Genomic DNA, 57017 nt, shown 5'->3' with positions numbered 1-57017 from the left:
CGGCCACGCGTACGGAAAGGCCCTGCGCACGGTGAAGTCCTGCGTCGGGCAGACCTGGTGCCGCTACGGCGTCCAGGACTCGGTGCGGATGGCGATCGACCTGGAGCTGCGCTACCGGGGACTGCGCTCGCCGCACAAGCTCAAGTCGGCGGTGTCCGGCTGCGCCCGCGAGTGCGCCGAGGCCCAGTCGAAGGACTTCGGGGTCATCGCAACCGCCAACGGCTGGAACCTGTACGTCGGCGGCAACGGCGGCGCGACCCCGCGCCACGCGGACCTGCTGGCACAGGACTTGACCGATGCCGAACTGATCCGTCTGATCGACCGATTCCTGATGTTCTACATCCGCACGGCCGACCGCCTCGAGCGCACGAGCGTGTGGCTGGAGCGGATCCCGGGCGGCCTGGACCACATCCGGGACGTGGTCGTGGAGGACTCGCTCGGCATCTGCGAGGAGCTGGAGTCGCTGATGGCCGCGCATGTCGCCGGGTACCGCGACGAGTGGGCCGAGACCATCAACGACCCCGAGAAGCTGGGCCGATTCGTTTCCTTCGTGAACGCGCCGGACACGCCGGACCCGGTCGTCGGCTTCGTCCCCGAGCGCGACCAGATCAAGCCCGACCTGCCGCTGCTGACCATCGGCATGCGGCCGCAGCAGACCGCCGACGTCCTGGAAGGAAGCGCCCAGCGATGACCCTGGCTCCCGAGACGACCGACCTGAAGGTCCAACTCCAGCTCGCCGACGGCTGGTTCACCGTCTGCGACCTCAACCGGCTCACCCCCGGCCGCGGGGTGGCGGCCCTGCTGCCGGACGGCCGCCAGGTCGCCCTGTTCCGCGACCGCGCCGGCACCCTCTACGGCATCGACAACCGCGACCCCTTCAACGGCGCGGCCGTCCTCTCCCGCGGCCTGACCGGCACCCACCAGGGCCGCCCGTTCGTGGCCTCGCCGCTGCTCAAGCAGCGGTTCGACCTGGTGTCCGGGGAGTGCCTGGACGATGCGTCGGTGCGGGTGGAGACGTACGAGGTGCGCAGCGCGTGACAGCGGATGCTTTAACAACGGTCACTTGACTGACCGTTCCAGAAGAACCTGGGCTGCCGAGCATGGCCAGGACCAAGGGCCGAAGTAGCCGCCACGGCCCTACGCCTTGAGTTGGTCGTACACGACCCCGGTCATCTCCTCCGAGGCCGCCCAAAGCCGTTGCCCCATCGCGTCGTTGAGGGTCCACGGCGCCCGCCAGGAGCGGGCCGGTGCCCCGCGCCACATCGCAACTCGCGGACCGTAGAAGGAATCGGGGCGTACGTCGGGCGCGGTCGCCGCGTAGAGGGAAGGCAGCGCGCCGGCCTCCGCGGACTGGGCGAAGACGCGGTTGCCGAGTTCCATGACCCGCTCCGCACCCCTGCGCCCCTCCGCCCGCGGCCCGGCGGCCTGGAGGTTGGTGGCGGCGTACCCGGGATGGGCGGCGGTGGCGACCACCCCCGAACCGGCCGCCGCGAGCCGCCGCGCCAGTTCGTGCGTGAAGAGCAGATTGGCGGACTTGGAGCGGGAGTAGGCGGTCCAACGACCGTACCGCCGCCCGCTGTTGAGATCGTCGATGTCGATGTTGGCGAGCGTGTGCATGAAGCTGGAGACGGTGACGATCCGCGCCTCCGGCGCGTCGAGCAGAGCCGGCAGCAGCAGCCCGGTCAGCGCGAAGTGCCCGAGATGATTGACACCGAAGTGCGTCTCGAAGCCGTCCACCGTCGTGCCGTACGGCATCGCCATGACCCCGGCGTTGTTGACGAGCAGATCGAGCCGCTCGTACGGGAAGGCGGCCGCGAACTCCCGTACGGAGGACAGGTTCCCGAGATCCAACCGCCCGAACTGCGCCTCGGCGCCCGGCACTTCGGCGACGATCCGGTCGGCGGCCTCACTCCCCCGCACCTCACTGCGGCAGGCGAGCACCACCCGCGCACCCTTGCGGGCCAGCTCCCGCGCGGTGACGTAGCCGAGCCCGCTGTTGGCCCCGGTGACGACGGCTACCCGGCCGCGCTGATCGGGGACAGCCTTCTCGCTCCAACCGGACATGGTCGGCTCCTCCCGTCGACGCGCGAATCCCGGCATGCATCCCGGTGCACGAAGAGCGTACGAGAGCCGGACCGGCCCCGCGCCTCCCACGCCGAGTGACGCGACCGTCACGGACCATCACAGGTTGGTCACTCCTCCTTCACACATCCCGTCCCGGCATTACCTTCCATGCCACACCGGACACAGGGGGACGAGATGACTCATCCGTACGCGATGCCACCCGTACCACCGACGCCCCAGCCGGACCAGCCCGCACCCCGCTGGGCCCGCAAGCGGTATGTGCTCCCGGCCCTCGCGCTGGCCCTCTTCATAGGCGCGGGTATCGGCGCCTCCGGCCAGGACACGAAGAAGGACACGACGGCCGACGCGAAGCCGGCAGCGGCGAAGCCCCAGCCGACGATGACGGTCACGGCGACCGCGACGGAGACCGCGGTCCCGTCCCCCGCGCCCACGGTGACCGCGACGAAGACCGTCAAGGTGACCAAGACGGTGACGGCGGAGGCGGTGGCGGGGAGCGGCTCCGGTTCGGGTTCCGGGTCCGACGACAGCGGCTCCGGCGGCACGAGCACCTACTACGCGAACTGCACCGCCGCCCGCGCCGCCGGTGTCACGCCCCTCTACCGGGGCGATCCCGGCTACGACTCCCACCTCGACCGGGACGGGGACGGGGTCGCCTGCGAGTGACCGCGGCGGGGACGTGGGGCACCCGGCACCCCTCCGACCGGGCGGGGACTACCGGTTGATGCGGCTCAAGTCGGCGTACCGGCCACCGACCGGTGCCGCCACCGCGGACAGCCGCTCCAACTGCTCGGCGGAGAGCACCAGTTCGTCCGCCACCGGCAACATACGGTCCTCCAGAGGCAGGGGCCCCACCACGGCCGCCGGTGGGCTTGCCTCCACCCCGACGCCGCACGAGCGCCACGAGCTTGTGGAACTGCCGCTCGCTCCCACCCGCGAACAGACCAACCCACACACCGACAAACAGCACTGCCAAATACCCGGCGCCAGGAGGACCGACCTACGAGGTCCCCGTCAAGCGGTAGTGCACCTCAGCTCCCCAGGCTCGGCCATCCATCCCTGTTGGAGTAGCTCTCGAAGCAGTACCGGGTTGAGCGGTCCCACTCCCTCCCGGTAGCGAGTTCGTATGCCCGATCCGGCACATACAGCAGCCACTCCCCGTCAAACACGGTGGAGGTGTACGGGGCGAACTTGTCGACGTCGAAGAAGACGCCTTCCCATACGGCTTGTCCTGCGGCGACGACAGCGCAACGGGCGTACAGGAACCCGTCGGCGGACTGTGGCAAGGGCACGCCGTTCCGACCCGTCAGGTCGACAACGGAGAGCGTCCCGAACTTCTCTTGGTCGAGGCGGTACAGAGCCTCGGCATGTCGTTCCGCGAAGCCGATGATGTCGGGGACCGAACAGCGGCTCAGCTCCTCGGCCAGGCGTCGGCAACTCACCTGCGTGGCTTCGCCGTTCAGAGTGGCTATCAGTGCCCAGAAGGCGGCCCATGTCATTCTCACTGGCGCAGGATGTCACCGGCCAACAGCGATTCCAGCTCATGCCGTTCCATGGTCACCCCGGTAAAGTTGTGAGGGGGGGTGGGTACGGAGCCATTCGGCGTCCCGGGACCCAGTGGTCCGGGGACTCCTGTCCGGCCACCCCCCTTAGCCGCCGTGTTCCTCGGTGAGAACATCGAACCGGCTCATCTCTGCCACGGAAGCTAACAGCCCCCACTGACAACGCCGTTGGGGAAGTGACCAGGCAGCCACGACAGCCGTGCCATGTCGACCGGGGAACCACGGGGACCGACTCGGCAGTCAGCTCGGTGGACAGGCACCTTCCATCGCAGGTCAGCACGGGAGACGGGCCAAAGTGCACGAGCTTCCCAAAATGATCGCCCGCTGCCGACCTTGACCCCGACAGCATGTCCTGATCGGCTGAGCCCATGGCCGCAGATCCCAACGAGTACGAGAAGGCGATGCCGATCGTGGCAGCGCACCTCGCGAAGGTAGAGCGAGCGGTTGACCGAACCTGTGCCTCGTATGCCGGACAACCGTATGCAGCAGTCCATCAGGCACTTGTCGAGGCGCTGCAAGACGAGGACGCTCAGCGCGTCGTACCGCAGGTCATCGAGGAGTTGGCTCGCCGAATATCCGGGACGCCGCCCACGCGCTGAGGGGGCAGAGTGAGTGTCCAGCTGCGTCACAACGCCGACGAACACCGGCGGACGCCCACGCATGACCACGAACTGTCACGGCAGTTCAGAGCCGCATCGACCCAAAGCAGCTCCCGCCCAAGTTGCTTCGGGACGAAGCGGTCGAGAGTTCGAGGCTCGTAAGGCCGATAGGCGTAACGTCGGCTTCGCCAGTCGGACGCTCCTACGGTCAGGCCAGCGCGGACATGAAGCCGCCGCGGGCGGTGCCCGAGGACAGCAGGGCAGACCAGTCGAGGGCCTCGGGCAGGTGGTCCAAAGACAGAACGACCGCTCCGCCGGCCTGCTCGGCATCCGCGCACCAGTCACCCATGCCGTCAGATGCCGTGCCGTCGACGGCCCCGCCGACCACCGGCGCAGCGAGAGCGGGGACGACGAGCCCGTGGTCCCCGGGTCCGTCCACCACGCACAGGGTGAGTCGGGGAACGATGCTCCAGCCCTCGCACAAAGGCACCGCCCCGTCCGACGCGGTCAGCAGCGGCAAGGCATCGTGGACCGGCGCGTCGGCCAGCAGGAGCACGGGCGTGGCACCACGGACGAACAGCGTGTTCTCAGGATCCAGCAGCACGGGACCACTCTCGCAGGCCGAGGCATCGGAGCCGCAACGGGGTACCGAGGCGGCCGACGGGCATGCGTCGGCCACAGCAGGATTCTGATCGAACGCCTAAAGCGGTTGCCCACTGCGGAGTTGATCCTCAACCTTCCGCCGTACATCAGCGAACCGCTCATCCTGGCGAGTCCCACCTGCCAGATCACTCAGGGCGTACGCCGTGTACGTGAACCCGTCCGTCGTGTGGAACCGCGCACCCCCATTGCCGAGGCTCACCGCGCCGACACGCGACCACGGCAGACGCTGAGTGCCCCAGGGATTCACCATGACGATCATGTCCGTCGCGAGTTCCAGGCGTATGCGCAGCAGCCCCCACCAGGCGAAGAGGCCGAACCCCAGCGCGACGGCGGTAGCGATCCCCGCGGAGCCCGCGGACTGTGTGCCCGGGTGGGAGAGCACGCCCAGCCAGGCGGTCAGCGCCCCGCACGCCGGGCCGACAGCCAGCACGTAGCCGATGAGCCGACCGGACCGGCCGACCCGCCACACACCGATGACGCCGTCTCGTACATCGTCCACGATGGGAATGATCCTCGCCCGTGCCTCACAACGGAACCGCGCGAGCAACGGAGCCGCCAGCAGTCGACCGCCTGCCGGCCAACACACAGAGGGGCGGCACCCCCGCACAGGGTGCCGCCCCTCCTTCGTGATCCGGAACCGCCGCCCATCGGTGAGGGTCGGGGACAGGCGACGGTTCCGGCGTTCAGTGGCCGTACGACCTACCAGCGGTCGGCCCCACGGCCTATCGGTGATCGCTCCCCTGCGCCACCGAAGCCGCCCGCCCCGCCTCCAACCGCGCCACCGGAATCCGGAACGGCGAGCACGAGACGTAGTCCAGCCCCACCTCGTGGAAGAAGTGGACCGACTCGGGGTCGCCGCCGTGTTCGCCGCAGACGCCGAGCTTGAGGTCCGGGCGGGTCTCGCGGCCGGCCTTCGCCGCCAGTTTCACCAGCGAACCGACACCGTCCCTGTCGATCGTCTCGAACGGGCTGACTCCGAAGATGCCCTTCTCCAGGTAGGCCGTGAAGAACGAAGCCTCCACGTCGTCGCGGCTGAAGCCCCACACCGTCTGGGTGAGGTCGTTCGTGCCGAAGGAGAAGAACTCGGCCGCCTCGGCGATCTGGCCCGCCGTCAGGGCGGCGCGCGGGAGTTCGATCATCGTGCCGATGGACAGCTTCAGCGATGTGCCCGTCGCCGCCTCCACCTCCGCGATGACCTGGTCGGCTTCCTCGCGGACGATCTCCAGTTCCTGGACCGTGCCGACGAGCGGGATCATGATCTCGGCGCGCGGGTCGCCCTTCGCCGCCTTGCGTTCGGCGGCGGCCTCGGCGATCGCCCGTACCTGCATCGTGAACAGGCCGGGGATGACCAGGCCCAGGCGTACGCCCCTCAACCCCAGCATCGGGTTCTGCTCGTGCAGGCGGTGGACCGCCTGGAGGAGGCGGAGGTCGTTCTCGTGGGACTCCTGGCGGGACTCGGCCAAAGCCACCCGGACCGACAACTCCGTGATGTCCGGCAGGAATTCGTGCAGCGGCGGGTCCAACAGGCGGACCGTCACCGGGAGTCCGTCCATCGCCTTGAACAGCTCGACGAAGTCCGCCTTCTGGAGCGGGAGAAGCGCCTTGAGGGACTCCTCGCGTTCGGTGTCCGTGTCGGCCAGGATCAGGCGTTCCACCAGCTCCCGGCGGTCGCCGAGGAACATGTGCTCCGTACGGCACAGGCCGATGCCCTGGGCGCCGAAGCGGCGGGCGCGCAGCGCGTCCTCGGCGTTGTCAGCGTTGGCGCGTACCCTCAACCGCCGTACGCGGTCGGCGTATCCGATGATCCGGTGCACGGCCTCGACCAGCTCGTCGGCGTCGTCGGCGCCCGCGTGCATGCGGCCCTCGAAGTACTCGACGACGGGGGACGGGACGACGGGGACCTCACCGAGGTACACCTTGCCGCTGGAGCCGTCGATGGAGATCACGTCGCCCTCCTCGACGACGTGTCCGCCCGGCACGACCATCCGGCGGCGCTTGGTGTCGACCTCCAACTCCTCGGCGCCGCACACACACGTCTTGCCCATGCCTCGCGCCACGACCGCCGCGTGGGACGTCTTGCCGCCACGGGACGTCAGGATGCCCTCGGCCGCGATCATGCCGTCGAGGTCGTCGGGGTTGGTCTCGCGGCGGACCAGGATGACCTTCTCGCCCGAACGCGACCACTTCACCGCCGTGTACGAGTCGAAGACCGCCTTGCCGACCGCCGCGCCCGGCGAGGCCGCGATGCCCCGGCCGACCTGCTGGACCTTGGCGTCCTCGTCGAAGCGCGGGAACATCAGCTGCGCCAACTGGGCACCGGTGACCCGCTGGAGGGCCTCGGCCTCGTCGATCAGTCCCTGGTCGACGAGTTGGGTGGCGATCCGGAAGGCCGCGCCCGCCGTGCGCTTGCCCACCCGCGTCTGAAGCATCCACAACTGGCCGCGCTCGATGGTGAATTCGATGTCGCAGAGATCCTTGTAGTGGTTCTCCAGGGTCTTCATGATCTGCATGAGCTGGTCGTACGACTTCTTGTCGATCTGCTCGAGTTCCGCGAGCGGGACCGTGTTTCGGATGCCGGCTACGACGTCCTCGCCCTGCGCGTTCTGCAAGTAGTCGCCGTACACGCCCTGGTGGCCGCTGGCGGGGTCGCGGGTGAAGGCGACGCCGGTGCCCGAGTCGGGGCCGAGGTTGCCGAAGACCATCGAGCAGACGTTGACGGCGGTGCCGAGGTCGTGCGGGATGCGTTCCTGGCGGCGGTAGAGCTTGGCGCGGTCGGTGTTCCAGGAGTCGAAGACCGCGTGGATGGCGAGGTCCATCTGCTCGCGCGGGTCCTGCGGGAAGTCGCGGCCGGCCTCGGTCTTGACGATCCGCTTGAAGCGGGTGACCAGCTTCTTCAGGTCGGCCGCGTCCAGCTCGGTGTCGACCGTGACCTTCTTGGCCTCCTTGGCCTTGTCGAGGGCCTCCTCGAAGAGGTCGCCGTCGACGCCGAGGACGGTCTTGCCGAACATCTGGATGAGGCGGCGGTAGGAGTCCCACGCGAAGCGCTCGTCGCCCGCCTGCTTCGCCAGGCCCTGCACGGACTTGTCGGAGAGGCCGATGTTCAGGACGGTGTCCATCATGCCGGGCATGGAGAACTTCGCCCCGGAACGGACCGACACGAGGAGAGGGTTGTCGGCCTGCCCCAGCTTCTTGTCCATCGTCGACTCGAGCGCGTCGAGGTGTGCACTCACCTCGTCACGCAGTGCCGCCGGCTCCTCGCCACTGTCGAGGTAGGTCTTGCACGCCTCGGTGGTGATGGTGAAGCCGGGAGGCACGGGAAGGCCCAGGTTCGTCATCTCGGCGAGGTTGGCACCCTTGCCGCCGAGGAGGTCCTTGAGGTCCTTGTTTCCCTCGGTGAAGTCATAGACGAACTTCGCTACGTGGGGTTCTTTGTTTTCCGACACGGGTCTCGACTCCTCGGGACGCGGGTGGCTGCCCTGACGGCCAGGAACATACCCAGATCGAAGGCGCCTGGGTACGTCCACTTGCATGTCATGCGTCCGTAACCAGTCGTCCGCCAGCGGATCGAAAGTCAAAGCTCGGCAAGCGAACGTCGTCGGGTGTTTTCACTTCTTGAACGCGACCAGGCCCATCTGCGGCATTTTCCGCTCACCTGAGCGGGCTACACGCTCGCCTGATTTCGATCGATGAACGATCAAGGGGTGGCACGGAGTGCCACCCCTTGGAGAAGTGCAGCCGCTCAAGATCCGCTCACCTGAGCGCCACCCCTATCAAAGGTGGTGAGAATCACGCTTCCACACCCAGCCGGATTTCACCATGCGGACGGACACCGGACACGTCCCGGAACCGAAACGCGGACGTCACATCCCCAGCGCGAGCAGCCGCTCCTCGACCCGCTCCGGCGCGTACAGGTACTCCACGACCAGCGCCCCCGCACCCACAAGACCGGCCCGCTCCCCGAGCCGCGAGGTCAGGACGTGCAGGTGAGCGGTGGAGCGCGGCAGCGCCCGCTGGTACAGCAGCTCCCGTACGCCCGTGAGGAACGAGGTTCCGGCCAGGTCTCCCGCGATCATCAGGACACCGGGGTTGAGCAGCGTCACCACGGTCGCCAGGACGTCCCCGACCTGCCGTCCCGCCTCGCGGGCGAACGCCGCCGCTCCCGGGTGCCCCGAGGCCAGCAGGTCCCGTACGTCAGAGCCGGACGCGGCCGGCACCCCGGTCTCGGCCAGCCGCCGCGCGACGGCGCCACCACTGGCGACGGCCGCGAGACAGCCGTAGGACCCGCACCGGCACAGGGCCTGCGCGCCCGCCGGGATCCGGATGTGGCCGATGTCGCCGGCGCCGCCGTCGATCCCCCGGAAGATGGAGCCGCCGACGACGACCCCGGCGCCGATACCGGTCGAGACCTTGACCAGGACGAAGGCCTGGCAGTCGGGGTGGCCGGTGCGCTGTTCGCCGTAGGCCATGAGGTTGGCGTCGTTGTCGACGAGAACCGGTACCCGGGGGGCGCCGGTGTGTTCGGTGAAGGCGCGGGCCAGGCGGCCTCTTATGTCGTAGCCGTCCCAGCCGGGCATCATCGGCGGCTGGACGACGCGGCCGGTGTCGGTGTCGACCGGGCCGGGGACCGCGAGCCCGATGCCGCAGACCTCGGACGCCCGGTGTCCGGCCTTCTCCAGCAACTCGGCGAACCAGCGGCCGAGTTCACCCAGTACGGCGTCGGGGCCGTCCTCGATGACGAGCGTGCCGCCGTGCTCGGCGAGGATCTCGCCGGTGAGCGAGAGGACGCAGGCGCGCGCGTGGCGGGTGTCCAGGTCCGCCGCGAGGACCACGGCGTGGGCGTCGTCGAATTCGAGGGTGATCGAGGGTCTGCCGCCCAGCGGGGAGTCCACGGGGCCGCCCGCGCCCTCGCGCAGCCAGCCCGCGCGGAAGAGCCGGTCCAGGCGCTGGCCGACGGTCGCGCGTGAGAGTCCGGTCACCTGTTGGAGGGCGCCTCGGGTCGTTGCGCGCCCGGTGCGCACCAGTTCGAGCAGATCTCCGGCGCTCCCTTGACCTCTTCCCGTCATGCGCACCCCCTTGTGTTTCTCAACCCTGCATTACATATTGAGTTTTGCGTGTTAAATAGACGTAACCCTACGGTAGCCATGACCGAACCGGTCGGCACGATGTGTTTCGTGGAGTCCCGAGTGGATCGCACTGCCCAGCTCACAGCCCTCCCGGTGGAGCACCACCTCGTATACGATCCGCCGTCTTTGTCAGGTTCGCTGCACCTCAGGGCGGCTGCCGTACTCGAAGGGAACTGGACGGGAACCTCAACGGTCCCCTCTCGTGGTCTGTATCCGCACCAGTGGTCCTGGGACTCCGCGTTCATCGCGATCGGTCTGCGGCACCTCTCGCCGCTGCGGGCGCAGACGGAGCTGGAGACGCTGCTCGCCGCCCAGTGGGGCGACGGCCGTATCCCGCACATCGTCTTCAACCCCTCCGTGCCGCTCGACGCGTACTTCCCGAGCCCCGACTTCTGGCGCTCCTCGACCGCGGGCCACACCGCGGGCGCCCCGCGCACCGTACAGACCTCGGGCATCGTGCAGCCACCGGTCCACGCGCTGGCGGCGTGGCTCGTGCACTGCGCGGACCCGGGCCTCTCCCGCGCGCGCGGCTTCCTGGCAGGCGTCTACCCGCGGCTGGCCGCCTGGCACCGCTATCTGCTGCACCGGCGGGACCTCGGCGGGGGCGGGCTCGCGTCCGTCGTGCACCCCTGGGAACAGGGTATGGACAACAGCCCTTGCTGGGACGCCCCCCTCTCCCGCGTGACCCCCGCTCCGGCCCGTTCCTTCCGCCGTGCCGACCTCGACCACGGGGCCGCCGAGGACCGGCCCACGGACCTCGACTACGGCCGTTACGTGCGGCTCGCGACGGACTACCGGGACGGCGAATACGCCGACGGGGCAAGCGAGTTCGCGGTGGAGGACCCCTCCTTCAACGCCCTGCTCATCGCCTCCGAGCACGCGTTGGCCCGTATCGCACGGGAGTTGGGCGCGACGGGCACGGCCCGGCACGCACGCGCGGAGCGGCTGACCGGGGTCCTGATCGAGCGGCTGTGGGACCCGGCGGAAGGCATGTTCTTCTGCCGCGACCTGCGCGGCGAGGGCCTCATCCCCGAGCGCAGCGTCTCCGGTCTGATCCCGCTCCTCCTCCCCGACCTGCCCCGGGACATCACCGCGGCCCTCGTCCGTACGGCGTCCGGACCGCACTTCGGGCTCGGCGACAGCACCCGACTCCCGCCCAGCTACGACCTGTTGGGCGAGGCCTTCGACCCGCACCGCTACTGGCGCGGACCGGCCTGGTTCAACACGAGCTGGCTGCTGGAGCGCGGACTGCGGCTGCACGGCGAGCAGTCGCGGGCGGAGGCACTGCGCGAGGCCGTCCTGGAGACGGCCGCCGCCACCGACTTCGCCGAGTACGTCGACCCGCACGACGGCGAGGCGTGCGGCGCGACCGGCTTCAGCTGGACCGCCGCACTGACCCTCGATCTGCTTCACGAGCCCCCGGGCACGGCGTGTCCGGCGCGGGTCTCGGCACGTTCGACATGCGTGGCACAGAAGTGAACGCAGCAGCAGTGAACGGCACGGAAGCCAAGGGCGCCAAGAGAGTCAAGGGAGGGGACCGGGGATGACGGACCGGCATCATCTGCTCGTGCACGGCGGGACGTTCGCAGCCGTGGGCGACGGCGGGGACATCAGCGGCGTACGGGGCGGCAGTTCCCCGGACGGGTTATTCGTACGGGACGCCCGGCACCTGAGCCGCTGGCAGTTGACGGTCGACGGCGCGGTGCCGGAGGCACTGACACCGGTGGCCGACGGGGACATGGCGCGCTGTGTCCTGGTCCCGCGCGGTGGCCGGCAGGAGCCGCCCGCGCACACGCTCTTCCGTGAACAGGCCGTCGGCGACGGCTCGTTCGTCGAGTCGCTGAAGGTGACCAGCAACCGGCCGGTGCCGACCACGGTCCGGCTCGCGGTCACCGCGGACGCCGACTTCACCGACCAGTTCGAACTCCGCTCCGACTACCGCACCTACGCCAAGACCGGCGCCACCCGCTCCCGCCAAGTCCTCGACGACGGCGTGGAGTTCGCCTACCAGCGCGGCGAATGGCGATCCTGTACGACGGTCACGGCCGAGCCCGCCCCCGACGGCGTCGAGGAGACAGGCACCGGCGCCCGCCGCATGGTGTGGACCCTCGACCTCGAACCGCACGGCACCGCCGAGCTGGCCCTGCGCGTGATGGCCCGCCCGCACGGCGACAAGCGGGCGCTGCGGGTACCGCGCTCACCGGCCGCCCTGAACGAGCAACTCCTCGCGCTGGAGGGTGAGTACGTCCAGGGCGTCTCCTTCCCCACCGGCTGGCCGGAGCTGGCCGCGGCCTGCGCCCGGGGCCTGTCGGACCTGGCCTCGCTCCAGGTCCCGGCGATAGGCCTCGACGGCGAGGAGTTGCGGGTACCGGCGGCGGGCGCGCCCTGGTTCCTGACCCTCCTGGGCAGGGACGCGCTCCTGACCTCCCTCTTCGCGCTCCCCTACCGCCCCCAACTCGCCGCGGCCACCCTCCCCGCCCTCGCCGCGACCCAGGCGACGGCGGTCGGCCCCGAGTCGGTGTCGCAGCCCGGCAAGATCGTGCACGAGGTGCGGCACGGCGAGCTGGCGCACTTCGGGCAGGTGCCGTACGGGCGTTACTACGGCTCGGTCGACGCGACCCCGCTGTTCCTGGTGCTGCTCGGCGCGTACGTCGAGCAGACCGGCGACACGGCACTCGCCCGGCGCCTGGAGTCCAACGCCCGTGCGGCGGTGGGCTGGATGCTCGACCACGGCGGTCTGACCTCGCGCGGCTATCTGGTCTACCGCGCCGACCAGGGCGGCCTGGCCAACCAGAACTGGAAGGACTCCCCCGGCGCCATCTGCGGGGCCGACGGCACCCGCGCAAGCGGTCCCGTGATGGCGGCGGGGGCCCAGGGGTACGCGTACGACGCGCTGCGCCGCACCGCGTGGGTGGCGCGGACGGTGTGGGAGGACGAGACGTACGCGGCCCTCCTGGAGCAGGCGGCGGCCGACCTGCGGGACCGTTTCCAGCAGGACTTCTGGATGCGGGACCACTCCTTCCCGGCGCTTGCGCTGGACGGGGAGGGCCGCCAGGTAGACGCGCTGGCGTCCGACGCGGGCCATCTCCTCTGGTCCGGGCTCCTCGACAAGGAGTACGGCGAACTGGTCGGCCGCAGGCTCCTGGAGCCGGACTTCTTCTCCGGCTGGGGCGTCCGCACGCTCGCCTCCGGGCAGGCGGCGTACCACCCGCTCTCCTACCACCGGGGTTCGGTCTGGCCGCACGACAACGCCCTGATCACGCTGGGCCTTTCCCGCTACGGCCTGCACGACGAGGCCCGTACGGTCGCCCACGCGCTGGTCGACGCGGCGACAGCGGCCGGCCACCGGCTCCCTGAGGTCCTCGCGGGCTACGGCCGCGACACCCACCCGGAGCCGGTTCCGTACCCGCACGCGTGCGTGCGGGAGTCCAGGTCGGCGGCGGCCCCGCTGGCGCTGCTCACGGCGGTTGGGGGCGCGTGACGGAACGGTGATAAGCCGTTTGCCGGGTGTTTGCCCAGTTCCGTGAACGGGCGCACGAGGCAACTCGTACGGAATGACGGCGGCCCTGCCTCCCCAGCGAGGGTCTGGCCGGCCAGGTCCCAACGGGCCGCCACTCCGACTACGGGCTCCTCATGGAAGGACCTTCGGGTTGCCTCAGCACACGAGCACACGCCAGTCACCGAACACGGCCGGGGCAGCCGATGGCCAGGTTCCGCCGCCGGGCGTCGACGGCGACGTCGACATCAGCGGGGACGTCGACACGGAGCCGACGCCGGGCGACGCGACAGCGATACCGGGCGACGGTGGGGCCGGGGTGAAGGCCGAGGCCGAGCCTTCCGAGACCGCCGCGCCCGAGCGGCCGGAAGCGGCCGGGACCGGAACCGGGCGAGTCGTGGCGACTCCGGCCGAGGCCGGGAAGGTCGTAGCGGCTGCGGCCGCGACCGGCAAAGCCACAGCGGCTCCGGCCGCGACCGGCAAAGCCACAGCGGCCACAGCGGCTCCGGCCGTGACCGGAAGGGCCGTAGAGGCTCCCGTCGAGGCCGGGAAGGTCGTAGCGACTCCGGCCGCGAGCGGAAAGGCCGTAGGGGCTCCCGCCAAGGCCAGGAAAGCCGCGGCTGCCCCGGCCGCGACCGGAAGGGCCGCAGAAGCTCCTGCCGCACCCGGGAAGGCCGTAGCCGCTCCGGCCGAGGCCCCGGCAGACGCCACGACCGAAACCGGGTCCGCAGCGGTGAAGCCCCGGTCGGCCGCGAACAGTGCGGACACCGAGGCCGGCGCGGGTACTGAAGCCGTCGGCTCCGAGGCCCCGGACTCCGAGGCTGCCGAGAAGGCGACCGGCCCGGCCACGACCGCCGACCCCGACGTCCCGGTCACCGCACCGGACGTGGAACCCGCAGCCGCCCCCGGCGCCGAAGGCGACGCCGATGCCACCGCGCACGGAGCCGACGCCGACCACGAGATCGCCGCCTCTGACGCCGAAGTCGCCGACTCACCCGAGGCGGAAGCCGACCCCAAGGCTCCCGAAGCCGCCGCAGACGCCTCGACCGCCGCGGAACCCGAAGCCGACGCCGATCCCGAGGCCCCCGCCTCGGACACCACCCCCACCACCACTCCCCGCCCCACCCGCCCGGGCCCCCGCACCTGGAGCAGCCGACTGGGCCTGCGCCGGCGTGTGCGGAGCTGGCGGGAGAAGCACCCCGTCGCCGCGCGCGCCGTCTCCTGGACCGTCACCGTGCTCGCCGCCGTCATCGTCTACGTCTGCCTGCAGATGCCGACGACGCTGAACAGCCTGCGGCCCGCGGAGTTCATGCGGCTGCCCGCGGAGGCGATCATGGGGGCCGTCGTCCTGATGAGCCTGCCGCGCCGGCCGCGGATCGTGCTGGCGGCGTTCTCCGGTGCGCTGACCGCCGTCGTGGCGATCCTGAACATGCTCGACATGGGCTTCAACGAATACCTGGGCCGGGGCTTCAACGTCGTCCTGGACTGGAGCCTGTTCGCCGACGCGCGCGGCTATCTCTCGGACACGCTCGGCGGGACGGTCACCTCCCTCCTGACGGTCGGTGTCGTCCTCTTCGTGCTGCTGCTGATCGTCCTGGTCGCGCTGGCCACGGTCCGGCTGAGCAACCTGCTGGCCGCCCACAAGGCGGAGGCGTCCCGGGGCGCGCTGATCGCCGGCACGGTCTGGATCACCTGCACGGCCTTCGGCCTCCAGTTCGCCGGCGTGCCGCTCGCCGCGGACCACACCGCGGCGATCCTCAAGCTCCGCAGCCAGGCGATCCGCAACACCCTGCGCGACGAGGCGGAGTTCAAGAAGGTCGCCAAGGTCGACGCCTTCGGCAACACCCCGGGCAGCCAGCTCGTCCCGGACCTGCGCGGCAAGGACATGATCTTCACCTTCATCGAGAGCTACGGCCGCAGCGCGATCGAGGACCCGATCATGGCGCCCGGTGTCGACGAGACCCTCGCCGCCGACACCAAGGCCCTGTCGAAGGCGGGCTTCGCCGCGAAGAGCGGCTGGCTGACCTCGGCGACCTACGGCGGCAGCAGCTGGCTCGGCCACTCGACGACCATGTCGGGGCTGTGGGTCAACAACCAGCAGCGCTACCGCACGGTGATGGCGAGCGACCACCTGAGCCTGACCGACGCCTTCAAGAAGACCGGCGACTTCGACACCATCGGCGTGATGCCGGGTGTGCAGAAGGGCTGGCCCGAGCAGAGCTTCTACGGCCTCGACAAGGTCTACAACGCCTTCCAACTGGGCTACAAGGGACCGAAGTTCAGCTGGTCGACGATGCCCGACCAGTACACCCTGGAGCAGTTCCAGCAGCGGGTGCACAGCAAGCCGCGCGCCGACGGCAAGTCGCTGATGTCGATGATCATCCTGACGTCCAGCCACCAGCCGTGGGCGCCGATCCCGAAGCTCGTCCCGTGGGACCAGCTGGGCAACGGTTCGATCTTCGACGCGATCGAGAAGGCCGGCAACAAGGCCTCCGACGTCATCGCCGACACCACCAAGTCCCGCGAGGAGTACGGCAAGTCGATCCAGTACTCGGTGGACTCCCTCACCCAGTGGCTGGAGCGCTACGGCAACGACAACACCGTGCTCGTCTTCCTCGGCGACCACCAGCCGATCGCCCGGGTCAGCGGCAACCACGCCAGCCGTGACGTGCCGATCTCGATCGTCGCGAAGGATCCCAAGGTCCTTGCGAAGATCGACAGTTGGAACTGGACGGACGGCCTGCGCCCCGCGCACGACGCCCCGGTCTGGAAGATGAGCGCCTTCCGCGACAAGTTCCTCACGGCATACGGCTCGACGCCCCACCCGAAGACCAACTAGCCACCCGAGGTGTCGAGTTCGGCGTCCTCGCCGATCCCCGCGCAGTCGTAAGGGTCCTTCAGCCAACCGTCGGGCAGCACTACCCTGTTGTTGCCCGACGTACGGCCGCGGGGCCCGTCGGCGCCTGCGGGCCAGGGCTGGTCGAGGTCCAACTCGTCGAGGCCGGAGCGGAGTTCGTCCAGCGAGGACGTGATGGCGAGGCGCTTGCGCATCTCGCTGCCGACCGCGAAGCCCTTGAGGTACCAGGCGACGTGCTTGCGGAAGTCGATGACACCCCGCGCCTCGTCCCCGATCCACTCCCCCAGCAGCGTCGCGTGCCGCACCATGACATCGGCGACCTCGCGCAACGACGGTTCCAGGACGTCCTGTTCACGTCCTTCGAAGGCCGCCACCAGGTCCGCGAACAGCCACGGGCGCCCGAGGCAGCCGCGGCCGACCACGACCCCGTCGCACCCGGTCTCCCGCACCATCCGCACCGCGTCCTGCGCCGACCAGATGTCGCCGTTGCCGAGCACGGGGATCTCCGGCACATGCTCCTTCAGACGCGCGATCGCATCCCAGTCCGCCGTACCGCCGTAGTGCTGGGCGGCCGTGCGGCCGTGCAGTGCGATGGAGGTGACGCCCTCCTCGACGGCGATGCGGCCCGCGTCGAGGAACGTGATGTGGTCGTCGTCGATGCCCTTGCGCATCTTCATGGTGACGGGCAGGTCCCCGGCCCCGCTGACGGCCTCGCGGAGGATCGCCCGCAGCAGGTTCCGCTTGTACGGCAGCGCGGAGCCGCCGCCCTTGCGGGTGACCTTCGGGACCGGGCAGCCGAAGTTGAGGTCGATGTGGTCGGCGAGGTCCTCGTCCGCGATCATGCGGACGGCCTTGCCGACGGTCGCCGGGTCCACGCCGTACAGCTGGATCGAGCGCGGCTTCTCGCTCGCGTCGAAGTGGACCAGCTGCATGGTCTTCTCGTTGCGCTCGACCAGCGCCCGCGTCGTGATCATCTCGCTGACGAACAGGCCCTTGCCGCCGCTGAACTCCCTGCACAGGGTGCGGAAGGGCGCGTTGGTGATCCCGGCCATGGGGGCCAGGACGACGGGCGGCGAGACGGTGTGCGGGCCGATCTGCAAAGGGGTCACAGTCGGCGACACGGACAGGGAAGCGGGCGTGGACATTGCTCCATTGTGGCGTACCGGCAGAGATCATGTATCGGTAATTAGTTAGACGCACTATCGAGTTTCGCGTACGATGGTTCGCATGCCCGAGCTCAGCCCCCGCCGCCGCATGCTGGTGCTCGCGATCTGCTGCATGAGTCTGCTGATCGTGAGCCTGGACGTCACCATCCTGAACGTCGCGCTGCCCGCCATGCAGACCGATCTGCACGCGAGCACCTCCGGTCTCCAGTGGACGATCGACGCGTACACCCTGGTCCTCGCCTCCCTGCTGATGCTCGCGGGCTCCACCGCCGACCGGATCGGCCGCAAACGGGTCTTCGTCGTCGGCCTGGTGGTCTTCAGCCTGGGCTCGCTGCTCTGCTCCCTCGCGCCCGACCTGAACACGCTGATCTGGTTCCGCATGATCCAGGCGGTCGGCGGCTCGATGCTCAACCCGGTCGCCATGTCGATCATCACCAACACCTTCACGGAGCCTCGCGAGCGCGCCCGGGCGATCGGCGTGTGGGGTGCGGTCGTCGGGATATCGATGGCCGCCGGACCCCTGATCGGCGGCCTGCTGGTCGACTCGGTCGGCTGGCGCTCGATCTTCTGGATCAACCTGCCGGTGGGGGTGGCCGCGCTGCTGCTCACCCTGAAGTTCATCCCGGAGTCACGCGCACCCAAGGCCAGGCGTGCCGACCCGGTCGGCCAGCTGCTGGTGATCGCCCTGTTCGGCTCGCTGACGTACGCGATCATCGAGGCGCCGGACTCGGGTTTCACCGCGATCCTGCCCTTCGCGGCGCTCGCCCTGGTCGCCCTGGTCGGCCTCGTCCGGTACGAGCCGCGCCGCGACGAACCCCTCATCGACCTGCGCTTCTTCCGCTCCGCGCCGTTCAGCGGGGCCACGGTGATCGCGATCAGCGCGTTCTCGGCGCTGGGCGGCTTCCTGTTCCTGTCCACGCTGTATCTGCAGAACGTGGTCGGTCTGGACGCGCTGCACGCCGGGCTGTGGATGCTGCCGATGGCGGTGCCGACGTTCCTCTGCGCGCCGTTCTCCGGGCGGCTGGTGGGCAGTCGGGGTCCTCGCATACCCCTCCTGATCGCGGGCTCCGCGATGACCGTGAGCGCGGTGCTGTTCGCCGGGTTCGAGGCGGAGACGTCCAACGTCTCGCGGTTCATCGGGTACTTGCTGTTCGGCATCGGCTTCGGCTTCGTGAACGCGCCGATCACCAACACCGCGGTGTCCGGAATGCCTCGCGCTCAAGCGGGTGTTGCGGCGGCCGTCGCCTCCACGAGCCGGCAGCTGGGGCAGACCCTCGGGGTCGCGGTGGTCGGCGCGGTGCTGGCCTCCGGGATCGGCTCGTCGTCGTACAAGGACACGTTCGTCTCGGCGGCTCGGCCCGGCTGGTGGATTCTCGTGGCGTGCGGTCTGGCCGTACTGGTGCTGGGCGCGGTGACCAGCGGCCCCTGGGCCCGGCGGACCGCCGAGCGCACGGCGGAGAAGCTGTCGTCCGTCGAGGTGCGCGAGGCGGCGGGGATCAGCGCGTAGTTGTGCGAGTGCGGGTCCGTTGTGGCTGGTCACGCCCGCGCGGCGGAGCCGCACAGGTCACAGCCCCGCGCCTGAAAGCAGAAGCACTCACCTCGCCAGTGCTATTGCGTGCAGCCGCTCCAGTTTCGCCCTCGTCTCCTCGTCCGCCGGAACGTACGTCACCATCCTCGGGCCCGTCGACGGGCCCAGCCACAGGTCGGTGTGGTCGACGGTGATGCGGCCCACGTGCGTGTTGCGGAACTCCTTGCGGCGGGGTGTCGCGCCCACGACCTCGTGGCGGTCCCAGACGTCGCAGAACTCGGGTGACGTGCGCAGCCGCATGAGCAGGGTCTTCCAGGTGGGGTCGGCGAGGTGGCCCGCCATGGAGCCCCGGAAGCGGGCTGCCATGAGCCGTTGGGTCTTCTCCAGGTGCACGATCGACGACCGCCACTCCTCGTGCGTGTAGGAGAGGATCATGCAGTTGCGGTCCTCGGGCGGCACCGCGCCCATGTCGCACAGCAGCATTCCGTAGGTGCGGTTGTAGGCGAGGATGTCGTACCGGGCGTTCTGGAGGCAGGCCGGGATCGGGTCCAGCTGGTCCAGCATCTCCCGCAGGGCCGGCGTGACGACCGGGCATTCCGTCGCCGGCCGCGGGTCGGCCGCGTCGGCCAGCCGGAAGAGGTGAGCGCGCTCGCTCGGGTCGAGCAGCAGGGTGCGGGCCAGCGCGTCGAGGACCTGTACGGAGACCTGGATGTCCCTGGCCTGTTCGAGCCACGTGTACCAGGTGACGCCGACCGCGGCGAGCTGCGCGACCTCCTCGCGGCGCAGGCCGGGTGTACGGCGCCGGGTTCCGCGCGGCAGGCCGACCTGCTCGGGGGCGATGTGCTCGCGGCGGTGGCGCAGGAACGCGGCGAGTTCATGGCGCCGGACCGTCGACTCGGTCTGCGGGACCACCGCTGTCTCTGTCGCCGTCTCCTGTGCCATGGTCGTCATGTCTCCAGTCTGACGCCGCACCGACCCTGTTTCCAGGTAGTCCTTCTACCAGGATAAGGACACTCTGGTACCAGTCTGAGGACAGACGCACGCTGGTCGACGTGACCGAAACCATCGCTTCCCGTACCGCCAGGTCCCCGGCGGCGCCACCCGTGCTCGGCGGCCTCGGACTGTTCACGGTGCTGCTGGCCGCGGCGCTGCCCCTCATCGACTTCTTCATCGTCAACGTGGCCCTGCCGACCATCGGCAGGGACCTCTCGGCGAGCGAGGCCGTCCTCGAACTCGTCGTCGCCGGCTACGGAGTCTCGTACGCCGTGCTGCTCGTCCTCGGCGGCCGGCTCGGCGACCTGTTCGGGCGCCGCCGGCTCTTCCTCGGCGGGATGGCCGCCTTCGGCGTGACCTCGCTGGCCTGCGGCCTCGCGCCCACCGCGTGGACGCTGGTCGCCGCGCGGATCGCGCAGGGCGCGGCCTCCGCCGCGATGCTCCCGCAGGTCCTCGCCACCATCCAGGCCGCGACCCAGGGCCCGCGCCGCGCCAAGGCGATGGGCCTGTACGGCGCGACGGCCGGCCTCGCCATGGTGGCCGGCCAGATCCTCGGCGGGGTGCTGGTCGCCGCCGACATAGCCGGTACCGGCTGGCGCGCGGTGTTCCTGGTGAACGTGCCGGTCGTCGTCCTGGGCCTGTTCCTGGCCGTCAAGGTCGTACCGGAGACGCGTTCCCAGCACCCGGAGCCGGTGGACGTGCCCGGCACCTTCCTGCTCGGAGCCTCCCTGCTGGCGCTGCTGGTGCCGCTGACCGAGGGCCGGGCGGCGGGCTGGCCGCTGTGGACGTGGCTGTCGCTGGCCGCGTTCCCGGGGATCGTGTCCGCGTTCTACGCGGTGGAGCGCAGGGCGGACCGGCAGGGCCGTACGCCGCTGGTGCCGCCGAGTCTGCTGGCGCTGACCTCGCTGCGGCGCGGGCTGGCGCTGATCCTGCCGTTCGGGATGGGCTTCAGCGGGTTCATGTTCGTGATCGCGGTGGCGCTTCAGCGCGGTGCGGGACTGGGCCCGGTGGCCGCGGGCCTGGCGCTGGTGCCGCTGGCGGTGACCTTCTTCTTCACCTCGCTCGCCGGGCCGCGGCTGGTGACCCGGTACGGCACCCGGGTCGTGACGGCCGGTTCGGTCGTGCAGGCGGTGGGTCTTGGCCTGATCGTGCTGGCCGCGTGGCGTTCCTGGCCGCACCTCGGCTTTGTGGAACTGCTTCCCGGGGCGGCGGTCGCCGGCGTGGGTCAGGCGCTCCAACTGCCCATCATCTTCCGGATCATCCTGTCCGAGGTGCCGCCGGCCCGCGCCGGTGTGGGCGCGGGCGTGATGGTGACCACCCAGCAGTCGGCGCTGGCCCTCGGCGTGGCCACGCTCGGCACGCTGTTCCTGTCGCTGATCCCGGGCATGGGCATGCGGGACGCGCTGGTGACCACGCTGTTGGTGCAGCTGGCGGGTGTGGTGCTGACCGGGCTGCTCAGCCTGCGGCTGCCGCGCGCGATCGGCTGAAAGCCGGACGAACCACCGGATGACATGTTCACAGCTTGGACAACTCGGCGTGAATTGCGCCCCGTTGATGTTGGTCTTGCTGCACACTCCTTGCCGGACACTCCTGAGCGGAGGCGAGGCGCATGTTGCAGATCAACACGAGCAAGGTGAGCCGCTGGGACCAGCACGGGCGGGAACATGTCGTCCGCGTGCAGCGCAAGGGCGCGCAGCGCATGATCGTGTGCGACACCTGCGGCTGGAAGAAGAGCGCGCAGTTCCTGCCCTGGCTGAAGGCGGAGGAGCATCTGGCCGAGGAGCACCAGGCGACGGTGGATCCGTCCACCGACTGACCGGGAAGCGATGAGTTCGCGGGACGGGGAGAGTCGTATCCGGCGAATCCGATACGACTCTCCGAACCGGAAGGCCGACCGATGAGCTCTCTCCACGACCTCCTACGACAACGCGTCGACGACGGCACCGTGCCGGGGGCAGTGGGCCTGGTCGCCCGCCGCGACGACATCGAGGTGGTGGCCGTCGGCTCCGCCGACGTCGAAGGCACCGCTCCGATGGCCCGCGACTCGATCTTCCGGATCGCGTCGATCACCAAGCCGATCACGGCGGCGGCGCTGCTGACACTGGTGGACGAGGGCCGGATCGGGCTCGACGACCCGGTGGCCGAGTGGCTCCCGGAGCTGGCGAAGCCGATGGTGGTCCGCACCCCCGCGAGCCCCGTCGACGACGTCGTACCGGCCGACCGCCCGGTCACCGTCGAGGACCTGCTCAGCTTCCGCACCGGCTGGGGACTCCCCAGCGACTTCGAACTGCCCGCCGCGCAGGCCCTGTTCACGATCCAGGACCACAGCCGCCCCTTCGGGGACTGGCCCGACCCCGACACCTGGCTGGGCCGGCTCGCCCAGGTGCCGATGCTCCACCAGCCGGGCGAGGCCTGGCTCTACGGCACCTCGTCCGCCCTCCAGGGCATCCTGGCCGCCCGGGTGTCGGGCCGCACCCTCCCCGACTTCCTGGCGGAACGGATCTTCGAACCGCTGGGCATGCGGGACACCGGCTTCGAGGTACCGGCCTCGAAACGAGACCGCTTCACCTCGTCCTACGCCCCCGCAGCGGACGGCTCCCTGCGCCTGACGGACACCCCGGACGGCGACTACGGCCGCCTGCCGCGCTTCCCCTCGGGCGGCGGGGCCCTGGTCTCCACAGCCGACGACTGGCTGGCCTTCGCCCGCATGCTGCTGGCCGGCGGACAGGGAATCCTCACCCCCACCTCGGTGAGCCGGATGACGACGAACCACCTCACCGCCGACCAGCGCGAGGCCGCGACCCTCTTCCTTGAGGGCCAGGGCTGGGGCTACGGCGGCCAGGTCGACGTCACCCCCATCGACCCGTGGAACGTCCCCGGCCGCTACGGCTGGATCGGCGGCACCGGCACCACGGCCCACATCGTGCCGCCGACGGACACGGTGACGATCCTGCTGACCCAGGTGGCGATGACGGGCCCGACACCGATGCGGCTGATGCGGGAGTTCTGGGAGTGCGCGGCGGGGCGCTGACCCTGCCGAGTCGCCGTCGCGGCCGACCGGCGTGAGCATGGACGGGCGTGATCCGGCGAGTCCGAGCGCGATGGGCTCGATCACCGTCAAGGCCGGTGACCAGGTGACCGGCAGCAGCTACTCGCTCACCGCGAAGCTCAACGCCAAGGGCCAGAAGCATCTGCGGATCGCGGCCGGCACGACCTGCTCGCCGACCGTCACCGTCAAGGTGACGTGACCGGAGCCGGCCGTCAGCCGCGCAGCCCGCGCAGCAACAGCTCCACCAGTGCCTCGAACTCCGCGTCCGCGCCCGGCTTCCGCCACTCCCGCACGTAGGACGGGTCGTGGAAGCGGCCGGTGGCCTGGAAGACGGCGCGGGCGGCGACGGCCGGGTCGGGGACGGTGAAGACGCCGGTGGCGATCCCCGCCCGGACGATCTCGGTGAGCTGACCGGTCAGCTCGTCGATGTGCCCGCCGACCACCTCGCCCGCCTCCTCGGCGAGAACCGAGTAGGTGGCGAAGAGTTCCGGATCGCCGCCCGCCTTCTGCCGCTTGGCCTCGAACAGCCCCGCCAGCCAGTCCCGCAGCCGCTGCTCCGGGTCGCGGTCCTCCGTCACGAAACGGGACAGGGTCTGCGACGTCCGGTCCAGCCAGCGCCGGGTGACCGCCTCCCGCAGCGCGGCCTTCGTGCGGAAGTGCCGGTAGACGGTGCCATGACTGACGCCGAGCGCGCGGGCCACGTCCACCACGGTCGCCTTCGCGGGGCCATGGCGGCGCAGCACCTCCTCGGTCGCTTCGAGGATGCGCTCGGCGGTCAGGGTCTCGCTCGCTGCCATGGAGAAGACCGTACCCGCAGGCCGGATCAGCGCTCGCTGTCGAGGTGCGCCATCGCCGCGGCCGGGTAGCGCTCGCCGAGCGCCGAGTCCGCCGGTACGGCCGCCTCGATCGCGGCGAGGTCGGCCGCGTCGAGTACGACGTCCAGCGCGCCCAGCGACTCCGTCAGCCGCTCCCGGGTGCGGGCGCCGATCAGCGGCACGATGTCCTCACCCCGGGACAGCACCCAGGCGATGGCGAGCTGCGCGACCGAGACGCCCTTCTCCTCTGCGATCTTCCGCAACTGCTCGACCAGGCCCAGGTTGTGCCGGAGGTTCTCGCCCTGGAAGCGCGGGGAGTGCGCCCGGTAGTCGCTCGCGCCGAGTTGGCGGTCGGCGCCGAAGTGCCCGGAGATCAGCCCCCGGGACAGCACGCCGTACGCGGTGACGGAGATGCCCAGTTCACGGGTGGTCGGCAGGACACGGTCCTCGATGCCCCGGGTGATCAGCGCGTACTCCAGCTGCACGTCCGCGATGGGGGCTACGGCGGCGGCCCGGCGGATGGTGTCGGCGCCGGCCTCGCTGAGGCCGATGTGGCGGACGTACCCCTTCTCGACCAGCTCCGCGATCGCGCCGACCGTCTCCTCGATCGGCACGCCGGGGTCGACCCGGGCGATGCGGTAGACGTCGATGTGGTCGACGCCGAGGCGCTGGAGGGAGTAGGCGGCGAAGTTCTTCACGGCGGCGGGCCGGCCGTCGTAGCCGTTCCAGCCGCCCTCCGGGTCGCGCAGGGCCCCGAACTTCACGCTGGTGAGGGCCTGTTCGCGGCGGGCGGCGGGGGCGGTGCGCAGGGCCTCGCCGATCAGCATCTCGTTGTGGCCCATGGCGTAGAAGTCGCCGGTGTCGAGGAGCGTGACGCCCGCTTCGAGGGCCGCGTGGATGGTCGCGATGGACTCGCTCCGGTCCGCCTCGCCGTACAGCGCGGACATGCCCATGCAGCCGAGGCCGAGGGCGGGGACCTGGGGGCCGGTGGTTCCGAGGGAACGCGTGGGGATCGTCATGCGCCTCACTCTGCCATGACAGATGACAGATTTCAATATCTGTCATTCCAACTTCCAACTCCCCACTCGCGCGATCCAGACCTCTTGACGAAAGGTCTGGACCACGCGCACTGTCATGCCTACGACACCTCACCGCACCCCCACCGGGAGGCCCCGTATGCTCCGTCGCGCCCTGCGCCTGCTCGCCGCCGCCCTGACGACGGCCTGCCTCGCCCAACTCCCCGTCGCCGGAGCCGCGTCCGCGGCCGACACCTGCGCGGTCAAGTCCCGCCCGGCCGGCAAGGTCCTCCAGGGCTACTGGGAGAACTGGGACGGCTCCGCCAACGGCGTCCACCCGCCCTTCGGCTGGACCCCGATCACCAACTCCGCGATCGCCGGCCACGGTTACAACGTGATCAACGCGGCCTTCCCGGTCATCCGCTCGGACGGAACGGCCCTCTGGGAGGACGGCATGGACACGGGCGTGAAGGTGGCCACGCCCGCCGAGATGTGCGCGGCGAAGGCGTCCGGCCGGACGATCCTGCTGTCGATCGGCGGCGCCGCGGCGGGCATCGACCTCAACTCCTCCACCGTGGCGGACAAGTTCGTCTCGACGATCGTCCCGATCCTGAAGAAGTACAACTTCGACGGCATCGACATAGACATCGAAACGGGCCTGGTAGGCAGCGGCAGCATCACCCAACTCTCCACGTCCCAGGCCAACTTGATCCGCATCATCGACGGCGTCCTCGCCCGGATGCCGTCCGGCTTCGGCCTGACGATGGCCCCGGAGACCGCCTACGTCACCGGTGGCAGCATCACGTACGGCTCGATCTGGGGCGCGTACCTCCCGATCGTCAAGAAGTACGCCGACAACGGCCGCCTGTGGTGGCTCAACATGCAGTACTACAACGGCAGCATGTACGGCTGCTCCGGCGACTCGTACTCCGCCGGCACGGTCGCGGGCTTCACCGCCCAGACCGACTGCCTCAACAGGGGCCTGGTCGTCCAGGGCACGACGATCAGGGTCCCCTACGACAAGCAGGTCCCGGGCCTGCCCGCCCAATCGGGCGCGGGCGGCGGCTACATGACCCCGTCCCTGGTCTCCCAGTCCTGGAAGCACTACGGCACGTCCCTCAAGGGCCTGATGACCTGGTCGATCAACTGGGACGGCTCGAAGAACTGGACGTTCGGCGACAACGTGAAGGCGCTGCAAGGGCGTTGAGACCCCATGCATGGAGACCCCATGCGAAAGGCCGGACGAGCCGCTCGGCCCGTCCGGCCTTTCGTTTGAGCGGACTTGGGGCTAGGCGCCGATCAGGCGCGCCGCGAGGTAGCCCTCGATCTGGTCCAGCGACACCCGCTCCTGCTTCATCGAGTCGCGCTCGCGGACCGTCACCGCGTTGTCCTCGAGGGTGTCGAAGTCGACCGTCACGCAGTACGGCGTGCCGATCTCGTCCTGGCGGCGGTAGCGGCGGCCGATGGCGCCGGCGTCGTCGAACTCGATGTTCCAGTTCTGCCGGAGCGTCGCCGCGAGGCCCTTGGCCTTCGGGGACAGCTCGGTGTTGCGGGACAGCGGGAGCACCGCGACCTTCACCGGGGCCAGGCGGTGGTCCAGGCGCAGCACCGTGCGCTTCTCCAACTTGCCCTTGGCGTTGGGCGCTTCGTCCTCGACGTACGCGTCGAGCAGGAACGCCAGCATCGCGCGGCCGACACCCGCGGCCGGCTCGATGACGTAGGGCGTCCAGCGCTCCTGGGCCTCCTGGTCGAAGAAGACGAGGTCCTGGCCGGAGGCCTTGGAGTGCGCGGTGAGGTCGTAGTCGGTGCGGTTGGCGACGCCCTCCAGCTCACCCCACTCGTTGCCGCCGAACTGGAAGCGGTACTCGATGTCGGCGGTGCGCTTGGAGTAGTGGGAGAGCTTCTCCTTGGGGTGGTCGTACCACCGCATGTTCTCCTCGCGCATGCCCAGGCCCGTGTACCAGTTCCAGCGCTCCTGCATCCAGTACTCCTGCCACTTCTCGTCCTCGCCCGGCTTGACGAAGAACTCCATCTCCATCTGCTCGAACTCGCGGGTGCGGAAGATGAAGTTGCCGGGCGTGATCTCGTTGCGGAAGGACTTGCCCATCTGCGCGATGCCGAACGGCGGCTTCTTGCGCGAAGCGACCTGCACCTGGGCGAAGTTGGTGAAGATGCCCTGGGCGGTCTCGGGGCGCAGATAGGCGACGGAGCCGGTGTCCTGCGTCGGGCCCAGGTGGGTGGAGAGCAGGCCCGAGAACTCCTTGGGCTCGGTGAACTGGCCCTTGTTGCCGCAGTTGGGGCAGTTGATGTCGGCCAGGCCGTTCTGGGGGGCGCGGCCGTGCTTGGCCTCGTACGCCTCCTCCAGGTGGTCCGCGCGGAACCGCTTGTGACAGGAGGTGCACTCGGTCAGCGGGTCCGAGAAGGTGGCGACATGGCCGGAGGCAACCCATACCTCGGGGGCCAGGATCACGGACGAGTCGATACCGACCACGTCCTCGCGCGACGTCACCATGTAGCGCCACCACTGGCGCTTCAGGTTCTCCTTGAGCTCGACACCGAGGGGTCCGTAGTCCCAGGCGGCCTTCTGGCCGCCGTAGATCTCACTGCTGGGGAATACGAAGCCACGGCGCTTGCTCAGGCTGACGATGGTGTCGATCTTGTCGGCGGCCACGATGCTCTCTTCATGACGAATGGACGGTAAGGAGGGGCGGCGCGAAGCGCCTCGATGGGGGGTGGTGGTCGGGAGGCGGGCGGGCGAATGACTTAGGTTACCGGCGTCTCCCGCCCTCGTATCAAATCGGTTCCCTGACCACAGCTTGTTGACAACGGTTTCCATCTCAGTTGAAAATGACTGTCATGAACGTACGACGACGCCACATATCCGGGATCGCGATAGCCGCGGCCACCGCCCTCGGGCTCGGGACCCTCTCCGCCTGCTCCGACAGCGCGGCGGCCGCCAACACGGACAAGTTCGACGTCGTCGCGTCGTTCTACCCGCTCCAGTACCTCGCCGAGCAGATCGGCGGGAGTCACGTCCACGTCACCAGCCTCACCAAGCCCGGCCAGGAACCGCACGACCTGGAGATCAGCGCGCAGCAGACCGCCGCGCTCGGCGAGTCCGACGCGGTGCTCTACCTCAAGAACCTCCAGCCCGCCGTCGACGACGCGGTGAGCCAGTCCGGGCTCAAGACGAAGATCGACGCGGCCTCCCTGACCACGCTGGAGAAGCACGGCAACGAGGTCGGCGGCCACGCGGCCTCCCACGACACCTCCAAGAACGAGGAACTGGCCGGCCTCGACCCCCACATCTGGCTCGACCCGGTGCGCTACGCCCAGGTCGCCGAGGGCGTCGCCAAGGCCTTCGAGAAGGCCGACCCGAAGAACGCGGCCGACTACAGGACGCGCACCGCGGCACTGGTCAAGAAGCTGGACGCGCTCGACACCGAGTTCAGGACCGGCCTCGCCAATACCAGGACCAAGGTGTTCATCACCACGCACGCCGCCTTCGGCTACCTCGCCGAGCGCTACGGCCTCACCGAGGAGGCCATCAACGGCCTCGACCCCGAGTCGGAGCCCAGTGCCGAGCGCGTGAAGGACCTTGAGAAGATGGCCAAGGCCGACGGCGTCACCACCGTGTTCTACGAGACGCTCGTCAGCGACAAGACCGCGAAGACCGTCGCCGCCGACGCGAACCTGAAGACCGACGTCCTCGACCCCATCGAGGGCATCACCGAGAAGTCCCGCGGCACCGACTACATCGCGGTCCAGCGGGCCAACCTCAAGGCGCTGCAGACCGCGCTGGGAACCAAGTGACCGTTACGGAGGACGTCATGGCCGAGCCCGTCATATCGCTGCGCGGAGTCCGCGCCGAGCTGGGTTCGCGCCCCGTCCTGCGCGGCATCGACCTCACCGTGCGCCGCGGTGAGGTCGTCGCGCTGCTCGGCGCCAACGGCTCCGGCAAGTCGACCGCGATCCGCACGATCATCGGCCAAGTCCCGCTGAGCGAGGGCGAGATCGAGCTCTTCGGCACGGACCGGGCGCGTTTCCGGGACTGGCGGCGCGTGGGCTACGTACCGCAGCGCACCACGGCCGCGGGCGGAGTGCCCGCCACGGTCACCGAGATCGTCACCTCCGGCCGCCTCTCCCGCACCCGCTTCGGCCTGCTGCGCAAGGCCGACCACGCGGCCGTACGGCACGCCCTGGAGCTGGTCGGCATGGCGGACCGCGCCAAGGACTCGGTCAACGCGCTGTCCGGCGGCCAGCACCAGCGGGTGCTGATCGCCCGCGCGCTCGCCGCCGAACCCGAACTGCTGATCATGGACGAGCCGATGGCGGGTGTCGACCTGGCGAGCCAGCAGGTCCTCGCGGACACCCTGTCCCGCCAAGTCGCCGAGGGCACAACGGTGTTGCTCGTCCTGCACGAACTCGGCCCGCTGGAGCCCCTGATCGACCGCGCGGTCGTACTCCGTGACGGCTGCGTCCAGCACGACGGCCCGCCCCCGCGCGCCCTGGGCCAGCACGCGCTGCCCGGCCACGACCACGTACACCCGCACGAGCCGCTTCACACGGGACTGCTGAGCTGATGGACTTCCTGAACTACGCCTTCATGCAGCGGGCCCTGCTCGCCGCCGTCCTGGTCGGCATCACCGCCCCCGCCGTCGGCATCTACCTCGTCATGCGCCGCCAGGCCCTCATGGGCGACGGCATCGGCCACGTGGCCATGACGGGCGTCGGCCTCGGCTTCCTCCTGAACACCTCGCCGGTCTGGATGGCCACCGGAGTCTCCGTCCTCGGCGCGATCCTCATGGAACTGATCCGCTGGTACGGCAAGACCCGCGGCGACATCGCCCTCGCGATGCTCTTCTACGGCGGTATGGCCGGCGGCGTGATGTTCATCAACCTCGCGCCCACCGGCTCCAACGCGAACCTCACGTCGTACCTCTTCGGATCGCTCTCGACGGTCTCGCAGTCCGACGTGACCGCGATCTGCCTGCTCGCCGCCTTCGTGGTGGTGGTCACGCTGGGGCTGCGCAGGCAGCTGTTCGCGGTGAGCCAGGACGAGGAGTTCGCGCGGGTCACCGGGCTGCCGGTGCGCGCGCTGAACCTGCTGACGGCGGTCACGGCGGCCGTGACGGTGACGGTCGCGATGCGCGTGGTGGGCCTGCTGCTGGTGTCGGCGCTGATGGTGGTCCCGGTGGCCGCCGCCCAGCAGCTGAGCCGGAGCTTCGCCGCGACCTTCGTGATCGCGGTGGCGATCGGCGTGAGCGTGACCATCGGCGGCACGGTCACCTCGTACTACCAGAACGTCCCGCCCGGCGCGACGATCGTGCTGCTGACCATCGGCGCGTTCATCGCGTTCACCGCCCTCGCGACCCCGCTCGGCCGCCGCCGGGCCCGTGCGGCGGCCGCCGCGCGGCCCGCCGGGGACCCGGTGGAGTGCGTGATTCCAGCCACCCGGGGGGCCGCCGACGAGGTCGGCGTCTGACCAAGCACAGTCCGGGCTGGCACAATGGCCCGGCAAAGTGCAGATGTGAGGAGGCAACGGTGACGACGGCCGGCCCGCCCGTGAAGGGACGATCCACCCGCCAGCGTGCCGCCGTGTCGGCGGCGCTCAACGAGGTCGACGAGTTCCGCAGCGCCCAGGAACTGCACGACATGCTCAAGCACAAGGGCGACTCGGTCGGCCTGACCACGGTCTACCGCACCCTCCAGTCCCTCGCCGACTCCGGCGAGGTGGACGTCCTGCGCACCGACGACGGCGAGTCCGTCTACCGCCGCTGCTCCAGCGGCGATCACCACCACCACCTCGTCTGCCGCGTCTGCGGCAAGGCGGTCGAGGTCGAGGGCCCGGCCGTGGAGAAGTGGGCGGAGGCGATCGCGGCGGAACACGGCTATGTGAACGTGGCGCACACGGTCGAGATCTTCGGAACGTGCGCGGAGTGCGCGGCGGCGGCCGGTTAGGTCCTAGACCCGGCTCAGGTGGGCGTCGAGGATCGCCCGCAGCCGGTCCACGTCGGCGGGGTCCGGCAGGGCGCGCTTGGGCAGCACCGTGAAGGTGAGGGCGTTCTTCTCGGGGCTGAACAGGTAGAAGCCCTCCGCCGTCTCCCGGTAGCGGGGCTGCACGGTCCATTGGAGCGATGTGGACGCGTCGTCGGTGGCCACCGACACCCCGGCGTCCGTCACGGTCACGCGGAACACACCCCGCCGCTCCGCGACGCGATGGAACTGGCGGGCCGTGAGCCAGGGTTGGAACACCAACAGCAGGACGGCCGCGAGCACACCGGCCAGCAGCGGGACCGGCACCGACTTGCCCGAGGCCAGTGCTCCCGCCACCGCCACGCCGGTGAAGAAGGCCGCGACGGCGATCAGCCACACCTGTCTTCGCGCCGACCGGCTGACCCGCCTGCGCGCTCTCAGCGCCGCCGTGTAGTCCTCGACGGTCGGCCGGTACTCCAGCTCGACCACTTGCCCCGTCGTATCGCGCGTATCCCGCCCCATGTCCATGAGGCGGGATCGTAGCCGCAACGACTAGCCCTCCTCGGGCCGCCCCCGCATCTCCGCCTCCATCGCGAGCAGCTTCTCGTTCGGTACCGCGCCGCCGAACCGCCGGTCCCGCTGGGCGAACTCGACGCAGGCGCGCCACAGGTCGCGGCGGTCGAAGTCCGGCCACAGGACGTCCTGGAAGACCATCTCGGCGTAGGCGCTCTGCCAGATCAGGTAGTTGGAGGTGCGCTGTTCCCCGCTGGGCCGCAGGAACAGGTCCACCTCCGGCATGTCCGGGTAGTACATGTACTTGGCGAAGGTCTTCTCGTCGACCTTGGCCGGGTCCAGCCGGCCCGCCCGCACGTCCTCGGCCAATGCCCTTGCCGCGTCGGCGATTTCGGCCCGCCCGCCGTAGTTCATGCAGAAGTACAGGGTGAGCGCGTCGTTGTTCTTGGTCTGCTCCTGGGCGATCTGGAGCTCCTTGGCGACCGACCGCCACAGCTTGGGCATCCGACCCACCCACCGCACCCGGATGCCGAGTTCGTCGAGGGTGTCGCGGGTCTTGCGGATGAAGTCGCGGTTGAAGTTCATGAGGAAGCGCACCTCGTCGGGCGAGCGCTTCCAGTTCTCGGTGGAGAAGGCGTACAGCGAGATCGCGCCGACGCCCATCTCGACGCCGCCCTGCAGCACGTCCAACACCCGCTCGGCGCCGACCTTGTGGCCCTCGGTGCGCGGCAGCCCCCGCTCCTTCGCCCACCGCCCGTTGCCGTCCATGACGATCGCCACGTGCTTCGGGATCAGCTCACCGGGCAGCTTCGGCGCACGGGCCCCGGACGGGTGCGGCTCCGGCGCCTTGTACTCGCGCCGCTGGCGCCCCAGGATCCCGCGTACGGCCATGTGCTTCTCGTCTCCTCTTTCTTTACTTTCTGTGACCTGCTACGACTTTTCCACGTACCGCAGCGAGCGCAGCCCGCGTTCCAGATGCCAGTGCAGATAGGCGGACACCAGCCCGCTCCCCTCCCGCACATGACGCGCCTCGCACGCGTCCGCCGTCTCCCAGTCTCCCGTGAGCAGCGCACCGAGCAGTTCGAGGGCCTGCGGTGAGGGTACGACGCTCCCGGCCACCCGGCAGTCGGCGCAGACGACCCCGCCGGACGCCACGGAGAAGAACCGGTTGGGTCCGGCCATCCCGCACTTCGCACAGTCCCCGAAGCTCGGGGTGTACCCGTTGACCGCGAGCGACCGCAGCAGGAACGCGTCGAGAATCAGATGCGGCGCGTGCTCCCCGCCGGCCAGCGTCCGCAACCCGCCCACCAGCAGCAGATACTGCTGTACGGCGGGCTCGCCCTCGTGGTCGGTGAACCGCTCGGCGGTCTCCAGCATGGCCGTACCGGCGGTGTACCGAGCGTAGTCGGCGACAATCCCGCCACCGTACGGAGCGATGGTCTCACTCTGGGTGCACAACGGCAGCCCGCGGCCGACGAGTTCGCTCCCCCGCGCGAAGAACTGCACGTCCACATGCGAGAAGGGCTCCAGCCTGGCCCCGAACTTCGACTTGGTCCGCCGCACCCCGCGCGCCACCGCGCGTACCCGCCCGTGACCCCGCGTGAGCAGCGTGATGATCCGGTCCGCCTCACCGAGTTTCTGGGTCCGCAGGACAATGCCGTCGTCCCGGAAGAGACTCATCGGGCACCCCCGCGGGTTTTCTGCCGGGGGTACGGCCCTCGGCGGAGCCGCCATTGGATGCAGTGCCCCCCGGGAGGCTGCAGCATGATCCGGTCCGCCTCACCCGGCTTCTGGGTGCGCAGCACGATGCCGTCGTCGCGGAACAGACTCATGGCGCCCATTGTCCCCTACGGCCCGGCGGCCCTACGACGTTCCCGGGCACCGCCGGCTCAGGGCACCTCGCCGCGGCTGCGGGCGTTCGCGTACGCGGTCGCCGCGCTCAGCCGCTCGGCCGGGGTCGCGTCGCGCACGGCGGCCGGTTCGGCGTCCCACTCCCGCCCGCCGCCGTACGGCCGCAGCTGGACGTAGGGTCCCTCGTGCCCCATGACGATGCCCACTCTCCCGGTCCGGGTGTCCACGGCGACCGATCCGACAGTCGGCTTCATCGCACTCCTCGCACCCGAACAACTCCGGCGACCAACGGCACCGACCACGATTCCCTCAAGGTGTCCTCCGCCTCCGATCAGTGTGCCCACACCTGGCTCCCCTCCCCTTCCGGGTTTCACGCTTCTCCTCTCCGGGGTGCCCTGCTGCGCCTACACTCGGCGGGAGTCTGTCGACCACACGGCGGCCACAAGTCCGGTGCGTACAAAGGGCGTTGGCCATGGCCAACTGTTCGAGCGGCGGGGCGCCGGCTAGCCGACGGACACAAGTCCCGCCTCGTAGGCGATGATCACCAGCTGGACCCGGTCACGGGCGTCCAGCTTCGTGAAGAGCCGGGTCAGATAGGTCTTCACCGTGGCGACGCCGATGCAGAGCTCGGCCGCGATCTCCGTGTTGGACAGGCCGGAGCCGACCAGGGTCAGCACCTCGCGTTCCCGTTCGGTGATGCCCCTCAACTCGCGGCGGGTGCGGGCCTGTTCGGGGCGGGACGCGGCGAAGTGCCCGATGAGGCGCCGGGTCACGCTCGGGGCGATCAGGGCTTCCCCGGCGGCCACCACCCGTACCGCGCCGATGATGTCGTCCAGGGCCATGTCCTTGACCAGGAACCCGGACGCGCCGGCGCGCAACGCGCCGTAGACGTGATCGTCGTCGTCGAAGGTGGTGAGGACGAGGACCCGGGCCGACGCCGAACTCCCCGACGGATCGGTGGTGATGCCGCGGGTGGCCTCGATGCCGTCCATCCCGGGCATGCGGATGTCCATCACCACGACGTCCGGGGCGAGTTCGGCCGTCAGCCGCACCGCCTCGGCTCCGGTGGCCGCCTCCCCGACGACCTCCATGTCGTCGATGTCGGCCATCACCATCCGCAGTGCCGTACGGATGAGCTGCTGGTCGTCGGCGAGGAGCACGCGGACGGGGCCGTTCACCGGGCCACCGTCGCCGGTGCCGGAAGGCGGACCGCGACCCGGAAGCCGCCCTCGGGGCGCGGTGCCGCGGTGAACTCCCCGTGCAGCAGCGCCACTCGCTCCCGCATACCGGCCAGCCCGAAGCCGGTGCCGGTGCCGGTGCCGATGCCGGTTTCGTGGCCGCGTCCGTCGTCCGTGACCTCCAGGGCGAGTTCGTCCTCGCGGTAGTCGAGGGTGACCCGGCAGGCGCGGGTGCCCGCGTGCCGTACAACGTTGGTGACGGACTCCTGGACGATGCGGAACGCCGACAGGTCGATGTCGGGCGGGAGTTGACGCGGTTCGCCGCGGCGGCGCACCTCGACCCGTACCCCGGCCGCCGTGGTCGTCGCGGCGAGCCGGTCGATGTCGCCGAGTCCGGCGGCCACGACGGGGACCTCGCCGTCGGCCGCCCGCAGCGCGACCAGCATGCGGCGCAGCCCGGCCAGGGTCTCCCGGCCCTCACGCTCCACCGCCCGCATCGCCTCCCGCGCGGCCTCCGGCTGGGTGGTGGTGACCCGGGCCGCCGCGCCCGCCTGGAGGGCGATGATGCCGATGCTGTGGGCCACGGTGTCGTGCATCTCCCGGGCGATCCGCAGGCGTTCGGCGGTGACGGCCTGGGTCGCGGCCTGGGTGGTGAGCCGCTCGGTGTACGCGCGGGTCTGCCGCACGGAGTTGCCGATCAGCCACGCGACGACGGCCATGAGGGCGAGCGCCGACCAGCTCCGCCAGTCGCCACGGCCGGTGTCGTGGAGCGCGTCGAGGGGGCGGCCGAGGCCGACGCGGGTGAGCTCGTAGGCGGGGAGTACGGCGATCGCGAGGGCGAGGGCCAGGAGGCCGCGGCGCCGGTCGGCGGTCGCGGCGAGCCGGCCCACGGCGACGGCGAGCGCCGTGTAGTGGAACAGGCCCAGGGTCAGCCCGTCCAGCCCCAGCGTCAGGGCGTACGTACCGGCCAGCAGCAGCCCGAACCCGGACAGCGGACGCGGGCGCAGCAGCGTGCAGCCGGACAGCGCGAGCACACTGCCCGACACGATGAGCGCCCAGCCGTAGGGCGTGGGCGGCAACAACCCGGACGGCATGAAGGGCAGATGGAAGAAGGCCCGGATCGAGAACAGCGTGCCGTAGGTCCAGGGCACACCCGCCCAGACGCCCGGCGATACTCGCTTGAGCAGGGGCAGCGGCGGGGAGGCGGGCATGGGGTGATCGTAGGAGCGCGGGGTGGGTGGGGTCATCGGCCTGGGGGTGTACGACCCGGGTCGGCAGTGGTGGTCGTGGAGCCGCGGGGTGAAGTCAGAGGGACCCCGATCCGGTTTCTCGGCCCTCCTCCCAGAGTTCGTCGAAGCGTTTCCTCCGCCCACTGAGGCGTGACGCCCACGCGTTCAGTGTGGTGGTGGGGTTGCCCTGTGTACGGTCGGCGGTCAACTCGTAGCAGAGTTGGTCGTCGAAGATGACGCAGTCGTTGATGGGGCCGCCTCTGAGGTCATGAGGCAGTTCGGATCTGACCACGACCCTCGTTTCTATGCGCCGTCGCTCTTGGCTCCGGCAGATCTCCTCCAGGTCCCCGTTGACGTCGGCCACGGTCTCGACGATGAACACGCGCCTCACGACCACGCCCCGCCCGATCGCCTCGCTCTGCACGTCCAGATAGCGGCGCGCGGGTTCGGTCACCCAGAAGGCCAGGTCGACGGAGCTGCTGATGGCGTCGACACTTCGCTGGGCGCAGCCCGTAAGTCCGAAGAGCCAGTCATTGTTCTCGCCAGGCCATTCGGTGGTCCCCCCGGTGAGGTTGACCATGGTCGACGCGAGCCGGGCCAACTCCGCGCGAGCGAAGGACTTCACGATGCCCGGGCCTTGCGACTGCACCTCTGTGGCACTCTGCAACAGCAGCTTCACGTCCTCGGTGTCCAGTCCCGCCTGGTCCAACTTCCCGAAGATCCCGGTCACTTCACCGACCTGCATGAACTTCTCGCTGACCAGGTTCTTCATGTCGCGGTGATGCGTCACGAGCGCGCTCTCCACCGATGCCAGCCGTCGCTCGAAGTCGATCATGTACTGGACGATGAGCGCGGCACCGCCGATGACGATGGAGACCGCCAACTGCCACAACTCGTCCTGGGACTGGTTGATCAGGTTGGTGATCACGTACGCGATGGTGGCCACGACGACGGTGACCAGTGTCTTCAGCAACACGGGAGGTATGCGCACTCCACCCGCCGACGCCGGACTCGGTATCCCGGACTCTCCGTCCATGTCTGCCTCTCCCCCGCCGGATCGTTCCCGGGACCTGGGTCGGTCAGCGCGACGCCAGTGCCTTGTACAACAACGGTATTGCCTGGACGGCCAGTTGGTCACGAACGCGTTGGACCAAGGTCTGCCACTGCCGGGTGAAGCCGGGTTCCCGTTCGAGTACGTCCCACAGGGGGCTCAGTGTGCGGTCCACATGTGCGCGCGGCATCCACAGATGCAGCAGGTGATCGACGGCCGGACGCAGCGCCACGACCGCCGCGGGCCCGTCCGCCGCACCGAGCCGACCGTGCTCCAACATGTGCACCAGCGTCGTCAGGAGCCAGTCGTGCAACGCGAGATCTTCACACAGTCCCGCGACTGCGGCGGCCGGAATGTCCTCCGGCACCCGCAACCCGACGGTCCGCAGCCCGTCCTCGGCCAGCGTGAAGCGGTCGAGTGATGGATCCGATCCCGGAAGCGTCCGCAGGGCTGCCCAACGCAGGTGTGTCCGACGGGACTTGAACGGCGCCTTGTGGTCGAGGAGCGGATGGCGCACCAGTTGCGCCAGCAACCCCTCGGCGATCATTCCCAGGTCCAGTTCGCCGCGCCCGCCGCCGCGCAACACCCCTTCGGCGGTGGCCTGTCGGGGCAGTTTCCCGAACGGCTCGACCACCCCGGGCCGGACGAGGTAGTGCCCCCAGGGACGGCGTACGTCGGGGCCGTCGGCCGGGGCGCTGAAGTAGGCGGTGGACTGGAGGACCCGGCCCTCGGTGAGCGCCGCGCGGGTGGCGACCGTACCGACTGCCCGGACCTTGGCGCCGTTCGACGTGGGCAGCCGGCAGTCCACTCCGGTGAGGACCTCGGGCGAGAGGACGTACTGGTTGGGTCGCTCGGAGACCTTGACGTGTTCGTCGGCGCGCAGCCGCAGCAGTTGGGCTGCGGCCGGGCCGTCCAGTGCCTGGAAGGACGGCAGCAGACAGGTGCGCACCTCGCCGCAGGCGAGGACCGAACGCGCGGAACGTCCGGGGGGCGTCATCTCAAGTCCTGCCCTGCGCGACGGAGTTGGGGGGCTCCTCGTAGAAGACGTAGGTGGCGCGCTGCGCCACCGCCTCCGGTACCGCGACACCTTCGCCCGCGGACCGCTTGGCGACCTGTTCGAGCGCGTCGGAGTCGACGTCCACCTGGTCGAGGATGAGCCGTACGGCGTCCTCGACGGCGAGGAACCGGTTCGGCATCAGCGTGCAGGTGCGGTAGGCGCTGAACGGGGCCCGGGAGTCGTTGAGTTTGAGCAGCGGCGGCAGCCGGTCCCAGTCGCGCGGGAACTCCCCGCCGGGCCAGGGCTGCGGGACCAGCACGGGCTCGCCCAGGTGCCGTAGCAGACCGAGGCGGGCCAACTGCCATACGGCGGCCAGGAACGGGCAGGACCACAGGCGGCCCTTGTCCGTCTCGGACCACAACTCGACGTCCATGAAGACCGAGTGGTTGCGGGCAGCGGTCTCCTGGGGCGGCTGCCAGGCCGGTACGTCGGCGAGCGCGCTGCGCGTGGGTGTGCTGCGCTGTCCGTTGGCGAGCCAGCCGGTCTGGCTGACCGGCGGCCGGGAGCCGTGGCTGCCCGGCGGCGGCGACTCCACCAGGCGGTGCATGACGGACTCGGCCAGTTCGATCCGGTCGGCGACCGCGCAACCCGACTCGCGGGCGAGGTAGTCGATGACGACGCCGGCCTTCTCGGCCTCTTCGAGGACCAGCGGAATGAGTTCGGCGGGGGTGGAGAAGCGGGTGAAGTAGTCGTCGATCAGGAAGCAGGTGCTGATGCGGGGGCGTTTGCCGCCGATCCGGCGGGCGGCGGAGGCGCGTACGGCGTCCACCCAGATCCGCACCTCCTCGAAGTGCGCGCGCAGCCGCTCGGGACCCGCCTCGAAGTCCTCCATGTACAAGTGGCCCAACTCCAGCGAGAGATGGGCCAAGGGCACGGACTGGGTGCGCGGGTCCGCGGTGGTCTCCCGGAAGACGGCCTCCGTCATGCCTCCTCCCAGTACTTGTCGTCGGTGAGCCGCGCGGCCAGGTCGTTCAGCGCCTGCCAGGTCTCCATGGTGGCGATCTGGCTGTCCAGCACGTCCTCGTCGGTGATGAGTTGCTCACGCCACTGGAGGACCGGTTCGAGGGGTACCTGGCCGAGCACCTGGCTGTACCCGATGCCGTGGTGCGAGGCGAGCTGCTTCAACTCGCTGTCGCAGCGCTCCATCCAGGCCGACTGGGTGGGCGTGGCCTGCGACCACAGCGCCGAGTCCGGATCGGGTACCGCGGCCCGTACGAAGCGGATGGCGCGGCGCAGCGCGTCCTCGTCGTGCCCGCGGGCGACGCCGCCGGCCAGGATGCCGCGTTTGCCGTGGACAAGGCTCGCCGCGGCCTCCACGTGCTGGCGGGTCCAGCGGTGGAAGACCAGCCAGCGGGCCTCGACGCCGCTCAGCTCCCGTTGTGCGGTGGCCGCCAGTGCCATGTCGACGGCGTAGCTGCGGCCGGCGCTGAGGTCGACGACGATCAGGTCGAACTCGCCGTTGAGGCGCAGCAGGAGGTCCACGCAGCGGCGCAGGTTGTCCCCGGTGGTGGCGAACTCGCCGCCGCTGAGATCACCCGGCATCAGGATCAACCGGCCTGCGCCGGGCGGTCGGTTGCGCAGCACCCGGTGTTCGGTGTCCGCCCAGACGTCGACCCTGATCGGTTCGCCGACCTCACCGATCAGGTAGGAGTGCAGTCCGCGGTCCTCGGCGGCCTGACGGGCGGCGGGCACGTCGAAGACGGTCGAGGCGGTGGGCGAACCGAAGTCGAAGTCCAGGTAGCAGACGTCGTCTCCCGTCAGCGCCCGCTGGTAGGCAAGGTTGGCGCTGGTCACGGAGCGGCCCGTGCCTCCCTTGTCGGAGGCCGCGAAGATCAGCACGGTTCACACTCCCTGGATCGTGGCGCCTTCGCGGGCCCGGACGAGTGTGTCGAGCCGACGCAACACGTCGAGCGCCAACGCGTAGGCAGTACCGGGCTGTTCGTCCATCAGGGCGCGGGCGCGGCGCAACGAGACCTCGATGCCCTTGAGTTCCAGTCCGCGCTTTCCGTCGGGGGGAGGCGGGGGTTCCATCAGTTCATTACCGAAGAGGTGAGTGGCTTCGCTGATCAACGCCCTTGCCTGTTCGGCCAGTTGGACGCTGCGGATCGGCGGCTGCCCGTACATCTTGTGCGCTTTCACCATCGCCTCGGTGACCCGCTCGGTGATGCTCCAGGACACCCGCCCGCCGGGGATCGCGGTCTCCGGGTAGACGGCCTGCACGTTGTCCCACAGACCGGCGCCCTCGCCGTCTCCGATGCGGCGCCGCCACACATGGCCGAGGGTGTCCTCGGCGAGCCTGAGCAGCCGGTCGTGCGCGGAGAGGTTGCGGGAGAGTGTGCACAACTGGACCGTGCGCTTGAGGAGTTGCGTCGAAAAGTCGTTCATCGTCCAGTCCATGGGCGGACCGATGGTGCCGCCGCCCTGCAGTGGCAGGGTGACGCCGGGGTTGTGCAGATGGACCACGGGGTCGTCGCGCGTCATACGGCTGGTGATGCGGCCGCGTTCGCCGAGGCGCTCCATGACGCGGACCGTGCGGGTCAGGTCGTCGTCGGTGGCCCGGCGGCGCAGCAGGTCGTGGACGAGGATGGCGGCGACGGAGAGGGAGAAGTACTCGGACTCCAGCTTCTGTCCCGTCGTACGCCAGGGGATGTCCTCCAGTGGCCAGCGGTCGCGGTCGAAGCGGGCGATCCGCGACCAGTACTGCTGGGTGATCTCCCAGCGCAGCCGCAACGCCTCGGCGAGCTTCTGCTGTTCGGTGTTGAGCAGGCCCAGGGTCAGGGTGCGGTCCGAGAACAGGTCCTCGATGCCGTCGAGCGCGACCACGGTGAAATAGAGGTACGGGACCGGGTTGGCGACGCCGGCGGGCTGCGGCCCGATGGGTTCCTCGGTCATAACCTCAGGGGCGTCCCGCACCAGGCTCCAGGCCCAGCCGCACTCAAAGAACTGGCTCTCGTCCTTGAGCGCTTCCTGGACGTCGACACCGAGGATGAAGCTCTCGATGATGGCGGCGCGCAGCGGGCGGAACCGCCGCTGGAATTTCTCCAGCACCTGACGCGTCGACAGCTGCCGCTGGCCGAGGAGTTCGGCGAGCGTCCGGCCCTGGGAGGAGTCGGTGTCGTAGACGTTGACCGTGAACGAGCGCAGCAGGCTCACCATGGCGGCGGTGAGCCGGTTGCTGGTCGCGGTCTTCAGTTCCCTGATCGTCTCCTTCATGTCGCCGCGGCGGGTCTTCGACTCGTAGACCTTGAGGAAGCCGAGCAGGGCCAGGCAGAGCGTGATCGACATGGAGAACGAGTCAGTGACGCCGAGTTGGCGCTGCTCGTCGGTGAGGTCCTGATCCTTGTCCCGGGACTTGAAGTAGTCACCGCCCGCGAACGTGGGCCTCTTGTCGTCGGTGTGGGTGCGCATGAACTCGACCGCCGCCGTGACGAGGTTGGCCGGAATCTCCAGCCGCCCGCCCGCGCGCTTCAGTGCCCACAGGACGTCGTTCTCCGTGGTGTCGGGGTCGTCCAGCCGGAACGACGGCAGCTCGGTCGCCGGATACAGCAGGCAGAGCAGTCGCTCGGCGTCGGCGACACTGTTTTCCCCGCTCGTTTTACCCCGCGACCACTCCCCGTCGTCGAAGGAGTACCGGGCGACCGCCTGCCAGATGTCCAGCAGATGCTGGCGTGGCTTGATCTCCATCCCCTGCCCCCTCAGGAAATCTACGTACGCCGATAACCGCGGGCCACGATCATCGATTTGTAGCCGTCGCGCACCTTGTCGTGCTTCCCCACCGAAAACGTCCGCAGCCCCTTGGCATGGCCCCTGAGCGTGCGGCGTATCTGCCTCCTCCGTACCTTGCACGCGGGGAAATCCAGGCCACCCACCTCATACCCCTCGGACTTCTCCATGAAAGCGGCGGCGAACGGTGCTCCGGGCTCAAGATAGTGAAAAAAGCACTTGATTGCCTGCTCGAACTCGGTTTTGGAGGCGGTGATGGATTCGGCGACGAAGAACATGGTGCCGAGAGTCCAGCGTCCCTCCTGCCCCGCCAGGTGGAAAAGATCTCCCTCCTCGACCCGGACGACCTGCTTGAATCGCTCCCTCGGGTCATGGGGATATGCGGCATACCCATCGTTCTGGCACAATTCCCGCCAGAACGCGTCCCAGTTCGCGTCATAACCGTCCGACTGACCCAGGAGATACTCCACATTCCGACTCGACCGGTCGAGCAGGGTGATCTCATCACACCAGGGCAACATCGCCAAGGCCGGATAGAGATTCGCTCCAGCACCCACATCGATGCCCCGGATCCGACGCCCCGGAAACCGGCGGAAATGATCACTGAAATGATCGCGAACGATGGCGATGATCTTCGCATCGGCAGGAAGCACACTGCGGTAGTTGTGACTGATGTAGTCCACTGGGTTGAATTCGTCCCAGGGTACGTCCGCGTTCAACCGCGGAAGGTCTTCCAGTGATCCAGAAGGCATGCCCCACCGTATCAACATCATCGATCCACGGGACCCCCTTTCTCCCGCCATGCGACTGGCGCTGATGCATGAAGGGCGCATGGCGGCAACACGCTCCCAGGCATTGCCCCAGACCCTTGAACAGCCCTGGCACGACGGGAAATCCTGGGCGGATGCCGCTCAATCCCGACCGGATGCCGCTGTGCATCCGGTCCGCCGTCGAGAACGACCTTCCCGCGCTCGCCAGCCTCGACGCGGAGGCGTTCCCGATGGAGCCGTACCCCTTCTTCGTCCTGCGTCAGTTCTTCGACGTCTACCGCGACCATCTCCTGGTGCTGGACGACGGGCGCCTTCTGCACGGGTATCTCATCGCGACTCCGCCCGATGCCGGCCTGAGTTGGATCCTCAGCCTCGGTGTCACCCCGGACTCGCGGGGCCACGGTCTGGGTCGCTGGCTGATGGTGCAGTCGCTCGGACAACTGCGCTCCGAGCGCGCGCACGAGGTCCGGCTCACCGTCGACCCCGACAACGACCGAGCCGTCTCCCTCTACGCACATCTCGGGTTCACTCAGACCGGAGACGTCCAGAAGGACTACCTCGGTCCGGGCAAACATCGCATCCTCATGACACTTGAGCTGCCCGATAGCGCCGCGCCACCGCCCGAAACGCCTCCTTCGGCTCCCAGTGCCAGGGTGAACTCGGGTCGCCAGGGCGGTCCTCGACGGTCTTGGTGATGGCGTAGCTCGCCATGTCGAGGTCGTGGCGCGGGTCGTCCGCGCGGTGGGGGGCGTCCGGGGTGACGAACTCGAAGGCCATCGCGCCGTAGAGGCCCATCGACTCGAAGACCTCCAACAGGTCGGCCACATAGGCGGCTTGGGTGTGTTCGCTGCGGACCAGGTGGCCCTTGATCTGCTCCGGGTTCTTGGTGTGGTCCACGACGTTCCAGCCCATGCCGGCCGTCTTCTCGGCGCCCTGGTACGCGCAGGCGCCGAACTCGGTGATGGCGACGGGCTTGCCCCAGCGCTGGTAGCGGCGCAACTCGCGTACGTAGGAGGCGGGTTGGCGGAAGTACGAGTAGTAGTCGATGCCCACGATGTCGAAGAGGTTCCAGTCGACCTCGTCGTCCTGGGCGGCGGCGTAGCCGAGGTTGCCGTGGAAGACCGAACGGCCCAGCGCTGCCGCCTTCTTGGTGAAGGCGTCGAGCTTGCGCTGCATCCTGACCGGGTCGAAGGTGCCGTTCAGGAGGTTCTGCACCCGGTCCAGGACCGTCGCGCCCGGCACCATCCCGGGGACGAACAGCCAGAACTCGCAGCCGACGCTGAAGTCGACGCTCGCGCCCTGCCGGCGCAGGCGTTCCGCGAACCGGCCGGTCTCCGCGAGGTGTTCGAGGATGTCCCGCTCCGGGACGTCGGCGAGGGTGGGCTGGAGCCAGATGTGCAGGCCGAGTTCGGCGGCCCGGGCGGCAGTGGCGGTGAGGCGGTCGACGCCGTCGCCGGTGACCTCGACCGTGTCGGCGTGCAACTCGTCGCGGATGGCACGCAGGTCGGCCCGCATCCGGCTCGGGCTCCAGGCGGTGGCGGGGGTACCGCCCTCGCCGACGGTGTAGACGACGCCATGGCGGCGCAGACCGCGACCGCGTGAGCCGGTCACCGTCTGCGCCTTGGCTGCCGCCTGCCCCGACGGCAGCAGCGCGCCCGCTGTCCCGAGGGCCAGCGCCCCCGCCAGGAACTGTGCCCTGTTGATCCCCGTGGTGTTCGCCATGCACCCACTGTGCCGAGCCCGGCCCCGGCCCGGCATCGACCGATGGTCTACGGCGGGGCAACGAAGGGATGAGCCCTAGCGTCGGTCACTGGAGAGATCGTCGACGGAAACCGACCGATCGTCGACGTCGACCGAACAAAGGAGAGCGTGATCCCAGGCCGCGAACAGTCCTCCGGGCCCGCGACGACCAGCCGCCGTACGCTCCTCGCCGCCGGTGCCGTCACCACCGCGATCACCCGCCTCGACCGCGACCGGCTCACCGCCTGGCTTCTCAACAACACGACGAGCGCCGCCCGTTTCCGTGCCGGGCTTCCCGCGAGCTGGACGATCGCCGACAAGACGGGCAGCGGCGACTACGGCAACGCCAACGACGTCGGCATCGCCTGGACGGAGGCCGGTGCCCCGGTCGTGCTCGCGGTCCTGACCACGAAGCCGACGCTGCCCGACGGGCCGTAGGGCAACCAACTGGTGGCCGAAACGGCCGAGTTGGCGCCAGCGGCTGTCGGCCGGCGCGGGAAGTACTGCCTCGGTGCCACCCCCACCACCCGGTGGAAACGCCGCCGTGAAAGAGCTCGCCGACGCGTACCCCACCCGCCGTGCCACGGCCTCCACCGGCAGCCCCTCGACCAGGTACGGCAACCCGGCCTGCATCCGCAGCCGTTTCCGCCACTGGCCGAAGGCGAGGCAGGTCTCCGTTACCGCGCCCGGGCGGCACCTTCGCGGGCAGCGACGGTCAACGCAGCTTCCGCTTCCGGCTGTTGCACTTCCGGGACACCATGAACACCCTCGATCCGGCGACGCTCCCGGCCCGGCTGGAGCGGGCCGGCTTCACGGAGGTGGCGGTGGACCTGGAAACGGCGAGCCACCGCCTACGCTTCCGGGGCCGCCGGGCCTGACGGCGCCCCGAACCGCAGCACGTACCGCCGCTGCCACGGTGTCTCCACCGCGTGCCGGTCGTAGTGGGCGCGGACGTAGGAGACCGCCTCCCCCGGCGGTACCCCGTCGAGGACCGCCAGGCAGGCGAGTGCTGTGCCGGTGCGGCCCCGGCCGCCGTGGCAGGCGAGTTCGACGCGCTCGGTGAGCGAGCGGTGCCAGGCCTCGGTGAGGACCGTGTGCGCCTCGGCTCGGTCGGTGGGCAGTCGGAAGTCCGGCCAGCGCAACCACCGTGCCTGCCAAGGGACTTGGGGTGGCTGCTTGCCGAGCAGATACACGCCGTACGTCGGGGCGGGGCTGTCGGCCGGGAGTGGCCGGCGCAGGCCGCGGCCCCGGACCAGACGGCCGGAAGGCAGCCGTAGGACACCCGGGTCCCGCCCGTCCCACACCACTGTCATCTCACTCACCGCTCATACGTCCGGTGCCTCGCGCACCGACTTCTCCAGCAGTGCGCTCGCCGCCCATCGCATCACGTCCCGTGCCTCCTCGGGGTCGAGTCCGCAGGCGTCGCGGGTCGCGATCAGTGCCTCGACGCCGTACACGAGGGTGACGGCCGTGGTCAGTCGGCGGTGGAGTTCGGGCGGGAGGGTGTCGGCGAGGGGTTCGAGTGCGGTGCGGGTGTAGCCGAGGCGGGTCTGGTTGCGGGTGGGAATCTCCGGTTCGCCGCCCTCGTGCCCGTGCTCGTGCTGGGCGAACCAGCGTTCGAGGCTGGCCCGCACCAGCGTCCGCCACATGGCCTCGGCGCCGAGCTGAGAACGTGCGGCTGGACGGCGCGTCGATCGTGGCCCAACTCACCGCTGCCTGAGCACGGTTCAGCCCACCCCGCGGGACTCCTGCGCCGCACGCGCCTCGATGCCGCGGAAGTGGTCCGCCATCGCGCGCTGCGCGCCCTCGACATCGTGGGCGCGCAGCGCTGTGACGATGTCGCGGTGGCGGCGGACGGTGTTGTCGGGGGTCGGGTCGTCGGTCCAGCCGCGGGCTCCGGCGACCCGGTGGAACACCGTCCAGAAGGCGCCGAGGAGCTGCGGGACGAGTTCGTTGCCGAGCGAGGCGTAGAGCAACTCGTGGAACTCGCGGTCGAGTTCGGGGAAGGACCGGCCGGCACGGCCCGCCTCCTCCATCCGGTTCACCACCGCATCCAGGCAGTCAAGATCGGGTTCGGTGAGGACGGCGGAGACCCGATGAATCAGGCCTTCCTCCAGCACCTCGCGCACCTGGAGGATCTCGGCCAGGGCGTCCGCGTCGTCCTCGTGCCTGGTGAGGGTGCGGAAGGTCAGGCCGTCGGCGAGCGGGGTCAGCGAGGCCCGGCCCACGTAGGTGCCGTAGCCGTGCCGGATCTCCACGATGTCGAGGGCCTGGAGCGCCTTGAGGGCCTCGCGGACGGAGTTTCTGCTGATCCCGAGGTCCTCCATCAGCTCGGCCTCGGTGGGCAGCGGCGCACCGGGCTGGAGCTTGCGGTCGAGGATCAGCTGGACGACCTCGCGCTGTATCCGACTGTTCCTTGGCTCCCCGGACATGCGCCGCATCGTACGCGCACCGGAGGTCCCACGTCCCATGTCCTGGCTCGGCCGTCCCTGAAAAGGCATCAACTTCCGCCATTTCAAACCGCCATTGGTCCGACCTCTGGCGGCTACGCCATTCGTGTGTGATGCCTTGACCGCCCCCACGGGCGCTCTTATGGTCGCGCTGACCGCAGGACGTAGGACGTCGTACCTCCTGGAGGAACCGTGCGCGAAGACGTGAACCGGAACGTGCCCGCACTGCACCGCCGGGCGTTCCTGAAGTACTCCGGCGCGCTGGGCGCGGCGGCGGCGATCTCCTCGTCCCTGACGGCATGTTCGTCCGGGCCGCAGTCGACGAACGACACCGGCGGCGGGGGCACCGGCAAGAACCGCACCCTGACCGCGGTGATCGGCTACGGCAACGACGGCAGCTGGGACCCGACGATGACCGCGTCGGCGTTCTGCATGGCCGGCAACAACCACATCTACGAGGGCCTGATCGACACCGATCCGATCACCCGCGCGCCCTACCCGGCGCTGGCGACCGCCGTGCCGAAGGACACCAGCGGCACCTCGTGGAAGTTCACGCTGCGGGCAGGCGCCAAGTTCCACGACGGGCAGCCGGTCACGGCCGACGACGTGGTCTTCGTCTTCGACCGCATCCTCGACCCGAAGACGACGACCCTCGCGCAGGGCTTCTTCGTGAGCTGGCTGAAGGAGGCCCGGAAGATCGACGCGCAGAACGTCGAGCTGGTCCTCAAGTTCCCCTTCCCCGAAGGGATTTCACGCCTCACCCTCGCGAAGATCATGCCGAAGCACATCTTCTCGCAGCCGGGTGCCTGGGACGACGCGATCAAGGGCAAGGCGGTCGGCTCGGGGCCGTACCGGCAGACCGCGCACCACCCGAAGTCCAACACCACCTTCGCCGCGTTCACCGGCTACAACGGCCCGCGCCCGCCGGCCTTCAAGACGATGAACTGGCTGACGATCGTCGACGCGGCACCCCGTGTCGCCAAGATCTCCGGGTCCAGCGCGGGCGCGCAGATCGCCGACAACATCCCCTACGCCAACATCCAGCAGCTGCGCGGCGGCGGGCTGACGGTCGCGGGCGGGGCCGGGATGAACAACCTGTTCCTGATGTTCAACACCCAGCACAAACCCTTCGACGACGTACGGGTGCGCCAGGCGCTGCACTACGCCATCGACACCGGCAAGATGGTCCAACTCGCCCTGCGCGGACACGGAAAGCCGTCCTCGTCCTTCCTCAACGAAGGCAACCCGGCCTACCGGCGCGCGAAGACGGTCTACGACTACGACCCCGACAAGGCGAAGGCGCTGCTGAAGGCGGCCGGGGTCAGCGGACTGAGCGTCAACCTCATGTCGGTGAACGTGAGTTGGATCGTCGACTGCCTGCCCACCATCAAGGCGTCCTGGGACGCGATCGGCGTGAAGACCACCCTCTCCCCGCAGGAGACCACGGCCGTCTTCACCAAGATGGACCAGAAGCAGGACTACCAGGTCGTCGCCGCCGCCTCGAACCCCAACCAGTTCGGCCTCGACGCCGACCTGATCATGCACTACAACTACGGCCCGCAGAACCTCTGGATGGGCTACGCCCGTTGGGCCCAGAACTCCGTCGCCAAAAAGCTCTTCAAGGACATGGACCAGGCGACACGAGAACCGGACGCGGCGAAGAAGAAGGCGATGATCCAGGACTACATCGACATCGTCGCGGAACAGGCCGTGCTCTACCCGGTCGTCCACAACGAGCTGATGACCGCCTGGGACCCGAGGAAGCTGACGGGGATAAGGGCACAGCCCTACCCCGGCATAAACGTCCTCCAGGCCAAATGGGTCTAGGGCCTGTCCGGCGGATCAGGTCGGAGGAAAGCAGCGGCGCCTTACAAGCACGGGTGAGCGGGGTCTGGCGCGTGCAGCTGCAAGGCGGAGGAGGGCGCCGACGCGGAGCGTCGGCAACCGACGACAACGCCGCTGGGGGTCCCCCCACGCCTTTAAGGCAGTGGGGGAAGGCGTGCCAGACCCCGCGTCTCCGGCATGATCCGCCGGACAGGCCCTAGCCGTACAGGAGTTGGACCATGGTCACCGTCGTCAGGATTCTGGCCCGCCGCATCGTCCTGCTCGTGCCGCTGATGCTCGGCATCGTGCTGTTCGTGTTCGTGGTGATGCGCTTCTCGGACGTCGACCCGGCGTCCGCGTTCTTCCAGGGCGCCAACCCGACCCCGCAGCAACTGCACGACTTCCGCGAGCGCAACGGGCTGCTGGATCCGCTCCCCCTGCGCTACGTCCATTTCGTGGGCGCGCTCCTCCACGGTGACATGGGCACCAGCGCGCTGACCCGGGCGCCGGTCGTCCAGCAGGTCACCACCGCGCTGCCGCTCACCCTCCAACTCACCTTCCTGGGGCTGGCGATCGCGGTGGTGCTGTCGCTGCTCGGCGGAGTGACGGCGGCCATCTACCGGGACCGGCTGCCCGACCAGATCATCCGGGTGGTGTCGCTGACCGGGGTCGCGGCGCCCGGCTTCTGGCTGGCGCTGCTGATGATCCAGTACCTGGCGGTGGACCGGGGCTGGTTCCCGTCCGGCGGCTACATCAACCCGGCGGACTCCCTCACCGGCTGGCTCAAGACGATGGCGCTGCCGGCGCTCGCGCTGTCGCTGCCGGTGGCGGCCCAACTCACGCGCATCGTAAGGACGTCGGTGGTCGAGGAGCTGGACAAGGACTACGTCCGGACGGCGATCGGCAGCGGACTGCCACCGCGGGTGGTGGTCGGCCGCAACGTGCTCCGCAACGCGCTGATGAACCCACTGACCGTGCTGGGCCTGCGCGTTGGATACCTGCTCGGCGGTGCGGTCGTCATCGAGACCATCTTCTCCCTCCCCGGGATGGGCAAGTTGATGATCGACGCCGTGCAGAACGGCGACCCGGCCGTCGTCCAGGGCGTGGTGCTCACGACGGCGACCGGGTTCGTCGTGGTGAACCTGGTCATCGACATCCTCTATCTGCTGGTCAACCCGCGCCTGAGGGATGCCTCCTGATGTTCACCCAGTTCCCCCAGTTCTCCCGCAAGGGCCTCGCCGACTCCCTGTCCCGGCCCGGCATCAGGCTGCGCGGCTGGCGCCGGCTGCCACTGGCGTCGAAAGTCGCGGTGTGCTTCCTGGCGGTCGTGGTGCTGGTGGCGCTGTTCGCGCCACTCATCGCACCGCACGACCCGCTCGACCAGCGGCTCCCCGTCGACGGCACCGGGCACCCCTCCGCCGACCACTGGATGGGCCAGGACAGCCTGGGCCGGGACATCCTCAGCCGTCTTGTGTACGGCGCCCGTTGGTCCCTCGCGATCGGGCTCGGGGCGACCGCGCTGGCCCTCGTCGTCGGCGCGCTGATCGGCGCGATCGCGGCGACCGCGCGCAAGGGCGTCGACGAGACGCTGATGCGCTGCCTGGACGTGGTGATGGCGTTCCCGGGTATCGCGCTCGCGGCCGTCCTGGTCGCCGTGTTCGGCGGCGGGATCACCGTACTGATCTGCGCGATCGCGTTCCTGTTCACCCCGCCGGTGGCAAGGGTCGTACGGGCCAACGTACTTGACCAGTACGGCGAGGACTACGTCACCGCCGAGCGGGTGATCGGCGCCCGCACCCCGCACATCGTCATCAAGCACGTGGCCGTCAACTGCGCCGCCCCGATCCTGGTGTTCTGCACCGTGCAGGTCGCCGAGGCGATCGTGTTCGAGGCGTCCCTGTCCTTCATCGGAGCGGGCGTACGCCCCCCGGATCCTTCCTGGGGCAGTGTCATCGCGGACGGCAAGAACATGGTGCTGACCGGGGGTTGGTGGGCGACGGTCTTCCCCGGCCTGCTGATGCTGATCACCGTACTGTCCCTGAACATACTGTCCGAGGGAGTCTCGGACGCCTGGGCGGCCCCGGCCGCGCGCGAGGTGGACGTACGACCGGACGAGGACCCGCTCGACGCGCCGGAGCCGGGCACCGGCGAGGTCCTCCCGCTCCCCGGCCTGACGGAGGCGGCGCTACGACTCCGGTCCCGCGCACGGCCGTTGCCCGACCCCGACGGTCAACCGGTCCTGGCGGTCGAGAACTTGGCCATCGGCTTCGAGGGCCGCCATCACGGCGTGGACATCGTCGACGGCATCAGCTTCGAGGTGCAGGCGGGCGAAGTCCTGGGCCTGGTGGGCGAGTCGGGCTGCGGCAAGTCGCTGACGGCGCTCGCGGTGATGGGCCTGGAGCCGAAGGGGGCGCGGGTGCGCGGCCATGTCCGTTTCAACCAGCGGCAGTTGGTGGGCGAGCCGATGCGGGTCCGCCGCAAGCTGCTCGGCCACGAGATGGCGATGGTGTACCAGGACGCCCTGTCGTCGTTGAATCCCGCGATGACGATCCGCGCCCAGCTCAAGCAGGTGATACGGCGCGGAGGGCACCGTGGGGCAGGCGAGTTGCTGACGATGGTCGGCCTCGACCCGGAGCGCACCCTGCGCAGCTACCCGCACGAACTCTCCGGTGGCCAGCGCCAACGCGTGCTGATCGCCATGGCGTTGTCCCGCGATCCAAAGCTGATCGTCGCCGACGAACCGACCACCGCCCTCGACGTCACCGTGCAGGCCCAGGTCATAGAGCTACTGCTGGGCCTGCGCGAGGAGTTGGGCTTCGCCCTCGTCCTCGTCTCGCACGACCTGGCACTGATCGCCGACGTCACCGACCGGGTGGTGGTGATGTACGGCGGACAGATCGTGGAGACGGGCGTGACCGCCGACCTGGTGGAGTCACCGGCCCACCACTACACGCGCGGCCTGCTCGGCAGCGTCCTGTCGTTGGAGTCGGCGGCCGAGCGGATGACCCAGATCAAGGGAGTCGTCCCCTCCCCCGCCGACTTCCCGGCCGGCTGCCGCTTCGCCGACCGCTGCCCGCTGGCGAGCGACATCTGCCGTACGACCGCACCGGACCTGGTCGGCCCGCGCACGCACACGGCGGCCTGCCACCACCCGGCGATCGACCTGGTGACGACGGAGAGCGAGACCGTGTCATGAGTACGCTCGTGGATCTGTCCGACGCCCATGTCGTCCACAAGGCGCGCAGCGGCGGTCTGTTCAGCCGCGACCGGGTCTACGCCCTGACCGGCGCCGATCTCACCATCGCGCCCGGCGAGACGGTCGGCGTGGTCGGTGAGTCCGGCTGCGGCAAGTCCACGCTGGCGAAGGTGCTGGTGGGCGTACAGCGGCCGACGTCCGGCACGGTGTCGTTCCGGGGCCGCGACCTGTGGTCGATGCCGGACGGCGAACGCCGGGCCGCCGTGGGCACCGGCATCGGCATGGTCTTCCAGGACCCGTCGACCGCGCTGAACCGCCGTCTGACCATCCGCCAGATACTGCGGGACCCGCTGGATGTGCACGGCCGGGGTGACCGGAGCCAACGGGAGGAACGGGTACGGGAGTTGATGTCGCTGGTGGGCCTGCCGCGCGCGCTGGCGGACGGCCTCCCCGGCCAGCTCTCCGGCGGCCAGCGCCAACGAGTCGCGATCGCGCGGGCGTTGGCGCTGGAACCCGACCTGGTGGTGGCCGACGAACCGACCAGCGCCCTGGACGTCTCGGTGCGCGCCCAGATCCTGAATCTCTTGCTGGACCTGAAGGAACGGCTGGGCCTGGCCCTGGTGTTCGTGTCCCACGACATCCAGACGGTACGGCGGATGAGCGACCGCGTGATCACCATGTACCTGGGCCGGATCGTCGAGGAGACCCCGGCCGACCAGGTCACCGACCGGGCGAGGCACCCGTACACCCGGGCCCTGTTCTCGGCGACGCCGGGCCTGCTGCACCCCATCGACCCGATCCCGCTGATCGGTCCGGTGCCGTCGGCGACCCGTCCGCCGAGCGGGTGCCCGTTCCGTACCCGCTGCTGGAAGGCGGACGAGGTGTGCGCATCCGCCATGCCGGACTTTTCACCCGCGTCGACGCCGGGACATCGCTACCGCTGCCACCATCCTGTTGAGGAGGACCTTTCCACTCGCGACCTGGTTCGCCAGAGCCTCCCAAGGGAGCCTTCATGACCTTCCCCGCCCCGCTGACCGGTGTCGTACCGCCCGTCTGCACGCCCCTGACACCGGACCGCGAGGTGGACGTCCGTTCACTGCTCAGGCTCGTCGACCATCTCGTCGGGGCCGGGGTGCACGGGCTGTTCCTGCTCGGCTCGACCTCGGAGGCGGCGTATCTGACGGACCGGCAGCGCAGGTACGTCGTCGAGGCGGTCGTGGCTCATATGGGAGGCCAACTCCCGGTGCTGGCCGGGGCGATCGACATGACGACGCCCCGGGTGCTGGACCACGTCGCCGCGGTGGCGGACGCCGGCGCGGACGCGGTCGTGGTGACCGCGCCCTTCTACACGCGCACCCACCCGGCGGAGATCGCCCGCCACTACCGTCTGATCGCCGCCGCGTCGCCGGTCCCTGTAGTGGCCTACGACCTTCCGGTCTCCGTCCACACCAAGCTGCCCGCCGACCTCGTCCTCGAACTCGCCGCCGAGGGTGTTCTGGCCGGGCTCAAGGACTCCAGCGGTGACCTCGGCGGCTTCCGTACGGTCGTCACCGGCGCGCGTGCCCATCCCGACATCACGGGGTTCAGCGTGCTGACCGGTTCCGAGCTCTTCGTCGACTCGGCGCTGGCGTTGGGGGCGGACGGGGCGGTGCCCGGTCTCGCCAACGTCGATCCGCACGGGTACGTCAGGCTCGACGCGCTGTGCCGGGCCGGGGACTGGTCGCGGGCGCGGGCGGAGCAGGAGCGGCTGTGCTCGTTGTTCGGGTTGGTGGGGGTCGGTGACCCGGCGCGGATGGGGGGCAGTTCGTCGGCCCTCGGGGCGTTCAAGGCGGCACTGCAACTGCGGGGCGTGATCGAGTGCGCGGCGACTGCGGAGCCGCAGGTGGCGTTGTCGGCGGATGAGGTGGGGCAGGTCGGGAAGTTCCTGGCGGCGGCGGGGTTGCTGTGACCGCCTGGGGGCTCCGCCCCCAGACCCCCGGCCTATGCCCGCCCACCACCCGTTTACTGTCTCTTGAAGGGTGACCGTCAAAACGCCCGAGTCGGGTGGGTGGGTGGGCGGGAAACGGGGGTCTGGGGGCGGAGCCCCCAGGCCTCAGCCCAGCTCAGCAATCGGCACCCGCCGGAACTCGATCGTGTCGTACGTCCCCGTAACCCCCGTCTCGTACAACACCCCCACCGTGTCCGCCCCCACCCGCACCAGATCGGAGTACCCCGCCCGCTGCCCCGACAGTACGACCGCCTTCACGAAACTCCCTCCACCGTCCCCGCTCCGCCAAATCGCCATCCCCTGACGGACGTTGGGCACGGAAGGCGCCGAGAACAGCAACGCCCCACCGGTGCCGGGGAGTTGCAGCACGCTCCCCTCCACCACCGGCACGTCGTCCAGCGTGTGCTGCACGGCGTACGGCCGGTCAAGCGTCTCGCCCCCGTCACTCGAGTACGTGTCGAGCCGGTTGCCCGCGCTCGTGCCCAGCTGATCCCGCGAGCTGAAGTACAGCCGCCCGTCGGGGAGTTCGGCCGCCGAGGACTCGTTCGCGTTGTTGACCCCGGTGTATGTGGAGTCCACGAAGCCCAGCCGCCAGGTCTCGCCCCCGTCGTCGCTGTACAGGTCGTGGCCGCCGTAGTACCTGGCCTCCTGGCCTGTGTCGGTCGACCCGACGCCCGGTGCGGCGGAGTGGTTCGCGGGGATCACCAACCGCCCCGCATACGCACCCCGCGTCAGGGCGACCGCGTGTCCGGGCCCCGTCGCGTACCAGCGCCAGCTCGGCAACTTCACGTCCGCCGTAATGTCCCGCGGAAGCGTAAAGGTGCGCCCGTCGTCCCAGCTGCGCTGCACGAACACCCGGCGGCTCTGCTCGGCCGTGACCTCGCCGCGCATGATCTGGCCCTCGGTCACGGTCCCGCTGTTGTAGGAGGTGACCAGCACGATCGCGCCGGTGCGGGGGTCGATCACGGGGGCCGGGTTGCCCCGGGTGTCCCCGTCGCCGGCGGCCACCACGGACAGGGGGCCCCAGGTGCAGCCGCCGTCGGTGGAGCGCCGTAGGACGACGTCGATGTTGCCGGTGTCGCCGGCGTCGTTGTGCCGCCCTTCGGCGAAGGCGAGGACGGTGCCCTGGTCGGTGGTGACGGTCGCGGGGATGCGGTAGGTGTCGTAGCCGCCGTCTCCCGAGACGTAGGGCACGGAGGAGGTGCAGCCGGAGCGCGCGGAGGCGTGGGCGGCGAAGCTGATGGGGGCGGCCAGTACTGCGGCTACGAGAAGCGTGCGGCTCAGGATGGTCATCGCGCTCCCTTGCGGAGGTCGCCCCTCGCGGGGCGACGCCGACCTGTCCGTCACAGCCTCCCCGGTGTCACCATCCCGGACTCGTACGCCACGATCACCAGCTGGGCCCTGTCCCGCGCCCCGAGTTTGCCCATGATGCGGCTGACGTGCGTCTTCGCGGTGAGCGGACTCAGGCCCAACGCTTCGGCCACCTCGGTGTTGTCGAGGCCGCGCGCGACCAGGGCGAGGACTCCGCGTTCCCGTGCGGAGAGGCATTCGGGGCCGCCGGTGGGGGGCGCGACGGGGCCGCGCAGGAAGCGGGCGACGAGCCGGGCCGTCGGACCGGGCGACAGAAGCGCCTCTCCGGCCGCCACCGTGCGGATCGCGTCGAGGAGTTCGGCCGGACGGGTGTCCTTGACCAGGAATCCGGAGGCGCCGGCGCGATGGGGGTCCCCCAGGCGTTCAGCGCTGGGGGAGCGTCGACGACGTTCTCGCCGGTGTCGTAGGTGGTGAGGACGAGGACCCCGACCCCGGCGAGGTCCTCGTCGGCGGCGATGAGGCGGGTGGCCTCGATGCCGTCGAGGTCGGGCATGCGGATGTCCATGAGGACGAGGTCGGCGCGTGACGTACGGGCCGGCGCCACGGCCTCCCGGCCGGTGCCGGCCTGCCCTACGACCTCCATGTCCTCGGCCGACTCGACGAGCATGGCGAACGCGGCCCGTACGAGGGTCTGGTCGTCGGCGAGGAGTACGCGGATGGCGGTCACAGAGCTTCGGCGCGGAGCCGGCCGAGTTCAACGGCGAAGGCGATCACACTCACCTGCTGGCGCACTACCCACCGAAGATCGCCCTGTCGAAGCTGGTCAACAGCCTCAAAGGAGTCAGCTCCCGCTGCCTGCGCGCCGAGTACACCGGGCGGATCAACCGCATCGGCACGGGGTCGGCGTTCTGGGCACCCTCGTACTTCGTGGGGTCGTGCGGCGGCGCACCACTGAGCATCGTCAAGGACTACGTCGAGAACCAGAAGCGCCCCGCCTGATCACCACCGCCGAAACGCAGAGAACTCCGGCGCCGCGCATCTCCGGGCCGAGGATCGCATTCCCGCCCTGCATGAAGGCCGGGATTCCCTGCGAAGACCAAGGGGTGGAACGGCCCCCTCCGGCACGGATGTCTGGCTGCGATCTCCAGACTTCCGGCACGGGAGGCGTGAGTCGTCGCGCGGGAGGGCGAGTTCCGGCGTACTGCCGGGGGCGGCCGGGGCGGCCGTATTACTCCCTGGGGAGTAGCGGCGAGAGGTCGGGGTCACGACGGTGTGCGCGCCGCCGCCAGCAACCTCGTCACGTCGTCCGAGCAGATGGTGAGGGCCGCGCCCACCGTCGCGAGGGCGTCTCGTTCCGCCGGGGTGTAGGGGCCGTCGGCCAGCGCGATGCGGGCGCCCTGGAGCAGGATCGATTCGCGGCCTGCCGGGGCGAGGTGCGGGGCGAGCGGGTCGAGGGCCTCGTGGAGCTCTATGGCGAGGCCGGCGCCGCTGGGTTCGCCGAAGACGCGGCCGGTGTCGGCGGCCAGGGCCTCGACGAGGGCGCCGAGCTGGTCCTCGGTGCAGTCCTGGAAGCCGGCGGCGCGCACGGTGCCCGCGGCGGCCTCCAGGGACGTACGGGCGCAGGTGCCGCCCGCCGCGAGGACCGCGAGGGCGACCGTGTGGACGGCGTCGCGGAGCATCGCGGAGAAGCGGCTCGTGGTGGGGTGGTCGAGGACGTCGGTGCCGTAGTGGCCCTGGCAGGCGGCGCACTCGACGACCGGCCCGGTGTCGCCGCGCGGCAGTACCGGCATGCCGAGCAGGGTGAAGCGGCGGCGCCCGGTGAGCCGCTGGTAGTTGCGGTCGCCCCCGCAGCCGGGGCAGAAGAACTCGCCGTCTCCGACGCTGGTCCACGCGGTACGGATGCCCAGCACGCGCGCTGCACGGCCCTCATGGACAACTCGGCCGTCTCGTCCCCGTTCTGGCAGCACGTCGCACCTCCGTAACGCCGCGGCAACATCGCCGCGCTGGCGTGATGTTAGCCACATTGTTGAGCTGGAGTCAGTACCCAGGACGAGACCTGCTCGTGACCTGCACATCGAATGGCCGGGAAACGACGGGGGGGGGGGGGCCCCGCCCCGGCGGCGGGCGGGGGGCCGCGGTGGGTGGGCGTTAGCAGCCGGGGGGAGTTTATTTGGGGTGTGGCGGGGTGGGAGCGAGAGGACACCGCAGAGAT

General features: G+C 69.9%; 52 protein-coding genes and 2 pseudogenes (1 of these 54 cut by a window edge). 24 read left to right on the top strand and 30 right to left on the bottom strand.

Going from position 1 to position 57017, the window contains the following annotated elements; all coding sequences use genetic code 11:
* Positions 1-691 carry the final stretch of a nitrite reductase large subunit NirB gene (gene nirB, locus ACFXC1_RS30440; protein ID WP_381248351.1) on the top strand. 1925 nt of this gene lie to the left of the window's left edge, so the window shows 691 of its 2616 coding nt (coding positions 1926-2616); the start codon falls outside the window, past its left edge; the stop codon is at positions 689-691.
* Positions 688-1038, top strand: coding sequence for a nitrite reductase small subunit NirD (gene nirD, locus ACFXC1_RS30435; RefSeq protein ID WP_381248348.1), 351 nt, complete (start codon positions 688-690; stop codon positions 1036-1038). The genes nirB and nirD overlap by 4 nt, the downstream gene beginning before the upstream one ends.
* Before the next feature lie 99 nt (positions 1039-1137).
* On the opposite strand, the gene ACFXC1_RS30430 is transcribed toward nirD, so the two are convergent.
* Positions 1138-2064, bottom strand: coding sequence for an oxidoreductase (locus ACFXC1_RS30430; RefSeq protein WP_381248346.1), 927 nt, complete (start codon positions 2062-2064; stop codon positions 1138-1140).
* A gap of 195 nt (positions 2065-2259) precedes the next feature.
* Here ACFXC1_RS30430 and ACFXC1_RS30425 point away from each other — a divergent pair, with 195 nt between their 5' ends.
* Positions 2260-2748, top strand: a complete 489-nt coding sequence (locus ACFXC1_RS30425; RefSeq protein ID WP_381248344.1) for an excalibur calcium-binding domain-containing protein — start codon at positions 2260-2262, stop codon at positions 2746-2748.
* A 365-nt stretch (positions 2749-3113) separates the two neighbouring features.
* Here the strand turns inward: ACFXC1_RS30425 and ACFXC1_RS30420 are convergent, their stop codons facing one another.
* The 5 genes from ACFXC1_RS30420 to ACFXC1_RS30400 form a co-directional block, all read right to left on the bottom strand.
* The gene (locus ACFXC1_RS30420) at positions 3114-3581 is read right to left on the bottom strand and encodes a DUF4240 domain-containing protein (RefSeq protein WP_381248341.1); all 468 of its coding nucleotides are present in this window, start codon (positions 3579-3581) and stop codon (positions 3114-3116) included.
* Between the two features lie 870 nt (positions 3582-4451).
* Positions 4452-4847, bottom strand: a complete 396-nt coding sequence (locus ACFXC1_RS30415; RefSeq protein WP_381248338.1) for a hypothetical protein — start codon at positions 4845-4847, stop codon at positions 4452-4454.
* A 96-nt stretch (positions 4848-4943) separates the two neighbouring features.
* On the bottom strand, positions 4944-5405 hold the full coding sequence (locus tag ACFXC1_RS30410) for a hypothetical protein (protein WP_381248335.1): 462 nt from the start codon (positions 5403-5405) through the stop codon (positions 4944-4946).
* A gap of 223 nt (positions 5406-5628) precedes the next feature.
* Positions 5629-8349, bottom strand: a complete 2721-nt coding sequence (gene ppdK, locus ACFXC1_RS30405; RefSeq protein ID WP_381248332.1) for a pyruvate, phosphate dikinase — start codon at positions 8347-8349, stop codon at positions 5629-5631.
* A gap of 417 nt (positions 8350-8766) precedes the next feature.
* The gene (locus ACFXC1_RS30400; RefSeq protein WP_381248329.1) at positions 8767-9969 is read right to left on the bottom strand and encodes an ROK family protein; all 1203 of its coding nucleotides are present in this window, start codon (positions 9967-9969) and stop codon (positions 8767-8769) included.
* A gap of 120 nt (positions 9970-10089) precedes the next feature.
* Here ACFXC1_RS30400 and ACFXC1_RS30395 point away from each other — a divergent pair, with 120 nt between their 5' ends.
* The 3 genes from ACFXC1_RS30395 (at position 10090) to ACFXC1_RS30385 (ending at position 16364) form a co-directional block, all read left to right on the top strand.
* Entirely contained in the window at positions 10090-11508 is a 1419-nt protein-coding gene (locus ACFXC1_RS30395; protein WP_381248326.1) for an MGH1-like glycoside hydrolase domain-containing protein, read from the top strand.
* A gap of 64 nt (positions 11509-11572) precedes the next feature.
* Positions 11573-13510 carry an amylo-alpha-1,6-glucosidase gene (locus tag ACFXC1_RS30390; protein WP_381248323.1) on the top strand — a complete coding sequence of 646 codons (1938 nt, stop codon included), beginning with the start codon at positions 11573-11575 and terminating at the stop codon, positions 13508-13510.
* Between the two features lie 1249 nt (positions 13511-14759).
* Complete coding sequence (locus tag ACFXC1_RS30385) at positions 14760-16364, top strand: sulfatase-like hydrolase/transferase (protein ID WP_381248451.1); 1605 nt, start codon at positions 14760-14762, stop codon at positions 16362-16364.
* On the opposite strand, the gene dusB is transcribed toward ACFXC1_RS30385, so the two are convergent.
* Positions 16361-17527, bottom strand: coding sequence for a tRNA dihydrouridine synthase DusB (gene dusB, locus ACFXC1_RS30380; protein ID WP_381248321.1), 1167 nt, complete (start codon positions 17525-17527; stop codon positions 16361-16363). The two genes, ACFXC1_RS30385 and dusB, sit on opposite strands and share 4 nt — an antisense overlap.
* Before the next feature lie 82 nt (positions 17528-17609).
* On the opposite strand from dusB, the gene ACFXC1_RS30375 reads away from it, so the two are divergent.
* Entirely contained in the window at positions 17610-19055 is a 1446-nt protein-coding gene (locus ACFXC1_RS30375) for an MFS transporter (RefSeq protein WP_381248318.1), read from the top strand.
* Positions 19056-19142: 87 nt separating this feature from the next.
* Here ACFXC1_RS30375 and ACFXC1_RS30370 read toward each other — a convergent pair whose 3' ends face one another.
* Positions 19143-20027 carry a helix-turn-helix transcriptional regulator gene (locus tag ACFXC1_RS30370; RefSeq protein WP_381248315.1) on the bottom strand — a complete coding sequence of 295 codons (885 nt, stop codon included), beginning with the start codon at positions 20025-20027 and terminating at the stop codon, positions 19143-19145.
* Positions 20028-20128: 101 nt separating this feature from the next.
* Here ACFXC1_RS30370 and ACFXC1_RS30365 point away from each other — a divergent pair, with 101 nt between their 5' ends.
* The 4 genes from ACFXC1_RS30365 (at position 20129) to ACFXC1_RS30350 (ending at position 23317) form a co-directional block, all read left to right on the top strand.
* The gene (locus ACFXC1_RS30365) at positions 20129-21556 is read left to right on the top strand and encodes an MFS transporter (RefSeq protein ID WP_381248312.1); all 1428 of its coding nucleotides are present in this window, start codon (positions 20129-20131) and stop codon (positions 21554-21556) included.
* A 122-nt stretch (positions 21557-21678) separates the two neighbouring features.
* The gene (locus tag ACFXC1_RS30360; RefSeq protein ID WP_381248310.1) at positions 21679-21885 is read left to right on the top strand and encodes a hypothetical protein; all 207 of its coding nucleotides are present in this window, start codon (positions 21679-21681) and stop codon (positions 21883-21885) included.
* An 81-nt stretch (positions 21886-21966) separates the two neighbouring features.
* Positions 21967-23100 carry a serine hydrolase domain-containing protein gene (locus ACFXC1_RS30355; RefSeq protein WP_381248308.1) on the top strand — a complete coding sequence of 378 codons (1134 nt, stop codon included), beginning with the start codon at positions 21967-21969 and terminating at the stop codon, positions 23098-23100.
* 37 nt (positions 23101-23137) lie between these two features.
* Positions 23138-23317 (top strand): hypothetical protein, encoded by a 180-nt coding sequence (locus ACFXC1_RS30350; RefSeq protein ID WP_381248305.1) that lies wholly within the window; start codon positions 23138-23140, stop codon positions 23315-23317.
* 13 nt (positions 23318-23330) lie between these two features.
* Here the strand turns inward: ACFXC1_RS30350 and ACFXC1_RS30345 are convergent, their stop codons facing one another.
* Both ACFXC1_RS30345 and ACFXC1_RS30340 read right to left on the bottom strand, forming a co-directional pair.
* Positions 23331-23915, bottom strand: coding sequence for a TetR/AcrR family transcriptional regulator (locus ACFXC1_RS30345; RefSeq protein WP_381248302.1), 585 nt, complete (start codon positions 23913-23915; stop codon positions 23331-23333).
* Between the two features lie 26 nt (positions 23916-23941).
* Complete coding sequence (locus ACFXC1_RS30340) at positions 23942-24952, bottom strand: aldo/keto reductase (RefSeq protein ID WP_381248299.1); 1011 nt, start codon at positions 24950-24952, stop codon at positions 23942-23944.
* A gap of 157 nt (positions 24953-25109) precedes the next feature.
* On the opposite strand from ACFXC1_RS30340, the gene ACFXC1_RS30335 reads away from it, so the two are divergent.
* Positions 25110-26156 (top strand): chitinase, encoded by a 1047-nt coding sequence (locus tag ACFXC1_RS30335; protein ID WP_381248296.1) that lies wholly within the window; start codon positions 25110-25112, stop codon positions 26154-26156.
* An 81-nt stretch (positions 26157-26237) separates the two neighbouring features.
* Here ACFXC1_RS30335 and ACFXC1_RS30330 read toward each other — a convergent pair whose 3' ends face one another.
* Entirely contained in the window at positions 26238-27620 is a 1383-nt protein-coding gene (locus ACFXC1_RS30330) for a glycine--tRNA ligase (protein WP_381248293.1), read from the bottom strand.
* 185 nt (positions 27621-27805) lie between these two features.
* Here ACFXC1_RS30330 and ACFXC1_RS30325 point away from each other — a divergent pair, with 185 nt between their 5' ends.
* From ACFXC1_RS30325 to ACFXC1_RS30310, 4 genes are read left to right on the top strand one after another with little or no spacing between them, the layout of a single operon-like run.
* Entirely contained in the window at positions 27806-28762 is a 957-nt protein-coding gene (locus ACFXC1_RS30325; protein WP_381248290.1) for a metal ABC transporter substrate-binding protein, read from the top strand.
* A 17-nt stretch (positions 28763-28779) separates the two neighbouring features.
* The gene (locus ACFXC1_RS30320) at positions 28780-29532 is read left to right on the top strand and encodes a metal ABC transporter ATP-binding protein (RefSeq protein WP_381248287.1); all 753 of its coding nucleotides are present in this window, start codon (positions 28780-28782) and stop codon (positions 29530-29532) included.
* A complete protein-coding gene (locus ACFXC1_RS30315; protein ID WP_381248284.1) occupies positions 29532-30434 on the top strand; it encodes a metal ABC transporter permease in 903 nt (300 codons plus the stop codon). Before ACFXC1_RS30320 ends, ACFXC1_RS30315 begins: the two co-directional genes overlap by 1 nt.
* 59 nt (positions 30435-30493) lie before the next feature.
* On the top strand, positions 30494-30910 hold the full coding sequence (locus ACFXC1_RS30310; protein ID WP_381248282.1) for a Fur family transcriptional regulator: 417 nt from the start codon (positions 30494-30496) through the stop codon (positions 30908-30910).
* 3 nt (positions 30911-30913) lie between these two features.
* Here the strand turns inward: ACFXC1_RS30310 and ACFXC1_RS30305 are convergent, their stop codons facing one another.
* The 12 genes from ACFXC1_RS30305 to ACFXC1_RS30250 all read right to left on the bottom strand — a co-directional run bounded on the left by ACFXC1_RS30305 (position 30914) and on the right by ACFXC1_RS30250 (position 42246).
* The gene (locus ACFXC1_RS30305; RefSeq protein ID WP_381248280.1) at positions 30914-31414 is read right to left on the bottom strand and encodes a YcxB family protein; all 501 of its coding nucleotides are present in this window, start codon (positions 31412-31414) and stop codon (positions 30914-30916) included.
* A 63-nt stretch (positions 31415-31477) separates the two neighbouring features.
* Positions 31478-32329: an isoprenyl transferase gene (locus ACFXC1_RS30300; protein ID WP_381248277.1), complete on the bottom strand. Its 852-nt coding sequence runs from the start codon at positions 32327-32329 to the stop codon at positions 31478-31480.
* A 39-nt stretch (positions 32330-32368) separates the two neighbouring features.
* Complete coding sequence (recO, locus tag ACFXC1_RS30295; protein ID WP_381248274.1) at positions 32369-33118, bottom strand: DNA repair protein RecO; 750 nt, start codon at positions 33116-33118, stop codon at positions 32369-32371.
* A 209-nt stretch (positions 33119-33327) separates the two neighbouring features.
* Positions 33328-33543: a hypothetical protein gene (locus ACFXC1_RS30290; protein WP_019074146.1), complete on the bottom strand. Its 216-nt coding sequence runs from the start codon at positions 33541-33543 to the stop codon at positions 33328-33330.
* Positions 33544-33792: 249 nt separating this feature from the next.
* Positions 33793-34467: a response regulator gene (locus ACFXC1_RS30285; RefSeq protein ID WP_381248272.1), complete on the bottom strand. Its 675-nt coding sequence runs from the start codon at positions 34465-34467 to the stop codon at positions 33793-33795.
* On the bottom strand, positions 34464-35678 hold the full coding sequence (locus ACFXC1_RS30280; protein ID WP_381248270.1) for a sensor histidine kinase: 1215 nt from the start codon (positions 35676-35678) through the stop codon (positions 34464-34466). The genes ACFXC1_RS30285 and ACFXC1_RS30280 overlap by 4 nt, the downstream gene beginning before the upstream one ends.
* 94 nt (positions 35679-35772) lie before the next feature.
* The gene (locus tag ACFXC1_RS30275) at positions 35773-36672 is read right to left on the bottom strand and encodes a hypothetical protein (RefSeq protein WP_381248267.1); all 900 of its coding nucleotides are present in this window, start codon (positions 36670-36672) and stop codon (positions 35773-35775) included.
* A gap of 103 nt (positions 36673-36775) precedes the next feature.
* Complete coding sequence (locus tag ACFXC1_RS30270) at positions 36776-37744, bottom strand: SCO2521 family protein (protein WP_381248265.1); 969 nt, start codon at positions 37742-37744, stop codon at positions 36776-36778.
* 1 nt (position 37745) lies between these two features.
* Positions 37746-38729 (bottom strand): SCO2522 family protein, encoded by a 984-nt coding sequence (locus ACFXC1_RS30265; RefSeq protein WP_381248262.1) that lies wholly within the window; start codon positions 38727-38729, stop codon positions 37746-37748.
* Positions 38726-39643, bottom strand: coding sequence for an SCO2523 family variant P-loop protein (locus ACFXC1_RS30260; RefSeq protein WP_381248260.1), 918 nt, complete (start codon positions 39641-39643; stop codon positions 38726-38728). Before ACFXC1_RS30260 ends, ACFXC1_RS30265 begins: the two co-directional genes overlap by 4 nt.
* 3 nt (positions 39644-39646) lie before the next feature.
* Entirely contained in the window at positions 39647-41488 is a 1842-nt protein-coding gene (locus tag ACFXC1_RS30255) for an SCO2524 family protein (protein ID WP_381248257.1), read from the bottom strand.
* 20 nt (positions 41489-41508) lie between these two features.
* Positions 41509-42246 (bottom strand): SCO2525 family SAM-dependent methyltransferase, encoded by a 738-nt coding sequence (locus ACFXC1_RS30250; RefSeq protein ID WP_381248254.1) that lies wholly within the window; start codon positions 42244-42246, stop codon positions 41509-41511.
* A gap of 185 nt (positions 42247-42431) precedes the next feature.
* On the opposite strand from ACFXC1_RS30250, the gene ACFXC1_RS30245 reads away from it, so the two are divergent.
* Entirely contained in the window at positions 42432-42992 is a 561-nt protein-coding gene (locus tag ACFXC1_RS30245) for a GNAT family N-acetyltransferase (RefSeq protein ID WP_381248251.1), read from the top strand.
* Here the strand turns inward: ACFXC1_RS30245 and ACFXC1_RS30240 are convergent.
* Entirely contained in the window at positions 42880-44019 is a 1140-nt protein-coding gene (locus ACFXC1_RS30240) for an abortive phage infection protein (protein WP_381248248.1), read from the bottom strand. The genes ACFXC1_RS30245 and ACFXC1_RS30240 overlap by 113 nt on opposite strands.
* Positions 44020-44166: 147 nt before the next feature.
* Here ACFXC1_RS30240 and ACFXC1_RS30235 point away from each other — a divergent pair, with 147 nt between their 5' ends.
* Entirely contained in the window at positions 44167-44475 is a 309-nt protein-coding gene (locus ACFXC1_RS30235; protein ID WP_381248245.1) for a serine hydrolase, read from the top strand.
* A gap of 413 nt (positions 44476-44888) precedes the next feature.
* Here ACFXC1_RS30235 and ACFXC1_RS30230 read toward each other — a convergent pair whose 3' ends face one another.
* From ACFXC1_RS30230 to ACFXC1_RS30220, 3 genes are all read right to left on the bottom strand, one after another.
* Positions 44889-45350, bottom strand: a complete 462-nt coding sequence (locus ACFXC1_RS30230) for a protein-tyrosine phosphatase family protein (protein ID WP_381248449.1) — start codon at positions 45348-45350, stop codon at positions 44889-44891.
* 12 nt (positions 45351-45362) lie between these two features.
* Positions 45363-45686, bottom strand: coding sequence for a hypothetical protein (locus ACFXC1_RS30225; RefSeq protein WP_381248243.1), 324 nt, complete (start codon positions 45684-45686; stop codon positions 45363-45365).
* A 78-nt stretch (positions 45687-45764) separates the two neighbouring features.
* Positions 45765-46478 carry a FadR/GntR family transcriptional regulator gene (locus ACFXC1_RS30220; RefSeq protein ID WP_381248446.1) on the bottom strand — a complete coding sequence of 238 codons (714 nt, stop codon included), beginning with the start codon at positions 46476-46478 and terminating at the stop codon, positions 45765-45767.
* 201 nt (positions 46479-46679) lie between these two features.
* Between ACFXC1_RS30220 and ACFXC1_RS30215 the strand changes: the two genes are divergently transcribed.
* The 5 genes from ACFXC1_RS30215 (at position 46680) to ACFXC1_RS30195 (ending at position 53455) form a co-directional block, all read left to right on the top strand.
* On the top strand, positions 46680-48314 hold the full coding sequence (locus tag ACFXC1_RS30215) for an ABC transporter substrate-binding protein (RefSeq protein ID WP_381248240.1): 1635 nt from the start codon (positions 46680-46682) through the stop codon (positions 48312-48314).
* A gap of 236 nt (positions 48315-48550) precedes the next feature.
* Complete coding sequence (locus ACFXC1_RS30210; RefSeq protein WP_381248237.1) at positions 48551-49510, top strand: ABC transporter permease; 960 nt, start codon at positions 48551-48553, stop codon at positions 49508-49510.
* Entirely contained in the window at positions 49510-51507 is a 1998-nt protein-coding gene (locus tag ACFXC1_RS30205) for a dipeptide/oligopeptide/nickel ABC transporter permease/ATP-binding protein (protein ID WP_381248235.1), read from the top strand. The genes ACFXC1_RS30210 and ACFXC1_RS30205 overlap by 1 nt, the downstream gene beginning before the upstream one ends.
* On the top strand, positions 51504-52523 hold the full coding sequence (locus tag ACFXC1_RS30200; RefSeq protein ID WP_381248232.1) for an oligopeptide/dipeptide ABC transporter ATP-binding protein: 1020 nt from the start codon (positions 51504-51506) through the stop codon (positions 52521-52523). Before ACFXC1_RS30205 ends, ACFXC1_RS30200 begins: the two co-directional genes overlap by 4 nt.
* Positions 52520-53455, top strand: coding sequence for a dihydrodipicolinate synthase family protein (locus tag ACFXC1_RS30195; protein WP_381248230.1), 936 nt, complete (start codon positions 52520-52522; stop codon positions 53453-53455). The genes ACFXC1_RS30200 and ACFXC1_RS30195 overlap by 4 nt, the downstream gene beginning before the upstream one ends.
* A 144-nt stretch (positions 53456-53599) precedes the next feature.
* On the opposite strand, the gene ACFXC1_RS30190 is transcribed toward ACFXC1_RS30195, so the two are convergent.
* A complete protein-coding gene (locus tag ACFXC1_RS30190) occupies positions 53600-54787 on the bottom strand; it encodes a sialidase family protein (protein ID WP_381248227.1) in 1188 nt (395 codons plus the stop codon).
* Between the two features lie 50 nt (positions 54788-54837).
* Positions 54838-55472, bottom strand: a pseudogene (locus tag ACFXC1_RS30185) (LuxR C-terminal-related transcriptional regulator).
* 59 nt (positions 55473-55531) lie between these two features.
* Between ACFXC1_RS30185 and tnpA the strand changes: the two are divergent.
* Positions 55532-55804 (top strand): annotated as a pseudogene (gene tnpA / locus ACFXC1_RS30180) (IS200/IS605 family transposase); the annotation flags it as partial.
* Between the two features lie 263 nt (positions 55805-56067).
* Here the strand turns inward: tnpA and ACFXC1_RS30175 are convergent.
* Complete coding sequence (locus tag ACFXC1_RS30175) at positions 56068-56772, bottom strand: TerB family tellurite resistance protein (RefSeq protein WP_043676541.1); 705 nt, start codon at positions 56770-56772, stop codon at positions 56068-56070.
* Between the last annotated feature and the right edge of the window lie 245 nt (positions 56773-57017).

Source organism: Streptomyces hokutonensis, from assembly GCF_042751305.1.
GTDB classification, from domain to species: Bacteria; Actinomycetota; Actinomycetes; order Streptomycetales; family Streptomycetaceae; genus Streptomyces; species Streptomyces hokutonensis_A.
This window is presented reverse-complemented; position numbering and strand designations above follow the sequence as displayed.

Bases quoted from the DNA above. Each gene is read 5' to 3' on its own strand.
- nirD (WP_381248348.1), top strand. From the start codon at position 688: ATGACCCTGGCTCCCGAGACGACCGACCTGAAGGTCCAACTCCAGCTC.
- ACFXC1_RS30430 (WP_381248346.1), bottom strand. From the start codon at position 2,064: ATGTCCGGTTGGAGCGAGAAGGCTGTCCCCGATCAGCGCGGCCGGGTA.
- ACFXC1_RS30425 (WP_381248344.1), top strand. From the start codon at position 2,260: ATGACTCATCCGTACGCGATGCCACCCGTACCACCGACGCCCCAGCCG.
- ACFXC1_RS30420 (WP_381248341.1), bottom strand. From the start codon at position 3,581: ATGACATGGGCCGCCTTCTGGGCACTGATAGCCACTCTGAACGGCGAA.
- ACFXC1_RS30400 (WP_381248329.1), bottom strand. From the start codon at position 9,969: ATGACGGGAAGAGGTCAAGGGAGCGCCGGAGATCTGCTCGAACTGGTG.
- ACFXC1_RS30390 (WP_381248323.1), top strand. From the start codon at position 11,573: ATGACGGACCGGCATCATCTGCTCGTGCACGGCGGGACGTTCGCAGCC.
- dusB (WP_381248321.1), bottom strand. From the start codon at position 17,527: ATGTCCACGCCCGCTTCCCTGTCCGTGTCGCCGACTGTGACCCCTTTG.
- ACFXC1_RS30375 (WP_381248318.1), top strand. From the start codon at position 17,610: ATGCCCGAGCTCAGCCCCCGCCGCCGCATGCTGGTGCTCGCGATCTGC.
- ACFXC1_RS30370 (WP_381248315.1), bottom strand. From the start codon at position 20,027: ATGACGACCATGGCACAGGAGACGGCGACAGAGACAGCGGTGGTCCCG.
- ACFXC1_RS30360 (WP_381248310.1), top strand. From the start codon at position 21,679: ATGTTGCAGATCAACACGAGCAAGGTGAGCCGCTGGGACCAGCACGGG.
- ACFXC1_RS30355 (WP_381248308.1), top strand. From the start codon at position 21,967: ATGAGCTCTCTCCACGACCTCCTACGACAACGCGTCGACGACGGCACC.
- ACFXC1_RS30350 (WP_381248305.1), top strand. From the start codon at position 23,138: ATGGACGGGCGTGATCCGGCGAGTCCGAGCGCGATGGGCTCGATCACC.
- ACFXC1_RS30345 (WP_381248302.1), bottom strand. From the start codon at position 23,915: ATGGCAGCGAGCGAGACCCTGACCGCCGAGCGCATCCTCGAAGCGACC.
- ACFXC1_RS30340 (WP_381248299.1), bottom strand. From the start codon at position 24,952: ATGACGATCCCCACGCGTTCCCTCGGAACCACCGGCCCCCAGGTCCCC.
- ACFXC1_RS30335 (WP_381248296.1), top strand. From the start codon at position 25,110: ATGCTCCGTCGCGCCCTGCGCCTGCTCGCCGCCGCCCTGACGACGGCC.
- ACFXC1_RS30325 (WP_381248290.1), top strand. From the start codon at position 27,806: ATGAACGTACGACGACGCCACATATCCGGGATCGCGATAGCCGCGGCC.
- ACFXC1_RS30320 (WP_381248287.1), top strand. From the start codon at position 28,780: ATGGCCGAGCCCGTCATATCGCTGCGCGGAGTCCGCGCCGAGCTGGGT.
- ACFXC1_RS30315 (WP_381248284.1), top strand. From the start codon at position 29,532: ATGGACTTCCTGAACTACGCCTTCATGCAGCGGGCCCTGCTCGCCGCC.
- ACFXC1_RS30300 (WP_381248277.1), bottom strand. From the start codon at position 32,329: ATGGCCGTACGCGGGATCCTGGGGCGCCAGCGGCGCGAGTACAAGGCG.
- recO (WP_381248274.1), bottom strand. From the start codon at position 33,118: ATGAGTCTCTTCCGGGACGACGGCATTGTCCTGCGGACCCAGAAACTC.
- ACFXC1_RS30290 (WP_019074146.1), bottom strand. From the start codon at position 33,543: ATGAAGCCGACTGTCGGATCGGTCGCCGTGGACACCCGGACCGGGAGA.
- ACFXC1_RS30280 (WP_381248270.1), bottom strand. From the start codon at position 35,678: ATGCCCGCCTCCCCGCCGCTGCCCCTGCTCAAGCGAGTATCGCCGGGC.
- ACFXC1_RS30270 (WP_381248265.1), bottom strand. From the start codon at position 37,744: ATGACGCCCCCCGGACGTTCCGCGCGTTCGGTCCTCGCCTGCGGCGAG.
- ACFXC1_RS30265 (WP_381248262.1), bottom strand. From the start codon at position 38,729: ATGACGGAGGCCGTCTTCCGGGAGACCACCGCGGACCCGCGCACCCAG.
- ACFXC1_RS30255 (WP_381248257.1), bottom strand. From the start codon at position 41,488: ATGGAGATCAAGCCACGCCAGCATCTGCTGGACATCTGGCAGGCGGTC.
- ACFXC1_RS30245 (WP_381248251.1), top strand. From the start codon at position 42,432: ATGCCGCTCAATCCCGACCGGATGCCGCTGTGCATCCGGTCCGCCGTC.
- ACFXC1_RS30240 (WP_381248248.1), bottom strand. From the start codon at position 44,019: ATGGCGAACACCACGGGGATCAACAGGGCACAGTTCCTGGCGGGGGCG.
- ACFXC1_RS30230 (WP_381248449.1), bottom strand. From the start codon at position 45,350: ATGACAGTGGTGTGGGACGGGCGGGACCCGGGTGTCCTACGGCTGCCT.
- ACFXC1_RS30225 (WP_381248243.1), bottom strand. From the start codon at position 45,686: ATGTGGCGGACGCTGGTGCGGGCCAGCCTCGAACGCTGGTTCGCCCAG.
- ACFXC1_RS30220 (WP_381248446.1), bottom strand. From the start codon at position 46,478: ATGCGGCGCATGTCCGGGGAGCCAAGGAACAGTCGGATACAGCGCGAG.
- ACFXC1_RS30210 (WP_381248237.1), top strand. From the start codon at position 48,551: ATGGTCACCGTCGTCAGGATTCTGGCCCGCCGCATCGTCCTGCTCGTG.
- ACFXC1_RS30205 (WP_381248235.1), top strand. From the start codon at position 49,510: ATGTTCACCCAGTTCCCCCAGTTCTCCCGCAAGGGCCTCGCCGACTCC.
- ACFXC1_RS30200 (WP_381248232.1), top strand. From the start codon at position 51,504: ATGAGTACGCTCGTGGATCTGTCCGACGCCCATGTCGTCCACAAGGCG.
- ACFXC1_RS30195 (WP_381248230.1), top strand. From the start codon at position 52,520: ATGACCTTCCCCGCCCCGCTGACCGGTGTCGTACCGCCCGTCTGCACG.
- ACFXC1_RS30190 (WP_381248227.1), bottom strand. From the start codon at position 54,787: ATGACCATCCTGAGCCGCACGCTTCTCGTAGCCGCAGTACTGGCCGCC.